The organism is Kitasatospora sp. NPDC056273, assembly GCF_042268845.1.
Classification (GTDB): Bacteria; Actinomycetota; Actinomycetes; order Streptomycetales; family Streptomycetaceae; genus Kitasatospora.
This window is the reverse complement of record NZ_JBHJSJ010000029.1, coordinates 1-52,416: the sequence shown is the minus strand read 5'-3', so window position 1 is coordinate 52,416 and position 52,416 is coordinate 1. Positions and strand designations below refer to the sequence as shown.

General features: G+C 73.0%; 49 protein-coding genes, 1 tRNA gene and 1 pseudogene. 11 read left to right on the top strand and 40 right to left on the bottom strand.

Annotation, left to right across the window (positions count from 1 at the left end; translation table 11 throughout):
• Positions 1-105: 105 nt before the first annotated feature.
• The 19 genes and pseudogenes from ACFCY1_RS24415 to arc all read right to left on the bottom strand — a co-directional run bounded on the left by ACFCY1_RS24415 (position 106) and on the right by arc (position 17,668).
• Positions 106-1,521, bottom strand: a complete 1,416-nt coding sequence (locus ACFCY1_RS24415) for an NAD(P)/FAD-dependent oxidoreductase (RefSeq protein ID WP_375876042.1) — start codon at positions 1,519-1,521, stop codon at positions 106-108.
• Positions 1,502-1,819, bottom strand: coding sequence for a (2Fe-2S)-binding protein (locus tag ACFCY1_RS24410; RefSeq protein ID WP_049652011.1), 318 nt, complete (start codon positions 1,817-1,819; stop codon positions 1,502-1,504). The genes ACFCY1_RS24415 and ACFCY1_RS24410 overlap by 20 nt, the downstream gene beginning before the upstream one ends.
• Positions 1,820-1,898: 79 nt before the next feature.
• Positions 1,899-3,059: an FAD-binding oxidoreductase gene (locus tag ACFCY1_RS24405; protein WP_049652010.1), complete on the bottom strand. Its 1,161-nt coding sequence runs from the start codon at positions 3,057-3,059 to the stop codon at positions 1,899-1,901.
• Between the two features lie 131 nt (positions 3,060-3,190).
• The gene (tatC, locus tag ACFCY1_RS24400; RefSeq protein WP_049652009.1) at positions 3,191-4,084 is read right to left on the bottom strand and encodes a twin-arginine translocase subunit TatC; all 894 of its coding nucleotides are present in this window, start codon (positions 4,082-4,084) and stop codon (positions 3,191-3,193) included.
• A gap of 163 nt (positions 4,085-4,247) precedes the next feature.
• The gene (tatA, locus tag ACFCY1_RS24395; protein WP_375876041.1) at positions 4,248-4,553 is read right to left on the bottom strand and encodes a Sec-independent protein translocase subunit TatA; all 306 of its coding nucleotides are present in this window, start codon (positions 4,551-4,553) and stop codon (positions 4,248-4,250) included.
• 191 nt (positions 4,554-4,744) lie between these two features.
• Positions 4,745-4,957 carry a hypothetical protein gene (locus ACFCY1_RS24390; protein ID WP_049652007.1) on the bottom strand — a complete coding sequence of 71 codons (213 nt, stop codon included), beginning with the start codon at positions 4,955-4,957 and terminating at the stop codon, positions 4,745-4,747.
• Positions 4,958-4,978: 21 nt separating this feature from the next.
• Complete coding sequence (locus ACFCY1_RS24385) at positions 4,979-5,185, bottom strand: hypothetical protein (protein ID WP_375876040.1); 207 nt, start codon at positions 5,183-5,185, stop codon at positions 4,979-4,981.
• Positions 5,186-5,212: 27 nt separating this feature from the next.
• Complete coding sequence (locus tag ACFCY1_RS24380; protein ID WP_181970795.1) at positions 5,213-6,139, bottom strand: YafY family protein; 927 nt, start codon at positions 6,137-6,139, stop codon at positions 5,213-5,215.
• 26 nt (positions 6,140-6,165) lie between these two features.
• Entirely contained in the window at positions 6,166-7,140 is a 975-nt protein-coding gene (locus ACFCY1_RS24375) for a YafY family protein (RefSeq protein ID WP_049652004.1), read from the bottom strand.
• A gap of 177 nt (positions 7,141-7,317) precedes the next feature.
• Complete coding sequence (locus ACFCY1_RS24370; protein WP_049652003.1) at positions 7,318-7,701, bottom strand: FKBP-type peptidyl-prolyl cis-trans isomerase; 384 nt, start codon at positions 7,699-7,701, stop codon at positions 7,318-7,320.
• 163 nt (positions 7,702-7,864) lie between these two features.
• A complete protein-coding gene (locus tag ACFCY1_RS24365) occupies positions 7,865-9,178 on the bottom strand; it encodes an FKBP-type peptidyl-prolyl cis-trans isomerase (protein WP_049652002.1) in 1,314 nt (437 codons plus the stop codon).
• Between the two features lie 203 nt (positions 9,179-9,381).
• On the bottom strand, positions 9,382-10,371 hold the full coding sequence (locus ACFCY1_RS24360; protein WP_074002320.1) for an FKBP-type peptidyl-prolyl cis-trans isomerase: 990 nt from the start codon (positions 10,369-10,371) through the stop codon (positions 9,382-9,384).
• A 123-nt stretch (positions 10,372-10,494) separates the two neighbouring features.
• Complete coding sequence (gene pafA, locus ACFCY1_RS24355; protein ID WP_049652001.1) at positions 10,495-11,856, bottom strand: Pup--protein ligase; 1,362 nt, start codon at positions 11,854-11,856, stop codon at positions 10,495-10,497.
• 121 nt (positions 11,857-11,977) lie between these two features.
• Positions 11,978-12,733 carry a proteasome subunit alpha gene (gene prcA / locus ACFCY1_RS24350; protein ID WP_049652000.1) on the bottom strand — a complete coding sequence of 252 codons (756 nt, stop codon included), beginning with the start codon at positions 12,731-12,733 and terminating at the stop codon, positions 11,978-11,980.
• Between the two features lie 31 nt (positions 12,734-12,764).
• Positions 12,765-13,562, bottom strand: a complete 798-nt coding sequence (prcB, locus tag ACFCY1_RS24345; protein ID WP_369808298.1) for a proteasome subunit beta — start codon at positions 13,560-13,562, stop codon at positions 12,765-12,767.
• Positions 13,559-13,636 (bottom strand): annotated as a pseudogene (locus ACFCY1_RS24340) (recombination endonuclease VII); the annotation flags it as partial. The gene prcB and the pseudogene ACFCY1_RS24340, both read right to left, overlap by 4 nt.
• A gap of 132 nt (positions 13,637-13,768) precedes the next feature.
• Positions 13,769-13,987: a ubiquitin-like protein Pup gene (locus tag ACFCY1_RS24335; RefSeq protein WP_049652012.1), complete on the bottom strand. Its 219-nt coding sequence runs from the start codon at positions 13,985-13,987 to the stop codon at positions 13,769-13,771.
• 174 nt (positions 13,988-14,161) lie between these two features.
• Positions 14,162-15,673, bottom strand: coding sequence for a depupylase/deamidase Dop (gene dop, locus ACFCY1_RS24330; RefSeq protein ID WP_049651998.1), 1,512 nt, complete (start codon positions 15,671-15,673; stop codon positions 14,162-14,164).
• A 228-nt stretch (positions 15,674-15,901) separates the two neighbouring features.
• Entirely contained in the window at positions 15,902-17,668 is a 1,767-nt protein-coding gene (gene arc / locus ACFCY1_RS24325) for a proteasome ATPase (protein ID WP_049651997.1), read from the bottom strand.
• 286 nt (positions 17,669-17,954) lie between these two features.
• Between arc and ACFCY1_RS24320 the strand changes: the two genes are divergently transcribed.
• A complete protein-coding gene (locus ACFCY1_RS24320; protein WP_049651996.1) occupies positions 17,955-18,257 on the top strand; it encodes a ferredoxin in 303 nt (100 codons plus the stop codon).
• Positions 18,258-18,269: 12 nt separating this feature from the next.
• Here ACFCY1_RS24320 and ACFCY1_RS24315 read toward each other — a convergent pair whose 3' ends face one another.
• The 3 genes from ACFCY1_RS24315 to ACFCY1_RS24305 all read right to left on the bottom strand — a co-directional run bounded on the left by ACFCY1_RS24315 (position 18,270) and on the right by ACFCY1_RS24305 (position 21,228).
• Positions 18,270-18,881, bottom strand: a complete 612-nt coding sequence (locus tag ACFCY1_RS24315) for a hypothetical protein (RefSeq protein ID WP_375876039.1) — start codon at positions 18,879-18,881, stop codon at positions 18,270-18,272.
• 129 nt (positions 18,882-19,010) lie between these two features.
• Positions 19,011-19,970 (bottom strand): tRNA (adenine-N1)-methyltransferase, encoded by a 960-nt coding sequence (locus ACFCY1_RS24310; RefSeq protein WP_049650977.1) that lies wholly within the window; start codon positions 19,968-19,970, stop codon positions 19,011-19,013.
• Between the two features lie 46 nt (positions 19,971-20,016).
• A complete protein-coding gene (locus tag ACFCY1_RS24305; RefSeq protein WP_049650978.1) occupies positions 20,017-21,228 on the bottom strand; it encodes a site-2 protease family protein in 1,212 nt (403 codons plus the stop codon).
• A 166-nt stretch (positions 21,229-21,394) separates the two neighbouring features.
• Between ACFCY1_RS24305 and ACFCY1_RS24300 the strand changes: the two genes are divergently transcribed.
• Both ACFCY1_RS24300 and ACFCY1_RS24295 read left to right on the top strand, forming a co-directional pair.
• On the top strand, positions 21,395-22,294 hold the full coding sequence (locus ACFCY1_RS24300) for a RecB family exonuclease (protein WP_049650979.1): 900 nt from the start codon (positions 21,395-21,397) through the stop codon (positions 22,292-22,294).
• Entirely contained in the window at positions 22,295-22,966 is a 672-nt protein-coding gene (locus ACFCY1_RS24295; RefSeq protein ID WP_049650980.1) for a response regulator transcription factor, read from the top strand.
• Positions 22,967-23,063: 97 nt separating this feature from the next.
• Here the strand turns inward: ACFCY1_RS24295 and ACFCY1_RS24290 are convergent, their stop codons facing one another.
• The 3 genes from ACFCY1_RS24290 to metH form a co-directional block, all read right to left on the bottom strand.
• Positions 23,064-24,668 (bottom strand): ABC transporter substrate-binding protein, encoded by a 1,605-nt coding sequence (locus ACFCY1_RS24290; protein ID WP_158077697.1) that lies wholly within the window; start codon positions 24,666-24,668, stop codon positions 23,064-23,066.
• Between the two features lie 221 nt (positions 24,669-24,889).
• Positions 24,890-25,594: an HAD family phosphatase gene (locus ACFCY1_RS24285; RefSeq protein WP_049650982.1), complete on the bottom strand. Its 705-nt coding sequence runs from the start codon at positions 25,592-25,594 to the stop codon at positions 24,890-24,892.
• 139 nt (positions 25,595-25,733) lie between these two features.
• Positions 25,734-29,246 carry a methionine synthase gene (metH, locus tag ACFCY1_RS24280; RefSeq protein ID WP_375876038.1) on the bottom strand — a complete coding sequence of 1,171 codons (3,513 nt, stop codon included), beginning with the start codon at positions 29,244-29,246 and terminating at the stop codon, positions 25,734-25,736.
• Positions 29,247-29,388: 142 nt separating this feature from the next.
• On the opposite strand from metH, the gene ACFCY1_RS24275 reads away from it, so the two are divergent.
• Both ACFCY1_RS24275 and ACFCY1_RS24270 read left to right on the top strand, forming a co-directional pair.
• Positions 29,389-30,483, top strand: coding sequence for a hypothetical protein (locus tag ACFCY1_RS24275; RefSeq protein WP_198959341.1), 1,095 nt, complete (start codon positions 29,389-29,391; stop codon positions 30,481-30,483).
• Between the two features lie 322 nt (positions 30,484-30,805).
• Positions 30,806-31,759: a PAC2 family protein gene (locus ACFCY1_RS24270; RefSeq protein WP_049650984.1), complete on the top strand. Its 954-nt coding sequence runs from the start codon at positions 30,806-30,808 to the stop codon at positions 31,757-31,759.
• 97 nt (positions 31,760-31,856) lie between these two features.
• Here the strand turns inward: ACFCY1_RS24270 and mshC are convergent, their stop codons facing one another.
• The 6 genes from mshC to ACFCY1_RS24240 all read right to left on the bottom strand — a co-directional run bounded on the left by mshC (position 31,857) and on the right by ACFCY1_RS24240 (position 37,636).
• Positions 31,857-33,086 carry a cysteine--1-D-myo-inosityl 2-amino-2-deoxy-alpha-D-glucopyranoside ligase gene (gene mshC, locus ACFCY1_RS24265; protein ID WP_049650985.1) on the bottom strand — a complete coding sequence of 410 codons (1,230 nt, stop codon included), beginning with the start codon at positions 33,084-33,086 and terminating at the stop codon, positions 31,857-31,859.
• Between the two features lie 228 nt (positions 33,087-33,314).
• Positions 33,315-34,151, bottom strand: a complete 837-nt coding sequence (locus ACFCY1_RS24260; protein WP_049650986.1) for a carbohydrate-binding protein — start codon at positions 34,149-34,151, stop codon at positions 33,315-33,317.
• 124 nt (positions 34,152-34,275) lie between these two features.
• A complete protein-coding gene (locus ACFCY1_RS24255) occupies positions 34,276-35,154 on the bottom strand; it encodes an AraC family transcriptional regulator (protein WP_049650987.1) in 879 nt (292 codons plus the stop codon).
• 180 nt (positions 35,155-35,334) lie between these two features.
• Positions 35,335-36,132, bottom strand: a complete 798-nt coding sequence (locus ACFCY1_RS24250; protein WP_074002602.1) for an SCO1664 family protein — start codon at positions 36,130-36,132, stop codon at positions 35,335-35,337.
• Positions 36,133-36,176: 44 nt separating this feature from the next.
• Complete coding sequence (locus tag ACFCY1_RS24245) at positions 36,177-36,746, bottom strand: DUF3090 family protein (RefSeq protein ID WP_049650988.1); 570 nt, start codon at positions 36,744-36,746, stop codon at positions 36,177-36,179.
• A gap of 197 nt (positions 36,747-36,943) precedes the next feature.
• Positions 36,944-37,636: a histidine phosphatase family protein gene (locus ACFCY1_RS24240; protein WP_049650989.1), complete on the bottom strand. Its 693-nt coding sequence runs from the start codon at positions 37,634-37,636 to the stop codon at positions 36,944-36,946.
• A gap of 161 nt (positions 37,637-37,797) precedes the next feature.
• On the opposite strand from ACFCY1_RS24240, the gene ACFCY1_RS24235 reads away from it, so the two are divergent.
• Positions 37,798-38,778 (top strand): magnesium and cobalt transport protein CorA, encoded by a 981-nt coding sequence (locus tag ACFCY1_RS24235; RefSeq protein ID WP_049650995.1) that lies wholly within the window; start codon positions 37,798-37,800, stop codon positions 38,776-38,778.
• A gap of 51 nt (positions 38,779-38,829) precedes the next feature.
• Here ACFCY1_RS24235 and ACFCY1_RS24230 read toward each other — a convergent pair whose 3' ends face one another.
• Positions 38,830-39,876: an LLM class F420-dependent oxidoreductase gene (locus tag ACFCY1_RS24230; RefSeq protein ID WP_117487218.1), complete on the bottom strand. Its 1,047-nt coding sequence runs from the start codon at positions 39,874-39,876 to the stop codon at positions 38,830-38,832.
• A gap of 240 nt (positions 39,877-40,116) precedes the next feature.
• On the opposite strand from ACFCY1_RS24230, the gene ACFCY1_RS24225 reads away from it, so the two are divergent.
• Together ACFCY1_RS24225 and ACFCY1_RS24220 are read left to right on the top strand one after the other, a co-directional pair.
• Positions 40,117-41,097 carry an aldo/keto reductase gene (locus ACFCY1_RS24225; protein ID WP_074002315.1) on the top strand — a complete coding sequence of 327 codons (981 nt, stop codon included), beginning with the start codon at positions 40,117-40,119 and terminating at the stop codon, positions 41,095-41,097.
• Between the two features lie 59 nt (positions 41,098-41,156).
• Positions 41,157-43,349 carry a helix-hairpin-helix domain-containing protein gene (locus ACFCY1_RS24220; protein ID WP_375876037.1) on the top strand — a complete coding sequence of 731 codons (2,193 nt, stop codon included), beginning with the start codon at positions 41,157-41,159 and terminating at the stop codon, positions 43,347-43,349.
• A gap of 120 nt (positions 43,350-43,469) precedes the next feature.
• On the opposite strand, the gene ACFCY1_RS24215 is transcribed toward ACFCY1_RS24220, so the two are convergent.
• Positions 43,470-44,075, bottom strand: a complete 606-nt coding sequence (locus tag ACFCY1_RS24215) for a hypothetical protein (RefSeq protein ID WP_049660402.1) — start codon at positions 44,073-44,075, stop codon at positions 43,470-43,472.
• 363 nt (positions 44,076-44,438) lie between these two features.
• Here ACFCY1_RS24215 and ACFCY1_RS24210 point away from each other — a divergent pair, with 363 nt between their 5' ends.
• A complete protein-coding gene (locus tag ACFCY1_RS24210; RefSeq protein ID WP_037901221.1) occupies positions 44,439-44,648 on the top strand; it encodes a DUF5703 family protein in 210 nt (69 codons plus the stop codon).
• Between the two features lie 157 nt (positions 44,649-44,805).
• Here ACFCY1_RS24210 and ACFCY1_RS24205 read toward each other — a convergent pair whose 3' ends face one another.
• From ACFCY1_RS24205 to ACFCY1_RS24195, 3 genes are all read right to left on the bottom strand, one after another.
• Complete coding sequence (locus ACFCY1_RS24205) at positions 44,806-45,687, bottom strand: chaplin (RefSeq protein WP_375876036.1); 882 nt, start codon at positions 45,685-45,687, stop codon at positions 44,806-44,808.
• Between the two features lie 348 nt (positions 45,688-46,035).
• The gene (locus ACFCY1_RS24200; RefSeq protein WP_074002312.1) at positions 46,036-46,278 is read right to left on the bottom strand and encodes a chaplin; all 243 of its coding nucleotides are present in this window, start codon (positions 46,276-46,278) and stop codon (positions 46,036-46,038) included.
• Positions 46,279-46,557: 279 nt separating this feature from the next.
• Positions 46,558-47,889, bottom strand: coding sequence for a M20/M25/M40 family metallo-hydrolase (locus ACFCY1_RS24195; protein ID WP_049659731.1), 1,332 nt, complete (start codon positions 47,887-47,889; stop codon positions 46,558-46,560).
• Between the two features lie 304 nt (positions 47,890-48,193).
• Here ACFCY1_RS24195 and ACFCY1_RS24190 point away from each other — a divergent pair.
• Positions 48,194-48,278: transfer RNA gene (locus ACFCY1_RS24190), tRNA-Leu, on the top strand.
• A 188-nt stretch (positions 48,279-48,466) separates the two neighbouring features.
• Here ACFCY1_RS24190 and ACFCY1_RS24185 read toward each other — a convergent pair.
• Positions 48,467-48,886, bottom strand: coding sequence for a hypothetical protein (locus tag ACFCY1_RS24185; protein ID WP_375876035.1), 420 nt, complete (start codon positions 48,884-48,886; stop codon positions 48,467-48,469).
• A 456-nt stretch (positions 48,887-49,342) separates the two neighbouring features.
• Between ACFCY1_RS24185 and ACFCY1_RS24180 the strand changes: the two genes are divergently transcribed.
• Positions 49,343-49,966, top strand: a complete 624-nt coding sequence (locus tag ACFCY1_RS24180; protein ID WP_375876034.1) for a MarR family winged helix-turn-helix transcriptional regulator — start codon at positions 49,343-49,345, stop codon at positions 49,964-49,966.
• Here ACFCY1_RS24180 and ACFCY1_RS24175 read toward each other — a convergent pair.
• From ACFCY1_RS24175 to ACFCY1_RS24165, 3 genes are all read right to left on the bottom strand, one after another.
• Positions 49,959-51,320, bottom strand: coding sequence for a chloride channel protein (locus ACFCY1_RS24175; protein WP_375876033.1), 1,362 nt, complete (start codon positions 51,318-51,320; stop codon positions 49,959-49,961). The genes ACFCY1_RS24180 and ACFCY1_RS24175 overlap by 8 nt on opposite strands.
• A gap of 199 nt (positions 51,321-51,519) precedes the next feature.
• Positions 51,520-52,254: a TetR family transcriptional regulator gene (locus ACFCY1_RS24170; RefSeq protein ID WP_375876032.1), complete on the bottom strand. Its 735-nt coding sequence runs from the start codon at positions 52,252-52,254 to the stop codon at positions 51,520-51,522.
• A gap of 86 nt (positions 52,255-52,340) precedes the next feature.
• A partial coding sequence (locus ACFCY1_RS24165; RefSeq protein ID WP_374214750.1) for an acyl-CoA dehydrogenase family protein occupies positions 52,341-52,416 on the bottom strand: 76 nt, incomplete at its 5' end.

Here is a 52,416-nt window from a genome sequence, read left to right as displayed (position 1 = left end):
ACTCGTGGGGCGGGGCCGGAGACTTGGCCCCGGGCCCGACCTACGCCGCCGGCCCCGGGGGGCGGCCCCCCCGGTCCCCGCCCGCCGCGAGCGGTCGGGCACGCCCTACGCCTCCGGGTTCGGCCCCGCCGCCAGCTGGGAGAGCGGCACCGGGCAGCCCAGCGGCCGCCGGTCCGGCCCCGGCTCACCCGGGCCGGCCAGGCAGGCCACGGCCGGACCGCACATCCGGCCCTGGCACCAGCCCATTCCGGCCCGGGTGAGCAGCTTCACGGTGCGCGGATCGCCCGCGCCCAGGTCCTCGACGGCCTCCCGGATCGCCGCCACCGGTACCTCCTCGCACCGGCAGACGTCGGTGTCCGGACGCAGCCAGCCGGTCCAGCCGGGGCCCGGCCGGTGCGCGGCGGCCATCAGGTCGGCGAAGGCCCGCAGCCGGGAGCGGCGGCGCAGCAGCGCGGCCGCGGGCCGCTCCCCGGCCACCGCGTGCGCGGCCAGCTCGCCCTCGGCGAGCGCGAGGTCCGCGCCGCCGACGCCGTTGGTCTCCCCCGCCGACCAGAGGCCGGGCACGCTGGTACGCAGCCGGGCGTCGACCTCCAGCGCGACCGCGCCGTCCGGCCCGGTCACGGTCCGCGCGCCGAGCTCGGTGGCCAGGTCGATCTGCGGCAGCAGGCCGTGGCCGACGGCGAGCGCGTCGCAGTCGATCCGCCGCCCGGTGCCGGGCACCGGCCGCCAGTCGGCGTCCAGCCGGGCCACCGTGACGCCGGTGACCCGGTCCGTCCCGTGCGCCTCGACCACCGCGCTGCGCGGGCGCAGCCGTACGCCGTGCCGCAGCAGCGCACCGCCGTGCCCGGCGCCCTCGACCAGCTTGCCGGGGACGGCCGCCAGCACGCCGGGGCGCCGCGCGTACCCGAGGTAGGCGGTGGCCTCGACCACGGCGGGCACCTCGGCCCCGGCGGTGACCAGCGAGGAGGCCGCCGCGAGCAGCAGCGGGCCGCTGCCGGCCACCACGATCCGCTTCCCGGGCAGCACCAGGCCGGCCTTGAGCATGGCCTGGGCGCCGCCCGCCGTGACCACCCCGGGCAGGGTCCAGCCGGGGAACGGCAGCTGCCGCTCGTACGCGCCGGTGGCGAGCAGCACCGACCGGGTCAGGACGGTGGCCCGGTCGGTGCCCTCCGGTCCGCGGGTGACGTGCACCGCGAAGCCGTCCCCGGTGCGCTCCAGCGCCCAGACCTGGTGCCCGGCCCGGAAGTCGGCCCGCCCGGCGCGCCCGTGCGCGTCGAGCCGGTCGGCCAGCCCGGTGTAGGCGGACCAGTGGTGGTGCAGCCGGTCCGGCCGGGCCGCGCCGAGGCCGGGCGCCGGGTGGCGGTAGTACTGCCCGCCGGTGCTCTGCCCGCCGTCCAGCAGGGCGCAGCGCAGCCCGAGGTCGGCGGCGGTGACGGCGGCGGCCAGCCCGGCCGGGCCGGCGCCGACCACCACGAGGTCGTACGACGGGGCGTCGAGGGGTTCAGACGGCGAGGTCGGCACGGCCGTGGCCCTCCTGGGTGGTGACGGTGGTGCCGGGCTCGGCGGGGAGCAGGCAGGTGCGCTGGTTGGGGCGGCCGTCCACGGTGGCCAGGCAGTCGAAGCAGGCGCCGATCCCGCAGAACGCCCCGCGCGGCTTCCCGCCGACCCGGGTGGTGCGCCAGGCGAGCACGCCGTCGGCCCAGAGCGCGGCGGCGATCGACTGCCCGGGCAGCGCGGGGACGGGCCGCCCGTCGAACTCGATGTGGTGGGCGGGCCCGGGCTCGGCCTCGACCAGCCCGGCGGGGGTGCGGCGGCGCATCGGCGGCCTCTCCAATCTCACGGGTCCAGGAAGGAATCTCACACAGGCCTCGGTCGCAGGCGGCCGGGCCGTCACGCCGTCACTCGGCCGGGAAGCGGTCCGCCCGGAACGGCGCGAGGTCCAGCTCCGGCTGCTTGCCGGTGAGCTGCTCGCTGATCAGCAGCCCGGTCGCCGGGGCCAGCCCGATGCCGGCCCCCTCGTGCCCGCAGGCGTGGTACAGCCCGGGCACCCGGGGGTCCGCGCCGATGGCCGGCAGGTGGTCCGGCAGGTACGGGCGGAAGCCCCGGTAGGCGCGCAGCACGGTGACGTCGGCGAGCACCGGGAAGAGGGCGGCGGCCTGGGCGGCGAGCCGGCTCAGCACCTCCTGGGAGAGCGTGCGGTCGAAGCCGACCCGCTCCCGGCTGGCGCCGATCAGCACCGGCCCGCCCGGGGTGCCCTCGATCACGGCGGAGGTCTCCAGCCCGGCCGATCCGCTGGCCACGTTGGCCACGTAGTCGGCGGCGTAGACCTTGTGCCGCACGACCCGCGGCAGCGGCTCGGTGACCAGCACGAAGCCGCGCCGGGGCAGCACCGGCAGGTGCACCCCGGCCAGCGCGGCCACCTCGCCGCCCCAGGTGCCGGCCGCGTTCACCACGGCGGGGGCGGCCAGGTGCCGCCGGTCGGTCCGGACGCCGCGCACGGCGCCGTCCGGGCCCCGGTCGACGGCGGTGACGCTCTCCCCGGTGATCAGCTCGGCGCCCATCCGGCGGGCCTCGCGCAGCAGGTGCGCGGCGGCGAGGGCGGGCTGGACCTGGGCGTCCTGCGGGTAGTGGAAGCCGCCGGCCAGGCCCTCGGCCAGGTGCGGCTCCAGCTCGCGCAGCCGCTCGCCGGGCACCTCCTCGGCCTCGACCCCGACGGCGCGCTGCCCGTCGGCGAAGGCCCGCAGCGCGTCCTGCCCGGCGGCGGTGGAGGCGACCACCACGCCGCCCTTGGGCTCGTACTCGATCGCCGGGCCGAGCCGCTCGGCGAGGTCGCGCCAGAGCCGGGTGCTGAGCAGGGCGAGGTCGAGTTCGGGGCCGGGCTCCTTGTCGGAGACCAGCAGGTTGCCCTCGCCCGCGCCGGTGGTGCCGCCGGCCACGGGCCCGCGGTCCACGACGGCGACGGCGAGCCCGGCGCGGGCGGCGTAGTAGGCGCAGGCGGCGCCGACCACACCGGCGCCGACCACGACCACGTCCAGGGGAGGTGTCTCGGTCTTCAGCACGCCAGTAATATGTCACATGCCATGCGAGCTGCCAAGACCACCCGCCGAAACCCGGAACCGCCCCGACCAGCGGAAAGCCCCGGCCCACCGCTCGGCAGCGGCGGACCGGGGCTCCCTCAGGCCCTACCGACTCACGTGATGTCGTCCATCTCCTCGCGGCGGGACGCCGGCACCGAGGCACCGGCCGCCGGAGCCGCCGAGGCCTGGACGGACTCCGCACCGGCCACCGGCTGCACCGAGAGGTCCAGGTGCGAGGCCTCCTCGTCGTCCAGCCCGGAGTCCGGGTTGCGGCGCGCCTTGCGCTTGTCGTTGAAGATCGCGATCGCCACCGCGATGAAGTACAGCGCCCAGATCGGCGCGGCCAGCGCCAGCATGCTCAGCGGGTCGGCGCTCGGCGTGGCGAAGGCCGCGAACACCGTGATGCCCATGACCATGCCGCGCCACCAGCCCAGCAGCCGCTTGCCGCCGACCACGCCGACCATGTTCAGCATCACCAGCAGCAGCGGGAACTCGAAGGCCAGGCCGAAGACCAGCACCATCCGGGTGGCGATGTCGAAGTAGTCCTCGGGCGGCAGGATCGGCGTGGTGTCGTTCGGGGTGAACGAGAGCAGCACGTCGACCGTGGTCGGCAGCACCAGGATGGCCACGGCCACACCGGCCAGGAAGAGCGGCGTCCCGCAGATCAGGAAGACGACCGTGTACTTCTTCTCGTGCCTGTGCAGGCCCGGCGCCACGAAGGCCCAGACCTGGTAGAGCCAGATCGGCACGGTCCCGACCACGCCCGCCGTCAGGGCCACCTTCAGCATCCAGGTGAAACCGGCGGTCAGACCGATGTTCGAGACCTGGGCGCACTTGCCGTGGTAGTGCTTGGCCAGCTCCAGGGTTTCGCACCGCGGCAGCGGCTGCAGCAGGAAGTCCTCGATCTGCTTGTGGTAGACCGCCGCCACGATGGTGATCAGCACGATCGCCAGGACCGACTTGACCACGCGGTTGCGCAGTTCCCTCAGGTGGTCGGCGAGGGCCATCCGCCCCTCAGGATCCTTTGACGCCTTCGGCGCCTTGGAGAGCTTGCTCAACCCCGGTCCTCAACTCGTGCGTCGGGGCCCGCCGGTCGGCGGGCCTCCGTGGTCGCGAACGCCGCGCACACGGTGTGCGCGGCGGGCGTCAGGTGCCTCACGTGCGCCGCGCTCAGTGCGGGCGGTCGCCGTCGGGCGCGGAGGCCCCGGCGGAGGGCTCGGTCACCGGACGGGCCGTGGCCGACGCTCCCGGAGCGGCCTGGACGGTCCTGGCCGCGGCACCGTCGACCGGGGCCGGAGCGGGAGCGGGCCGGGCCGGCTGCTCGGACTCGCCGTCCGAGCGCATCGCCTGCGCCTCGCTCTTCAGGATCCGCATCGACTTGCCCAGCGAGCGCGCCAGGTCCGGCAGCCGCTTGGCTCCGAACAGCACGATGGCGAGGATCACGATCACCACGATCGCGGTCATCGAGATGCGCATGCGCGACCACCTTCAGTCATGGCGGCCCGACGGGCCGTCCGCTGCGGATGGTAACCGCTGCGGATGACGCCACGACGACGGCCGCCCGAACAGGACAGCGGCCCCCGGTACACGGTTCAGGAGCCAACTGAGAGCGTAACCCGCCCCCGCCCGCGCGCAGCAGCCCCCGTACCACCGCGGTCCCGACCGTGCTATGCGGCGGGGACGCTCCGCTCCCCCGCCGGGGCGCCCTGGGCGGGCACCGCGTCCGCCAGGTCACCGGCCGCCGCGGCCAGCGCCCGCGAGGCCGCGTCCACGCCCTTGGCCAGCGCCCGCACGTCCAGCCAGAGCCGGATCGCGAGGACCCCGAGGACCAGCAGGCCCGCGGTGGCGAGCAGGACGGCGGCGACGAGCATCCAGGACATGCGCCCCAGCCTATACGCGTGCTACCCCTCGGCCGGGACGAGCCGCATGGTGCGCACCCCGGCCCCGGTGAGCGCCTCGACGATCTTCTCCCCGGCCGGCTTGCGCACCGCCGCCCCGCACCGCGGGCAGCCGAAGCTGTAGTGCGCCTGGGCCGGGGTGCGACCGAGGGTCAGGCGGAAGTCCTCGGCCGGGAGCTCCACCTTCTCCCGGCACTCGGAGCAGTACACCTTGAATCTGGTCCCGGGTTCCACCGCTCAGACCCGCCCCTCCCCGTAGGCGGCCAGCGCCTCCCGCGCGGCCGAGCGCGCCTGCTCGGCGAGCTCGGGCGGCGAGACGATCCGGCCGTCCCGGCCCAGCCGCAGCGCCAGCGGGCGCAGCTGGGAGGGGTCGGCGCTGCGCAGGGTGATCCGCAGCCCGCCGTCGGGCAGTTCCTCGGCCCGGTCGTGGGTGTAGTACTCGGCCACCCAGCGGCCGCCGGAGGAGACTTCGACGACCACCTCGGGGTCGTCCGCCGCCGGGTTGACCAGCCCGCCGCTCAGGTCCCGCGGCTCGCGCCGGGGCGGGTCGGCCGGGACGTCCAGGACGCGGATCTCGGCGACCCGGTCGAGCCGGAACATCCGGTGGTCCTCGGAGGTGCGGCACCAGGCCTCGAGGTAGGTGTGGCCCTCGGTGAGCAGCCGGATCGGGTCGACCTCGCGCTCGGTCATCCCGCCGCGCCCGTGCGAGTAGTAGCGCAGCCAGAGCCGGCGGCCCTCGCTGAGCGCGCGGTCGATGTCGGCGAAGACATGGCTCTCCGCCTCGAAGGTCACGCCGACCCGGGCGCTGCCCTCGGCGCTCTCCCCCGCCGCGTTCTCGATCTTGGCGACGGCCCGGGTGAGCGCCTCCCGGTCCCCGGCCCGCAGGCCCGGCAGTCCGGCCACCGCGCGGGCGGCCACCAGCAGCGCGGTCGCCTCGTCGGCGGCCAGCCGCAGCGGCTGGGCGACGTCGTCGACGTTGTGCCACCAGATCCGCTCGCCGTCGGTGTCGATGTCGAGCAGGTCGCCGCCGCGGAAGCTGGTGCCGCACATCGGCAGCACGTTGAGGTCCGCGATCAGCTCGCGCTCGCTGATCCCGAACGCCCGGGCCACCTCGGCGACCTCGGCCCCCGGCCGCTCGCGCAGGTAGGTGACCAGCGACAGCATCCGTCGCGTCTGGTCGATGGCGTTGCTCACGCGCCCACTCCTTCGAAACCCGCGACCGCCCGCAGCCGGTCGACCACATCCGCCCGCAGCTCCTCCGGCCCGAGCACCAGCACGTCCGGCCCGAACTCGGCCAGGTCCGCGCCGAGCCCGTTGCCGTACGGGATCTCCAGCTCGTCCCACAGCTCGTCCACCCGGGTGCTGCCCAGCGCCTTGGTCCGCAGCGGGAAGCCGGCGCCCCGGCGGACCCGGACGGTCGCGGTGGCGGTCGCCCCCTCGCCCGCGAACTTCGCCACGGTGGCCCGGACGTCCACGTGCTCGGGCACGGCGCCGAGGAACGCCCCGGACTTCGCCTTCACCCGGCCGGTGATCCGGCTGAGCCGGAACACCCGGGCGTCGCCCCGGTCGCGGTCGTACCCGGCCAGGTACCAGTGCCCGCGCCAGCACTCCAGCGCCCACGGCTCGACGCTGCGCTGCTCGACGGCGGCGGCGCCGGCCTTGCGGTACTCGAAGGTGACCGGACGGCGGTCCCGGGCGGCGGTGAGCAGCGGCTCGAACGCGGCCTCCCGGGCGGGGATGCGCGGCTCCAGGGCGGTCCGGCCCTCGGCCTCGGCGAACGGCACCCCGGCCGCGCGCAGCTTCTGCAGGGCGCCGCTGGCCGCACCGGACATCTTGGCCTGCTGCCAGACCCGGGCCGCCAGGGTCAGCGCGGCCGCCTCCTCGGCGTCCAGGGCGATCTCGGGCAGCCGGTTGCGGTCGGCGCGGGCCAGGTAGCCGAGCTCGCCGTCCAGGGTGCTCTCGTCCACGTCGATCACCAGGCCGAGCTCGCGCAGGTCGTCCTTGTCCCGCTCGAACATCCGGTTGAAGGCGTCCTCGCTGCTGTTCTGCCAGGCCTCGCGGTACGCCTCGATGGATTCCCGCAGCTCCTTCTTGGAGAGCGGACGTCTGGTGTTCATCAGGCACAGGGCGAGATTCATCAGCCGCTCTGCCTTCGCGATCGCCATCGCTGACCCTTCCGGTGTGCCGCGCCGCGCGCGGGGTGCGCCAACCGGGCGATCACCACCCGGCGGGACCGACCGTACCGGTAGCGGTACGCACGGCAAAAGCGGCCTCCCCGAACGCCCCCGGACACGCCCGTGGGCCGGGCCCCCGGAGGGGTCCGGCCCACGGCACGAGCGGGCTCAGACGGCCAGCAGGTCGACCACGAAGATCAGGGTCGAGTGCGGCGGGATCGCCGAGGTCGGCGACTGGGCGCCGTACGCCAGACGCGACGGGATGGTCAGCTCGCGGCGGCCGCCGACCTTCATGCCGACGACGCCCTGGTCCCAGCCCTTGATGACCCGGCCGCCGCCCAGCGGGAAGCGGAACTCGTTGGGGCTCCGGTTCCAGCTGGCGTCGAACTCCTCGCCGGTCTCGAAGGTCACACCGACGTACCGGACGCTGACGTTCTGGCCCGGCTTGGCCTCCGCGCCGTCGCCCACGACGATGTCGCGGATCTGCAGCTCCGTCGGGGCGTCGCCGATCGGGAAGTCGATCTCGGGCTTCTCGTTGAGGTTGACGCTCACAGTCCCTCTTCTCACATTCGCTCTGCTGTCACGACCAAGCGGCGGACGCCCGCACCCGGTCCGTTCGTCCCGGACCACGGTACGGGCGCCCGCCGCCCGTTGGGGACCGGCCACGCGGCCGGACCCGAAGGTCACACGTGCACCATTGTCACCCGAAAGTGGATCAGCCCTGACCGGCGTCCAGGATGTCCACCACGAAGACCAGCGTCGCACCGGGCGGGATGTCGCCCTGGCCCTTGTCGCCGTAGCCCAGCGAGGCGGGGATCACCAGCTCGACCCGGCTGCCGACGGTCTGGCCCTCCAGGCCCTGGTCCCAGCCCTGGATGACCTGGCCGCCGCCGACCGGGAAGGTGAACGCCTGGCCCTTGCTGAGCGAGGAGTCGAACACCTTGCCGCTGGAGAACAGCGCGCCGGTGTACTGGACGACGACCTTCTCGCCCTTCTCCACCTTCGGCCCGGTGCCCTTGATCAGGACGTGCGACTTCAGCTCGGTCGGGTCCTTCGCCCCGGCGACCGGGGTGATCTCGGCCGGCTTCTTGCCGTTGTCCTTGACCTGCGGGAAGTCCGCGGGCGGCGGGGTGACGGTACCGCTCACCACGGCGTCGGGCGCGTTGGCGTTGCGGATGTCGATCACGAAGACCAGGTCGTCCTTGGGCCCGATCGACATGTCGGCCTTGCCCTGGGCGCCGAACGCTGCGGCCGGCGGGGCCACCACCAGCAGCCGGCTGCCGGCCTTCTTGCCGATCACGGCCTGGTCCAGCGCCGGGATCAGCGAGTCGGTCCCGGCCTGGAAGATCTGCGGCTTCCCGTTGGCGTCGTACGAGCTCGGGATGTCCTTGCCGGTGTTCCAGTCCTTGGCGGTGTAGTCCACCGAGGCCCAGGAGTTCTTCTCCACCTTGGCGCCGGTGCCCTCGGTGAGCACCTTCACCACGAAGGAGCCGTCGGAGGCCTCGCCCGGGATCTGGATGTCGGCCTTCTTGCCGAAGTCGCCGGCGACCGTCGGCAGCACCTTGGCGCTGTCCTTGATCGGCGGCACCGGGTCGGCGGTCGGCGTGGGCGGCGCGCTCTTGGCCGCGTCCGGCTTGGCCGCGGCGCTGTCCTTGGAGCCGTCCTTGTTCACCATGTACAGCGTGACGCCGCTGCCGACCAGCAGCAGGGCGATCACCGTGCCGAGGATCACGCCCAGCTTGCCGACGCCGGGCGGGTTCTCGTCGTACCCGGCCTCCGACGTGTCGGACTTGCGCACGTTGGAGGCGAAGATCTGCGGGGCGTCGTCCGTCTTGGTCCCGCCCGCGGCGCGCGGCGCCTCGCCGGGCTGCGCCCAGCCCGCCTGCTGCGCCAGGATCGCCGGGGGGACGACGATCGACTCGCGGTCCCCGCCAACCGGACCGCCGGGACGAGAGGCGGCCGGGTCACCCGCGGAGCTGTCGTTCGCCGCGGTGCCGGCCCCGCCCGGGCTCGGCGTCTTCTCAGTCATGACTCCCCATCCATCTCGCCACGAGGTCTTCCAGGTCTGCGCCCGGCGTGGGCACGCCGGCCTGCCGTCGCACCGCCCGCCCCGGACCTCGGCGCCGGGCGGCGCCTGCCACAGTGCGTGGGCAGTATGACAGCTCAGGATGAGGGCGGACGCTTCGTTGTACGAGCGTCCGCCCAAGCGTACGGAATCCCCCCGGTGACTTCCTAGACCGCTTCGAGAATGTCGATCACGAAGACCAGGGTCGAGTTCGCCGGAACCGAGCCCTGCGCCTTGTCCTGGTAGCCGAGCGCCGGCGGCACCACCAGCAGGACCCGGCTGCCGACGTTCTGCCCGACCAGGCCCTTGTCCCAGCCCTCGATCACGCTGCCGGTGCCGATCTGCACCGCCTGCGCGCCGCCGTGCGTCCAGGAGGCGTCGAACTGCTGGCCGTTGGCCCAGAGCACCCCGGTGTACTGCACCACCAGGGTCTGCCCGCTCTTGACCTGCTTGCCCTCGCCCTTGATCAGCACCGCCTGCTGGAGGTCGGTGGGCGCGGCCTGCCCGGTCGGGATCGTGATCGTGGCCGGCGCCTTGCCGTTGTCCTTGACCTGCGGCATCGTCGCGGCCGGCTCGGCCATCGCCCCGGTCAGCGTGGAGTCCGGCGGCAGGCTCTCCATGATGTCCAGCACGAACACCACGGTGTCGCCCTTGTTGACGCCCAGCTGGGTGGAGCCCTGCTCGCCGAAGGCCGCCGCCGGCGGGGCGACCACCAGCAGCCGGCTGCCCACCTTCTTGCCGATCACGCTCTGGTCCAACGCCGGCACCAGCTGCCCGCTGCCGGCCTGGTAGAGCTGCGGCTTGCCGTTGGCGTCGTACGAACTGGGCAGGTCCTTGGCGGTGGTCCAGTCCCTGGCGGTGTAGTTGACCGTCACCCAGTCGCCCTTGTTGACGGTCGCCCGGTCGCCCTCGCTGACCGTGTTCACCACGAACTGGCCGCCGGGCTGCTGGCCCTCGGGGATGGTGATGGTGGCCTTGCTGCCGAACCCGCCACCCGAAAGAGTGGGCATCGGTGACGCCTCGCCGACCGGCGCGGGCACCGTCGGGGCGGCGCTCGCCGCGGACGGCGTCACCGGGCCCGCCGCCTTGGGCGAGCTGCTGCAGGCGACCGCGAGCAGCAACGGCAGGGTGAGAAGCAAACCGGCGGTGCGGCGCACGGTGGTCCTAACTGTCGGTCGAAGTCGGCTCTCCTGACTCGACGGACAGCGTATGCCCGGCACGCGTCCGGCCCCGGTAGACACCACCGGGGCCGGTCGCCGCCTTGATCACACAGCCGGGGGCTACATCCCCGCGATCAGCTTCTCCACCCGCTCGTCCACCGAACGGAACGGGTCCTTGCACAGCACCGTGCGCTGCGCCTGGTCGTTCAGCTTCAGGTGCACCCAGTCGACCGTGAAGTCCCGGCGCTGCTCCTGGGCCCGCCGGATGAAGTCCCCGCGCAGCCGCGCCCGGGTGGTCTGCGGCGGGATCGACTTGGCCTCGAAGGTCTTGAGGTCGGTGGTCACCCGCTGCGCCTGGCCCTTGCCCTGGAGCAGGTAGAACAGGCCGCGGCGGCGGTGGATGTCGTGGTACGCGAGGTCGATCTGCGCCACCCGCGGGTTGGACATGCTCATCTGGTGCTTCTCGCGGTAGCGCTCGATGAGCTTGTACTTCATGATCCAGTCGATCTCCTGGGCGACCCCGTCCAGCCGCTCGCTGCGGACGGCCTCCAGGGTGCGGCCCCACAGGTCGAGGACCCGGGCGACGGTGCCGGTGTTGATGCCCTTGCGGTCCGCGAACTCCAGGGCCTTGGTGTAGTACTCCTCCTGGATGTCCAGCGCGCTGGCCTCCCGGCCGTTGGCGAGCCGCACCTGGTGGGTGCCGGTGAGGTCGTGGCTGACCTCGCGGATCGCCCGGATCGGGTTCTCCAGGGTGAGGTCGCGCATCACCACGCCGGCCTCGATCATCCGCAGCACCAGGTCGGTGGAGCCGACCTTGAGCAGCGTCGTGGTCTCCGACATGTTGGAGTCGCCGACGATCACGTGCAGCCGGCGGTAGCGTTCGGCGTCCGCGTGCGGCTCGTCCCGGGTGTTGATGATCGGGCGCGAGCGGGTGGTGGCGGAGCTGACGCCCTCCCAGATGTGCTCGGCCCGCTGGCTGACGCAGAACACCGCGCCGCGCGGGGTCTGGAGCACCTTGCCCGCGCCGCAGATCAGCTGCCGGGTGACCAGGAACGGGATCAGCACGTCGGCCAGCCGGGAGAACTCCCCGTGCCGGGCGACGCAGTAGTTCTCGTGGCAGCCGTAGGAGTTCCCGGCCGAGTCGGTGTTGTTCTTGAAGAGGTAGACGTCCCCGGCGATGCCCTCCTCGTGCAGCCGGCGCTCGGCGTCCACCAGGAGCCCCTCGAGGATGCGCTCACCGGCCTTGTCGTGCGTCACCAGCTCGACAACGTCGTCGCACTCGGGGGTGGCGTACTCGGGGTGGGAGCCGACGTCGAGGTAGAGGCGGGCGCCGTTGCGCAGGAAGACGTTGCTGCTGCGGCCCCAGGAGACGACCCGGCGGAACAGGTACCGCGCCACCTCGTCCGGGGACAGCCGTCGCTGCCCGCGGAACGTGCAGGTCACGCCGTACTCGTTCTCCAGCCCGAAAATCCGGCGGTCCATGAGCACTCCATTCTCTGTCGGAGCTGTCCGAAACCGCCTCCACGACGACTGGGCCGCCGCAGGGGCACCGGAGTCCCGGACGACGGCGGCGGGGCCGCCGTCCGGGACTCCACAGGCACTGCTACACCGGCGTGCCGTCCGCCGGGTTGTCCTCGTCGTCCGCTTCCGCGGACTGGTCCCCGTCGAGCAGCCGGCCCAGCTGGTTGCCCAGGATCCGCTTGAACTTGCGCTGCTGGAACCGCTGGCGGTCGAGGACCGCCACCTCCAGCTGCTCCGGCGTGAGGCCGCGCGGGCTGCCGCCGTTGGGGTCGCGGGCAAGCGAGTCCACGGCGAGCTTCACCGCCTCGGTGAGGCCGATGCCGGCGCGGTGGCGCTGGCCCAGGTAGTTGCCGATCGAGTCGGCGTTGCCGCCGACCACCACGTAGTTCTTCTCGTCCACGACCGAACCGTCCGGCGTGAGCCGGTAGATCTGGTCGTTGTCGGGGGTGCGGCCGACCTCGGCCACGATCAGCTCGACCTCGTACGGCTTCTCGCCGACCGAGGAGAAGATGGTGCCCAGGGTCTGGGCGTACACGTTGGCCAGGCCGCGGGCCGTGACGTCGGCCCGGTCGTAGGAGTAGCCGCGCAGGTCGGCGTAGCGGACGCCGCCGATGCGCAGGTTCTCGAACTCGTTGTAGCGGCCGACCGCCGCGAAGGCGATCTTGTCGTAGATCTCGGAGACCTTGTGGAGCGCCCTGGAGGTGTTCTCCGCGACGAAGACGATGCCGTCGGCGTAGGTGAGCACGACCACGCTGCGGCCGCGCGCGATGCCCTTGCGGGCGTACTCCGCGCGGTCCGCCATGGCCTGCTGGGGCGAGACGTAGAACGGTGTCGACACCGGCGGTCGTCCCCTTTCTGTGAGGTGATGGCTAGATCAGCGGGGCCTGCGGGCCGTTGGGCCGGTCCAGGCGCTCGTCGGTGATGGCGACGACGATCTCCGTCACCTCCGCGTCGGTGAGCCGGCGGAAGCCGTCCTCGGTGATCAGCGAGACGATCGGGAAGATCTTCCGGGCGAGGTCCGGGCCGCCGGTGGCGGAGTCGTCGTCCGCCGCGTCGTACAGGGCCTGGACGACCAGGGTGGCGGCCTGGTCGGCCGTCAGGCCGTCGCGGTAGAGCTTCTTCAGCGAGCCGCGGGCGAAGACCGAGCCCGAGCCGGTGGCGGCGAAGCCGCGCTCCTCGGACCGCCCGCCGGTGACGTCGTAGTTGAAGATCCGGCCGCGGCCGAGGTCCAGGTCGTAGCCGGCGAACAGCGGCACCACCGCGAGGCCCTGCATCGCCATGCCCAGGTTGCCCCGGATCATGGTGGTGAGCCGGTTGGCCTTGCCCTCCAGGGAGAGCGTGGCGCCCTCGATCTTCTCGTAGTGCTCCAGCTCCAGCTGGAACAGCCGGACCATCTCGACCGCGAGGCCGGCGGTGCCGGCGATGCCGACCGCGCTGTACTCGTCGGCCGGGAAGACCTTCTCCATGTCCCGCTGGGCGATCACGTTGCCCATCGTCGCCCGGCGGTCACCCGCGATCACGACGCCGCCGTCGAAGATCGCGGCCACGAGCGTGGTCCCGTGCGGGGCCTCGACCACGACGCCCTCGGGGAGCCCCCGGAGTCCGGGGACCATCTCCGGCTTGTGCTCGGCGAGGAAGTCGAGGAACGAGGACGACCCCGGGGTCAGGAAGGCAGCCGGTAGACGCCCGGTGCCACGAGTGTTGGCTTCCACACGATTCCTTCCAGGTAGCTTGAAGCGCGCGCTGCCCGCACCCTACCCGCCCGACGATCACTGTCCACGGGTGGAGGGGCCGGTGCCGGACGGCCGGGCGGTGTTCGCCGCCCGGCCGCCCCGATCGGTCGCGACCGTGAATTCGGAATGCCCGGACCGGGCTATTGCCCGCCCTTCTGGACGAATCCGCGAACGAAATCCTCGGCATTCGACTCGAGGACCTCGTCGATTTCGTCCAGAACCGCGTCGACGTCGTCGCTCAGCTTTTCCTGGCGCTCCTTGAGGTCCTCGGAATTCTGGCTTTCCGCGGCCTGCTCCTCGACCTCCTCGGAGGAGCGGTTCGCCCGCTGCTGGCCGCCGCCGGTGTCCTTGCTCGCCATTTCCCTCACCCCGCTCGATTCGTCTGGCACGGTTGGGTCGTTGCTTGCTGCACCGACCCTATACACAAGGTGCGACTGCCGCTCCCGGTTTGCCGGTGGCGCTTCCTGTCCAACACCCGCTGCCACCCCGGATGATTCCCATTCGGCGGACGTTCACCCATGGTGATCGAAAAGTTACCCGCCGGACAGCACCCGGAGCAGGTCCTCGGCCGTGCGGCAGCGGTCCAGCAGCTCCTTGACGTGGTTGCGGGTCCCGCGCAGCGGTTCCAGGGTGGGCACGCGCTGCAGCGAGTCCCGGCCGGGCAGGTCGAAGATCACCGAGTCCCAGGAGGCCGCCGCGACGTGCTCCGCGTACTGCTCCAGGCAGCGCCCGCGGAAGTACGCCCGGGTGTCGTCCGGCGGCTTGGAGACGGCCCGCTCGACCTCGCCCTCGGTGAGCAGCCGCTCGAAGCGCCCGCGGGCCACCAGGCGGTTGTAGAGGCCCTTCTCCGGCCGTACGTCACTGTACTGGAGGTCGACCAGGTGCAGCCGCGGGTTGTCCCACTCCAGGGCGTCCCGGCTGCGGTAGCCCTCCAGGATCTCCCGCTTGGCGACCCAGTCCAGCTGCCGGGACAGCGACATCGGGTCGCGCTCCAGCCGGCCGAGGACGTCCTCCCAGCGGGTCAGCACGTCCACCGTCTGCTCGTCCGCGTCGGTGCCGAAGCGGTCCTCGACGTACTTGCGGGCCAGCTCGAAGTACTCGAGCTGGAGCTGGACGGCGGTGAGCTTGCGCCCGTTGCGCAGGGTGATCAGGTGCTTGAGCGTCGGGTCGTGGGAGACCCGGTGCAGGGTGCGCACCGGCTGGTCGACGGCGAGGTCGGCGGCGATGAACGAGTCCTCGATCATCGACAGCACCAGCGCGGTGGTGCCCAGCTTGAGGTAGGTGGAGATCTCGGAGAGGTTGGCGTCGCCGATGATCACGTGGAGCCGGCGGTACTTCTCGGCGTCGGCGTGGGGTTCGTCCCGGGTGTTGATGATCGGGCGCTTGAGCGTCGTCTCCAGGCCCACCTCGACCTCGAAGTAGTCCGCCCGCTGGCTGAGCTGGAAGCCGTGCGCCGAGCCGTCCTGGCCGATGCCGACCCGGCCGGCGCCGGCGACCACCTGGCGGGAGACGAAGAACGGGGTGAGGTGGCGGACGATGTCGGCGAACGGTGTCGCCCGCTTCATCAGGTAGTTCTCGTGGGTGCCGTAGGAGGCGCCCTTGTTGTCGGTGTTGTTCTTGTACAGGTGGATGGTCTGCCCGTTGGGCAGTTCCAGCGCGCGCTGCGCGGCGGCGGCCATGATCCGCTCGCCGGCCTTGTCCCAGAGCACGGCGTCGCGCGGGTTGGTCACCTCGGGCGAGCTGTACTCGGGGTGCGCGTGGTCCACGTAGAACCGGGCCCCGTTGGTGAGGATGACGTTGGCGAGGCCGATGTCCTCGTCGGTCAGCTGGCTGGCGTCCGCGACCTCGCGGGCCAGGTCGAACCCCCGTGCGTCGCGCAGCGGATTCTCCTCCTCGAAGTCCCAGCGGGCCCGCCGTGCCCGGTGCATCGCCGCCGCGTACGCGTTGACGATCTGGGACGAGGTGAGCATGGCGTTGGCGTTGGGGTGCCCGGGCACGGAGATCCCGTACTCCGTCTCGATGCCCATCACGCGCCGTACGGTCATGCGGCCCTCCTTGCCCGGTGCACCGCCCCCGACGGGCGGAGCACTCTGACGTACCGCCGAACAACACCGGCGCCGGGCCTCTGCCCGCGCACGGTGGGTCGAGCCTAGAACCCGGCGCCGAACGGCGGGCCCGGAGACGCGCCGTCCGGCTGCGGGGCCGCGAGGCGCCACAGCCGGACGGTGTGCGTACAGCTCCGGGGACCGCTGCCGGCCCGGACAACCGCGTGCTTACAGGTACTGCCCCGTGTTGGCGACAGTGTCGATCGAGCGGCCGGACTCGGCGCCCTGCTTGCCGGTGACCAGCGTGCGGATGAAGACGATCCGCTCGCCCTTCTTGCCGGAGATGCGGGCCCAGTCGTCCGGGTTGGTGGTGTTCGGGAGGTCCTCGTTCTCCTTGAACTCGTCGACGCAGGCGGCGAGCAGGTGGGAGACGCGCAGGCCCCGCTGACCGTGGTCGAGGAAGTCCTTGATGGCCATCTTCTTCGCGCGGTCGACGATGTTCTGGATCATCGCGCCGGAGTTGAAGTCCTTGAAGTACAGGACCTCCTTGTCACCGTTGGCGTAGGTGACCTCCAGGAAGCGGTTCTCCTCGGTCTCGGAGTACATCCGCTCCACCACCGACTGGATCATCGCGACCACCGTGGCCTCGACGGAGCCCTCGTGCTCCTTGAGGTCGTCCGGGTGGAACGGCAGCGAGTCCTTGAGGTACTTGGAGAAGATGTCCTTCGCGGCCTCGGCGTCCGGGCGCTCGATCTTGATCTTGACGTCCAGGCGGCCGGGCCGCAGGATCGCCGGGTCGATCATGTCCTCGCGGTTCGAGGCGCCGATGACGATGACGTTCTCCAGGCCCTCCACGCCGTCGATCTCGGCGAGCAGCTGCGGGACGATGGTGTTCTCCACGTCCGAGCTGACGCCGGAACCGCGGGTGCGGAACAGCGACTCCATCTCGTCGAAGAAGACGATGACGGGCGTGCCCTCGCCCGCCTTCTCCCGGGCCCGCTGGAACACCAGGCGGATCTGCCGCTCGGTCTCGCCCACGTACTTGTTGAGCAGCTCGGGCCCCTTGATGTTGAGGAAGTAGCTCTTCCCCTGGGGGCGTCCGGTGACCTCGGCCACCTTCTTCGCCAGCGAGTTGGCGACCGCCTTGGCGATCAGCGTCTTGCCGCAGCCGGGCGGGCCGTAGAGCAGCACGCCCTTGGGCGGGCGCAGCTCGTACTCCTTGAAGAGGTCGGCGTGCAGGTACGGCAGCTCGACCGCGTCGCGGATCAGCTCGATCTGGTTGCTCAGGCCGCCGATCTGGCGGTAGTCGATGTCCGGGACCTCCTCGAGGACCAACTCCTCGACCTCGGACTTCGGGACGACCTCGAAGACGTAGCCGGAGCGGGGCTCCAGCAGCAGGGCGTCCCCGGACCGGATGGTCAGCCCGCGCAGCGGTTCGGCGAGGCGCACCACCCGCTCCTCGTCGGTGTGGCCCAGCACCAGGGCGCGCTCGCCGTCCTCCAGGAGCTCCTTGAGGGTGACGATCTCGCCGATGTTCTCGAAGGCCATCGCGTCCACGATGTTGAGGGCCTCGTTGAGCATCACTTCCTGGCCGCGCCGCACCTCGTCGAGGGCGACGCTCGGGCTGACGTTCACGCGGAGCTTGCGCCCGCCGGTGAAGATGTCCGCGGTGCCGTCCTCGTTCGCGTCGAGGAAGGTGCCGAAGCCGGCCGGGGGCTGTGCCAGCCGGTCCACTTCCTCCTTGAGGGCCACGATCTGGTCGCGGGCCTCTCGCAGGGTGGAGGCGAGCCGTTCGTTCTGGGCGGTCACGCCCGCCAGGTTGGTCTGGAGCTCGACGATCCGCTCTTCGAGGATCCTCGAATTGCGCGGCGAGTCGGCGAGCTTGCGGCGCAGCACGGCGATTTCCTGCTCAAGGTACGAGACCTGAGCGGCCTCGTCGGAACCACGAGCGGGCCTGCCGGTGCTGCGGTTGTAGTCGTCATCGTGGGCTGCCACGGTCCTCACCTCCTCCGGGGAGCTGGACGCTTCCAGACCCTACCTGGGACCAGGGGTCCGTAAACCCCTAGATCAAGAAAGATGGAACGGGCGTGTCCGATCTTCGCCCCAGCGTGCTTCCCCTCTGCTAAGGGGGATACCCACCGCGCACCACCCAAAGCGGGCCAGATGTATCGTCGAGCGAAGTGATATCCGATCGCGACCACAAGTCGAGGTCCGATCGTTGTACGAATGGCGGGATTGCTCCAGGAATAGGGGCGACCCGGGACAGAAACGGCAGGGGACCATGTCGGTGACCGAGCAGACGGCGGCGGCCGAGGCGCTGGAGGTGTGGATCGACCAGGATCTGTGCACCGGTGACGGCATCTGCGTGCAGTACGCGCCCGAGGTCTTCGAGCTCGACATCGACGGGCTGGCCTACGTGAAGGGGCCGGACGACGAGCTGCGCCAGCAGCCCGGGGAGAGTGCCCCGGTGCCGCTGACGATCCTTCAGGACGTGGTGGACTCGGCGAAGGAGTGCCCCGGCGACTGCATCCACGTGCGCCGGGTCGCCGACCGGGTCGAGGTGTACGGCCCCGACGCGGAGTAGAACGGGCCGGGCTCAGGCCTGGTGGAGCGGGGCGGCGGTCTGGGAGCGTTCCCAGCCGCCGCTCCGCTGCGTCCAGGTGAGGTCGAGCGAGATGTCGGGCCGGAACCGCGGCACGTCCTCGCTCGAATACCCCTGCGCGTGGCCGGTGATGGCGCCGTCCGAACGCACCGCGATCCGGCTCACGGTGAGGTTCTCGCGCTCGGGGAGCAGGGTGGCCACCACCTCGGAGCGCCCGCCCGGGCCGAAGCCGAGCAGGTAGACGGCGTCCGGCGGGGTGCCGGTCTCGGTGGCGCAGTGCGCGGCGACCACCGTGCCGGGGCGTCCGTCGCCGAGCCGGGCCGGCACGCTGAGCGCCGTCTTGACCGGGAACGGGCCGCAGTCCAACGGGAGTTGGGCCCGGGCCGGGTCGGGGGCGGCGCTCGCGACGAGGGCCTGGGGGGTGCCGTGCGCGGGCACCGGGGTGCCGGTCGCCGGAGAGGCCGCGAGCGCGGCCGCCACCACCGCGCCGCAGCCGGCCAGGGCGACGGCCCAGTGCCAGGGGACGGTGCGCGCGCGCCCGGGCCCGGAACGGCCCCGCGGTGTCTGCTGTCCAACCGTCGCCGTCGTCCCGACCGCGGTCTCCACCAGGCGTCCCCTCCAGCGCTCCAAGAGCCAAGGCGTGAGCCAGCATCGTCCCACACCGTGATCGGCGGAATGCGAAAGGGGTGGTACGAGCGGTGTGCTCGTACCACCCCTTGTCGGTGGGTTCGGGGCTCAGCCCAGGTCGGGCTGGTCCGCCTCCGTGGCCTGGGCGGCCTTGCGGGCGGCGGCGCGCTCCTGGAGGGTGGGCTCGGGCGTCCCGTTGTCGTAGTCCTCGCCGTACGCGCCCTTGGCCGGACGGCGGCGGCGCAGCGGCGGCTCGACGCCGTCCGCCAGGCGGCGGGCGGTGAGCAGGAAGCCGGTGTGGCCGATCATCCGGTGGTCCGGGCGGACCGCCAGGCCCTCCAGGTGCCAGGTGCGGACCATGGTCTCCCAGGCCTGCGGCTCGGTGAAGGTGCCGTGGTCGCGCAGCGCCTCGACGGTCTTCGACATCTGCGTGGTGGTGGCCACGTAGCAGCAGATGAGGCCGCCGGGGACGAGCGCCTTGGAGGCGACGTCCAGGCACTCCCAGGGCGCCAGCATGTCGAGGATGACGCGGTCGACGTCGGTCTCGACCAGGTTGTCCTGGAGGTCGCCGACGGTGAGCTTCCACGCCGGGTGCGGGCCGCCGAAGTAGCGCTCGACGTTGCCCTGGGCGATGTCGGCGAAGTCCTGCCGGCGCTCGTAGGAGGCCAGCATGCCGGTGTCGCCGACGGCGCGCAGCAGGTAGGTGGAGAGCGCGCCGGAGCCGACGCCGGCCTCGACGACGCGGGCGCCGGCGAAGATGTCGGCCATCGCCAGGATCTGCCCCGCGTCCTTGGGGTAGATCACGGCGGCGCCGCGCGGCATGGACAGGACGTAGTCGGGGAGCAGGGGGCGCAGCGCGAGGTACGGGACGTTCCCCGTGGTGCGCACGACCGTGCCTTCGGGGGCGCCGATCAGCTCGTCGTGCGGGAACGCACCCTTGTGGGTGTGGAACTGGTTCCCGGCCTGGAGCGTGAACGTGTAGTGGCGACCCTTGGGGTCGGTCAGCTGGACCTGGTCCCCGACCTGGAAGGGCCCGCGTCGGCGGGCGGCACCGGTCGGTTCGGACATGCGGACAATCCTAAGGGAAGCGGAGCCTTCCGCCTTACCACCATGATCAGCGGCCGGAGACGGCGGCGGTCAGCCGCTGCTCGATGTCGCTGAGCGCGGCCACGCCGTACACCCGGCCGTCCGGCTCGACCACCAGGTACTCCCCCGCCGGGGTGGCCTGGACGGCCCGCAGCAGGTCCTCGCCGCCGAGGTCGGCGTCCAGCCGCAGCCCGGGTTCGAGGTCGCGGGCGAGCGGGCCGACGGCCACCCAGGGGCGGCGGTGCTCGGGCACCGAGCGGACGGCGGACTCCCGGACGAGGGCGATCGGCTCGCCCCGGCCGTCCACCACGATCACCGCGCCGGCCCCGGCCTCGCGGGCGCGGCGCAGCGCCTCGCCGAGCGGGGTGTCGGCGGTGACCTCGACGGCCCGCCGGGCCAGCTCGCGCAGCCGCAGGGAGGGCAGCACCTCCTTGAGCCGGGCGTTGCGCAGGCTGCCGGTGGCGCCGTTCCAGATGATCGCGGCGAGCACCGCGGCCAGCACCGCGTCCACCAGGGTGTCGGTGGTGGTGCGCTCGACCCCGCGGGCGGCGCTCAGCAGCGGCAGGCCGATCAGCACGGCGACGGCCAGCCCGCGGCCGACCCAGGCGGCGGCCACCGTGCCGGTCATCGGCCGGCCGGTGATCGCCCAGACGACCGCGCGCAGCATCCGGCCGCCGTCCAGCGGCAGGCCGGGCAGCAGGTTGAAGGCGGCGACCACCAGGTTGGAGACCATCAGGCCGGTGAGCAGCACCCCGGGCACGGTGGACAGCTCCACCGCCCGCACCCCGAGGTAGAACACGCCGCCGAGCAGCAGCGAGAGCAGCGGGCCGACGAAGGCCAGCCAGAACTCCCGCCAGGGGCTCTCCGCCTCGTTCTCGATCTCGGAGACCCCGCCGAAGAACTGGAGCTGGATCCGCCGCACCCCGAGCTTGTACCGCAGTGCGACCAGCGTGTGGGCGAGCTCGTGCACCAGGACGGAGGCGTAGAAGGCGACCGCGAAGAAGAACGCGACCAGGTAGCGGGCGCCGCCGAGGTCGGGCAGCACGTCGCCCAGCTGCCCGCCGAACACCCAGGTGATCAGCGCGGCGATGACGAACCAGGAGGGGGTGACGTAGATGGGCACGCCGAAGGGCCGGCCCATCAGGATTCCGCCGCGGCGCTCGGGCGGCGGCGCGGCCGGGCGCCCGTCGCCCGCCTGCGGTGGCTGTTCGGAGGGCTGCTGCCCCCTGCTGTCGCTCACCGTGATCCCTTCGGTCGTCTCCCCCGTCGTGCCCGGTGCGCCCACGCTACGTGATCGCGGCCCCCCGGCGCTGCGCGGCCCTCCTTCTGCCTTCATACCCACTCACCGGCGGCTGTGGCAGCACCGTGGCAGCGGGATGACAGCAAAGGGCAATAGGGTCGTAGCCATGCAGCACACCCAGACCAGCAGTGCCGCCGGGCGCCCGGCGGCACCCCCGACCGGGCTCTCCCCGTCCCGAGCGGGGGACTTCCTCACCTGTCCCCTGCTGTACCGGCTGCGGGTGATCGACCGGCTGCCCGAGCCGCCGAGCTCGGCGGCGACCCGGGGCACGCTGGTGCACGCGGTGCTGGAGCGGCTGTTCGACAGCCCGGCGGCCGAGCGGACCCCGGACCGGGCGCTGGGCCTGCTGCGCCCGCAGTGGGAGCGGCTGCTGGGCGAGCGCCCGGAGCTGGGCTCGCTGTTCCCGGACGACCCGGACGGTGCGGCGCTCACCCGCTGGCTGGCGGACGCCGAGAAGCTGGTCGGCCAGTGGTTCCGGCTGGAGGACCCGACCCGGCTGCACCCGGTGGAGCGGGAGCTGTACGTGGAGACGGCCCTGGACTCGGGGCTGCTGCTGCGCGGCTACATCGACCGGGTGGACGTCGCCCCGACCGGCGAGGTCCGGCTGGTGGACTACAAGACCGGCCGGGCGCCCTCGCGGGACTTCGAGGGCAAGGCGATGTTCCAGATGAAGTTCTACGCCCTGGTGGTGTGGCGCTGGAAGGGCGTGCTCCCCAAGCGCCTCCAGCTGGTCTACCTCGGCGGGGGCGGGGACGTGGTCAGCTACGACCCGGACGAGGCGGACCTGCTCGCGGTGGAGCGCAAGCTCCGGGCGCTGTGGGAGCGGATCGGCCACGCGGTGGCCACCGGGGACTTCCCGGCGACCCGCAACCGCCTCTGCGACTGGTGCGACCACCAGGCCAGCTGCCCGGAGTTCGGCGGCACCCCGCCGCCGTACCCGCTGCCGCTGGCCCGTACGTCGGATGAAAGCGATCCCACGGGGGATCCGATGAGCAAGGAGTCCTAGGTGACGATCCGAGTGCTGCTGGTCGACGACCAGCCGCTGCTGCGCACCGGTTTCCGGATGATTCTGGAGGCCGAGTCCGACCTGGTGGTGGTCGGCGAGGCCGGCGACGGCCAGCAGGCGCTGGACCAGGTGCGGGCGCTGCAGCCCGACGTGGTGCTGATGGACATCCGGATGCCCAGGATGGACGGCGTCGAGGCGACCCGCCGGATCGCCGGCCCGGGGCGCGACGGCCCGGCCAAGGTGCTGGTGCTGACCACCTTCGACCTGGACGAGTACGTGGTGGAGGCGCTGCGCGCGGGTGCCAGCGGCTTCCTGCTGAAGGACGTCCCGGCCGAGGAGCTGGTGCAGGCGATCCGGGTGGTCGCGGACGGCGCGGCGATGCTGGCGCCGAGCATCACCCGCCGGCTGCTGGACATGTACGCCACCAAGCTGCCCTCGGGCGACGAGGCGCCGCCGCAGGCGCTGGGCGCGCTGACCGAGCGTGAGCTGGAGGTGCTGAAGCTGGTGGCGCGCGGGCTGTCGAACGCGGAGATCGCGGCCGAGCTGTTCGTCAGCGAGACCACCGTGAAGACCCACGTGGGCCATGTGCTGACCAAGCTCCAGCTGCGCGACCGGGTGCAGGCGGCGGTGTACGCCTACGAGAGCGGGCTGGTGCGCCCGGGCGCCCTGTAGCGGGCCGCTAGCGGCCCCAGGGCGGCAGAAACGTCACGGCGGCCCGCCTGCTCCCCCGTACCGACGGGGAAGCGGGCGGGCCGCCGTCCTGCGGGCGCTACTTGTTGGTCCGGCTGATCTCCCAGAAGCGGAAGTAGCCGGTGGTGTCGACGGTGGACTCGACGCCGGTGACGTACGAGCGGGCCGCGAAGAAGGACTTGTTCTGGTACAGCGGGATCAGCGGCACGTTCTCGGCCTCGATCTGCTGTATCTGCGCGTAGGTGCCGGCCGCGGCGCTGCGGTCGGTCTGCTTGAGGCCCTCCGGCACCAGCCGGCCGCTGATCCGCGGGTCGTCCCAACCGTGGTGGTACGCACCGCCGTTGATCAGCAGCGGGGCGAGGTAGTTGTCCGGGTCCGGGTAGTCGGCGAACCAACCGATGATGTACGCCTGGTACTTGCTCTCGGCCCAGCCCTTGCGGTACGAGTCCCAGTCCGGCTCCTGGGCGAGCGTCACCTGGAACAGGCCGCCGGTCTCCAGCTGCTTCTTCAGCGTCTCGGCCTCGTTGCTGCCGGCCCGCGAACGGGACCAGGTCAGCGTGAACTTGACCGGGGTCTGGACCTTGGCGTCGGCCAGGATCTTCTTGGCCTTGTTCACGTCCTGGTCGCCGTAGCGGTCGAAGAAGGCCGTGGTGTGGCCGGGCAGGCCGGCCGGGACCATGGAGTAGAGCGCCTGGACGGTGCGGGCGAAGACGTCGCGGGCCAGCGCCTTGCGGTCCATCATCTGGGCGACGGCCTGGCGGACCGCGACGTTGCTCATCAGCGGGTCCTTGGTGTTGAGGACCAGCGAACGGGTGTCGTTGCTGTCGCCCTCGGTCACCTGGAGGTCGGCCTTGCCGCCCTGCTGGTCGGAGCGGACCTGGGCGGCGGTGTTCGGCTCCAGGCTGTTGTCGGTGAGGTCGATCTCGCTCTTGTCCAGCGCGGTCTTCAGGTCCTCGGCCTTGTCGAAGTACCGCACGGTGAACTTGCTGTTCCGGAGCTTGGCCTCGCCGCCGTACTTGTCGTTGGCCGACAGCACGACCTTGCCCAGCTGCTTGCCGCCGTTCAGGTTCTCGACCGAGTCGATGCGGTACGGGCCGGAGCCGATCAGCTTGTCGTTGGGGACGACCTTGTCGGCGGGGTAGACCTGGTGGTCCACGATGGCGCCGGCCGGGCTCGCCAGCTTGGCCGGCAGGGTGGCGTCGGGCGCGGAGAGGTGGAAGAGCACCTCGTTGTCGCCCTTGGCCTCGACGGACTTGATCGAGTCCAGCAGTTCGACCGGGCCGTTCTGGTCGTTGATCTTCTTGGTGCGCTCGATCGAGAAGACCACGTCCTGGGCCGTCATCGGGTGCCCGTTGGAGAACTTCAGACCGGGCTTCAGGGTGCAGTGGTACTCGGTGGCCTCGGCGCTGGTGAACTCGCAGGACTGCGCGGCGTCCGGGGAGGGCGCGCTGGCGGCGGCCTGGAAGGTGAGCAGCGACTGGAAGGTGTTGCGCAGCAGCAGCCAGGAGCCGGAGTCGTAGGCGGCGGCCGGGTCCAGGACACCGGTCAGCTGGCTGGTGCCCATGGTGATGGACTTGCCGCTGTCCCCCTTGACCACGTCGGTCACCGATCCGCAGCCCGCCACCGACACGGCGACCAGGCCGGCGCAACCGAGTACTGCCAGGCGTTCAGCTGAAGTCTTCACGAGGCGCGTCCTTCTGGGTGGCACGAACTGGAGTAGCGTGCCATATCGAACACGCACGACCGGTACCCGTGCAGATGACGTTTGGGACACGGTCGTTGAGGGCATCACCGGGCGCCCGACGAGTTGTCAGCCAATGACCGTTTTCTCCCCCGGCAGCGCCGGTCCGGGGGCTCGCCGGGCCTCGTACCGGCGAGTAGAGCCGTCTCGCAATGAGACGACAATCACACTCGCGAGGCGACCAGGGAGCGCAGCAGGTCGAGGTCGACCTGCTCCAGCGAGGACACCACCAGCCGCCCCGGAGCCGGCTCGACCGGCGCCACCGAGGGCACCGCGATCACCGGGCAGCCGGCCGCCTCGCCCGCCCGCACCCCGGTCGGGGTGTCCTCGACCACCACGCAGCGGGCCGGCTCCGCGCCCAGCCGCCGGGCCGCCTCCAGGTACGGGTCCGGGAACGGCTTGGTGCGCGGCACCTCGTCCCCGCCGATGCTGAAGGCGAAGTGGTGGGCGCCCAGCGAGCGCAGCACGATGTCGATCACGTGCCGGTGCGAGGCGGACACCAGGGCGGCCGGGATGCCGTGCGCGGCAAGGGTGTTGAGCAGCCGCTCGGCGCCCGGCATGAGCGGCACGCCGCCCGCCAGCAGGTCGACGAAGCGCTGGTTGACCAGCACGCCGAGGTCCGCCGGCGCGATGTCCGCACCGGTCCGGGCGACCAGGTACTCCATCACCCTGGCCATCGGGCCGCCGACCACGTGGGCGCGGTCCGCCTCGTCCAGCTCGTGGCCCAGCTCGGCGAAGAGCGAGGCCTCGGCCTGCCACCAGAAGTCCTCGGTGTCCACCAGCGTCCCGTCCATGTCCAGCAGCACCGCCTGGAGCCCGCGGTCGTCCCCGTGGTCGAGGATGCGCGTGGCAGTGGGGCTGGTGGTCATGGCGGGGGTCCTTCCGGCAGGCCCGGGCGGCCCCGGGGAAGGCACGGGCCGGCCCGCAGGTGAGCGGACCGGCCCGTTCAGGATCATCAAGGATACGCCCGCTTCGTCCGGAAAGAGCGAATGCGGCGGGAACCGGGGGTTACCGGGCGTTGAAGTACTTCGCCTCCGGGTGGTGGATCACGATCGCGTCGGTGGACTGCTCCGGGTGGAGCTGGAACTCCTCGGAGAGCACCACACCGATCCGCTCCGGCTTCAGCAGCTCGGCGATCTTGGCCCGGTCCTCCAGCTCGGGGCAGGCCCCGTAGCCGAGCGAGAAGCGGGCGCCGCGGTACTTGAGCGCGAACATGTCCTTGACGTCCTGCGGGTCCTCGCCGGAGAAGCCCAGCTCGTAGCGGACCCGCGCGTGCCAGAACTCGGCCAGCGCCTCGGCCAGCTGCACCGAGAGGCCGTGCAGCTCCAGGTAGTCCCGGTAGGAGTTCTCGGCGAACAGCTCGTTGGCCGCCTCGGAGATCCGGTTGCCCATGGTGACCACCTGGAGGCCCACCACGTCCCGCACCCCGGACTCCTCCGGGCGGAAGAAGTCGGCCAGGCAGAGCCGGCGCCCGCGCCGCTGGCGCGGGAAGGTGAAGCGGGTGCGCTCGGTGCCGTCCTCGTGGAAGACGATCAGGTCGTCGCCCTTGGAGTTGGCCGGGTAGTAGCCGTAGACCACGGCGGCCTCCAGCCAGCCCTCGGTCTGCAGGCGGTCCAGCCAGGCCCGCAGCCGCGGCCGGCCCTCGGTCTCCACCAGCTCCTCGTAGGACGGCCCGTCGCCGGCCCGGGAGGCCTTCAGGCCCCACTGGCCCTTGAACAGCGCGTCCTCGTCCAGCCAGGAGGCGTAGTCCGCGAACGGGATGCCCTTGACGATCCGGTCGCCCCAGAACGGCGGGACGGGCACGGCGTTGTCGACGGCGACGTCGGAGCGGATCTGGCCGAGGTTGACCTCGGGCTCCGGCTCCTCCACCTCGACCCGGGCGTGCCGGCGCTGCTTGAGCTCCGGCAGGGCCGCGCCGGGCACGCCGCGCTTGACCGCGATCAGCGCGTCCATCAGCCGCAGGCCCTCGAAGGCGTCCCGGGCGTAGCGGACCTCGCCCTCGTAGATCTCGTGCAGGTCCTGCTCGACGTAGGCCCGGGTGAGCGCGGCGCCACCGAGGATCACCGGGAAGCTCGCGGCCAGCTTGCGCTGGTTCAGCTCCTCCAGGTTCTCCTTCATGATCACGGTGGACTTCACCAGCAGGCCGGACATCCCGATGACGTCCGCGTTGTGCTCCTGCGCGGCGTCCAGGATCGCCGAGACCGGCTGCTTGATGCCCAGGTTGACCACGTTGTAGCCGTTGTTGGACAGGATGATGTCGACCAGGTTCTTGCCGATGTCGTGGACGTCGCCCTTGACGGTGGCCAGCACGATGGTGCCCTTGCCCTCGCTGTCGGACTTCTCCATGTGCGGCTCCAGGTGGGCCACCGCGGTCTTCATCACCTCGGCGGACTGGAGCACGAAGGGCAGCTGCATCTGGCCGGAGCCGAAGAGCTCGCCGACCACCTTCATGCCGGACAGCAGGGTGTCGTTGATGATCTCCAGCGCGGGCCGACCGGCCAGCGCCTCGTCCAGGTCGGCCTCCAGGCCCTTGCGCTCGCCGTCGATGATCCGGCGCTGGAGGCGCTCGTCCAGCGGCAGCGCGGCCAGCTCCTCCGCCTTGGACGCCTTGACCGAGGCCGAGGAGACGCCGTCGAACAGCTCCAACAGGTGCTGCAGCGGGTCGTAGCCGTCCCGGCGGCGGTCGTAGACCAGGTCGAGGGCGGCCTCGCGCTGGTCCTCGGGGATCCGGGAGATCGGCAGGATCTTGGAGGCGTGCACGATCGCCGAGTCCAGGCCGGCCTCCACGCACTCGTGCAGGAAGACCGAGTTCAGCACCACCCGGGCGGCCGGGTTGAGGCCGAAGGAGATGTTGGACAGGCCCAGCGTGGTCTGCACGGCCGGGCGGCGGCGCTTGAGCTCGCGGATCGCCTCGATGGTCTCGATGCCGTCCCGGCGGGACTCCTCCTGGCCGGTGGCCAGGGTGAAGGTGAGGCAGTCGACCAGGATGGAGCCCTCGTCGACGCCGTAGTCGGCGGTGAGCTCGGCGATCAGCCGCTCGGCGATCTCGACCTTCTTGTCGGCGGTGCGGGCCTGGCCCTCCTCGTCGATGGTCAGCGCGATCAGGCCGGCACCGTGCTCGCGGGCCAGCGAGGCGATCCGGCCGAAGCGCGAGTCCGGGGCGTTGCCGTCCTCGTAGTTGACCGAGTTGAGCACCGCGCGGCCGCCGAGCGCCTCCAGGCCGGCCCGCAGCACCTGCGGCTCGGTGGAGTCCAGCACGATCGGCAGGGTGGAGGCGGTGGCCAGCCGGCCGGCGATCTCCTTCATGTCGGCGACGCCGTCGCGGCCGACGTAGTCCACGCAGAGGTCCAGCAGGTGGGAGCCGTCCCGGATCTGGTCGCGGGCGATCTCCACGCAGGCCTGCCAGTCGCCGGCCAGCATCGACTCGCGGAACTTCTTCGAGCCGTTGGCGTTGGTGCGCTCGCCGATCGCCAGGTACGAGGTGTCCTGGCGGAACGGCACGGCCTGGTACAGCGAGGCCGCCGAGGGCTCGGGGCGGGGGTCGCGCGGGGCGATCGGGCGGCCCTGGACCCGCTCGACCACCTGGCGCAGGTGCTCGGGGGTGGTGCCGCAGCAGCCGCCGACCAGCGAGAGGCCGTACTCGCGGGTGAACACGTCATGGGCGTCGGCCAGTTCGGCCGGGGAGAGCGGGTAGTGGGCGCCGTCCTTGCCGAGCACCGGCAGGCCCGCGTTCGGCATGCAGGACAGGCCGATCCGGGCGTTCTTGGCCAGGTAGCGCAGGTGCTCGCTCATCTCGGCCGGGCCGGTGGCGCAGTTGAGGCCGATGTAGTCGACGCCCAGCGGCTCCAGCGCGGTGAGCGCGGCGCCGATCTCCGAGCCGAGCAGCATGGTGCCGGTGGTCTCCACCGTCACCTGCACCAGCACCGGCAGGTCCAGGCCGGCCTCGGCCAGGGCCCGCTTGGAGCCCAGGATGGCGGCCTTGGTCTGCAGCAGGTCCTGGCTGGTCTCGACCAGCAGCGCGTCGGCGCCGCCGGCGATCAGGCCGGCCGCGTTCTGCTGGAACCCGTCGCGCAGCGTCTCGTACGGGGCGTGGCCGAGCGTCGGCAGCTTGGTGCCGGGGCCGATCGAGCCGAGCACCCAGCGGGTGCGGCCGTCGGCGGCGGCGTGGGCGTCGGCCGCCTCGCGGGCGATCCGGGCGCCGGACTCGGACAGCTCGAAGATCCGCTCGGCGATCTCGTACTCGCCGAGGGCGCTGAAGTTGGCGCCGAAGGTGTTGGTCTCCACGCAGTCCACGCCCACCGCGAAGTAGGCCTCGTGGACGGACCGGACGATGTCCGGGCGGGTGATGTTGAGGACCTCGTTGCAGCCTTCGAGGTTCTGGAAGTCCTCCAGCGTCGGGTCCTGCGCCTGGAGCATGGTGCCCATGGCACCGTCGGCGACCACCACCCGGGTGGCGAGCGCTTCACGCAGCGCGTTCGCACGGTTCTGCTGAGTGATGGACGGGGTGGCTGCTGTGGCCATGGGCTTCTCCCTGGTGCGACGGCTGTCGGCTTTGCGGACCCGCTTGCTCGGGCCCGCACGTGGCCAGGGTATCCGGCCCACGGGTCGGCCCGCCGTTCCATTCCGTATCCTGAGCGTTCGACCGCAAGGGGGGAGCAAGCGCGTGGCCCGATTCGGGACCTCCGCGCAGCGAGCCGGTCGGGCCCTGACGGCCCCGTTCCGCGTGCTGCGCGACCGCTGGCGGGCGTGGTCGTGGTGGCGCCGGTCACTGCTGGCCCTGGTGCTGGTGGCGGCCGTGCCGGCCACCGCGCTGGGCTCGGTGTTCGTACTGTTCCGGCTGCACTACACCGGCGAGCCCGCCGCCGACGCCCGCACCCGGGGCCGGGACGCGCTCTGGCTCGGCCACGCCTGGGTGGACGGCCGCAGGACCGAGGCCGACGTGGCCGCGCTCGGCCGGCTACTGGCCGGCACCGGCATCCGGGACCTCTACGTGCACACCGGCCCGCTGGAGCACGACGGCTCGCTGCCGCCCGCCGTCCACCCCCGGGGCCGCTGGTTCACCGACACCGTGCACCGGGAGCTGCCCGGCGTACGGCTGCAGGGCTGGCTGGGCGACGAGGTCAAGCCGGAGAAGGACGCCCTGGACCTGGAGGACGGCCCGACCCGGGACCGGGTCACCGCCTCCGCCCGCCAGGTGCTGGACCTCGGCTTCGACGGGGTGCACTTCGACATGGAGCCGATCCGCCCGGGTTCGGCGGGCTGGCTGGCCCTGCTCGACCAGGTCCGCCCGGTCACCGCGGGGCGCGGCGCCAAACTGTCGGTGGCGGCCCCGCAGATCGACCCGGTCCCCGGCCTGCACACGGCCGGGATCCTGCTCACCGACCACGGCAAGTGGTGGGACCAGGCGTACTTCACCGAGACCGCCCGCCGGGTCGACCAGATCGCGGTGATGAGCTACGACACCTCGATGCCCACCGAGCCGCTGTACGGCGGCTACGTCGCCCGGCAGACCGAACTCGCCCTGCGGGCCACCCCGGCCGACGTGGACCTGCTGATGGGCCTGCCGTTCTTCTGGGACGACAAGTGGGGGCACTGGGGCGACGCCGAGACCGTCCGGGCCGCCGTCCGGGGCGTCCGGCTGGGCCTGGGCCGGGAGGACCGGCGGCGGGCCGGCTTCGGCGTCGCGCTGTACGTGGACTTCGCCGCGCTGCCCGAGCACTGGACGGCGTACCGCGACGGCTGGGTGGACCCGGAGTAGCGCGCCCGGCGGGCCCGTGCGCCGGGCGGCGGCGGGCACAGCGCGTCGCCGGTCGAACACGCTCCGCCCCTGGTGAACGCCTGACGGACCGTCAGCTCCGGCGCCGCCGATATCCGGTGGATCCCGGCGGTCCGCTCCCCCAGACTGTCCCGGTGCCCGGCCGCGGTGCGCATCAAAGCCCGTAGGCTGGGCAGGTAGGGACCATGGAGCGAGGCGTTCCATGGGAGACGAGAGGTTCGACAGTCGGCAGCCGGCCCGTCGGCGCCCCGGCAGGCCAGCCGGGGCGGCGCAGGTCCGACCGCCGACCGGAGGGAGACGCTGGGTGATCGAGCTGGAAGATGTTCCCGAGTTGATCGACCCGGTGATGGTCTGCGCCTTCGAGGGCTGGAACGACGCGGGCGACGCCGCCTCCGCGGCTCTGGCACACCTCGACGAGACCTGGAACGGCAAGGTGTTCGCCGCACTGGACGCGGAGGACTACTACGACTTCCAGGTCAACCGGCCCACGGTCTGGCTGGACGGCGGCATCCGCCGGATCACCTGGCCGACCACCCGGCTCTCGGTGATCCGGGTGACGGAGCCGACGACCAGGGACGTCGTGCTGGTCCGCGGCATCGAGCCGAGCATGCGCTGGCGCTCGTTCTGCAACGAGCTGCTGGGCTTCGCCCACGAGCTGGGCGTCGAACTGGTGGTGATCCTGGGCGCCCTGCTCGGGGACACCCCGCACAGCCGCCCGGTGCCCGTCAGCGGGGTCACCTCCGACCCGGACCTGGCCCGCCGGCTGGACCTCGAGGAGAGCCGCTACGAGGGCCCCACCGGCATCGTCGGGGTGCTCCAGGAGGCCTGCACCCACGCCGGGGTGCCGGCCGTGACGCTGTGGGCCGCGGTGCCGCACTACGTCTCGCAGCCGCCGAACCCGAAGGCCACCCTGGCCCTGGTCAACAAGCTCGAGGACCTGCTGGACCTGCGCATCCCGCCGGGCGAGCTCGCCGAGGACGCCCGGGCCTGGCAGCTCGGCGTGGACCAGCTGGCCGCCGAGGACAGCGAGGTGGCCGAGTACGTCCAGCAGCTGGAGGAGGCGCAGGACACCGCGGAGCTGCCGGAGGCCTCCGGCGACGCCATCGCCCGCGAGTTCGAGCGCTACCTGCGCCGCCGGGAGAACGTCGGGCCGACCGGCGAGAAGCCGGTGGCCGGGCACGCCACGGCGGAGCGGCCGGCCGATCCGGAGGCGCCGGGCGGCGCCCGGGAGAGCCAGGACGGCGCCGAGGACGAGTAGCCCGTACCGCACACGCCGAAGGGGCGTCGGGACCGCGTGGTCCTGACGCCCCTTCGGCGTGTGCGGTGGCCCCGGCGCCGGGGCTACCGCACCCGGGTCACAGCGCGACGCCGAGCAGGGCGTCCACGGTGCGGGTCACCAGGCCGGGAGCGCCGATGTCGGTGCCGCCCTCGGTCTCCTGCCGGTCCGCCCAGCGGTCGACCGCGGCCAGCGCGGCGGGCGCGTCCAGGTCGTTCGCCAGCGCCTCGCGCACCTCGGCGAGCAGCTGCTCGGCCGAGGGGCCGTCCGGGCGGGAGACCGCGGCGCGCCAGCGGGCGAGGCGCTCGACGGCCTCGTCCAGGGTGCTCTTGGTCCACTCCCAGTCGGCCCGGTAGTGGTGCGAGAGCAGCGCCAGGCGGATCGCCGCCGGGTCGACGCCCTCGCGGCGCAGCGCCGAGACGAAGACCAGGTTGCCGCGGGACTTGGACATCTTGTGGCCGTCCAGGGCAACCATGCCGGCGTGCACGTACGCCTGGGCGTACGGGTGGGCGCCGGTGGCGACCTGGGCGTGCGCGGCGCCCATCTCGTGGTGCGGGAAGGAGAGGTCGCTGCCGCCGCCCTGGATGTCGAAGGACATCCCGAGGTACCGGAGGGCGATGGCGACGCACTCGATGTGCCAGCCGGGGCGGCCGTGGCCGAGCTCGGTGTCCCAGGCGGGCTCACCCGGGCGGGCGGCCAGCCAGAGCAGGGCGTCCAGCGGGTTGCGCTTGCCGGGGCGGTCCGGGTCGCCGCCGCGCTCGGCGAAGACCGGGCGCATGGCCTCGCGGGTGAGGCCGGAGACCTCGCCGAAGCGCGGGTCGGCGTCGACCGAGAAGTAGATGTCGCCGTCGACGTGGTAGGCGGCGCCGGAGGCCAGCAGCTTCTGCACGATCGGGACGATCCACGGGATCGACTCGACGGCGCCGATGTAGTGGGCCGGCGGGAGCATCCGCAGCGCGGTCATGTCCTCGCGGAACAGGGCCGTCTCGCGCTCGGCGAGGGCGGTCCAGTCCTGGCCGGTCTCGACCGCGCGGGCGAGCAGCGGGTCGTCGACGTCGGTGACGTTCTGGATGTACAGGACGTCGTGACCGGCGTCCCGCCAGACGCGCTGCACCAGGTCGAACGCGTTGTAGGTGGCGGCGTGGCCCATGTGGGTCGCGTCGTAGGGCGTGATGCCGCAGACGTAGATCCGGGCGGTGCCGTCCTGCGGCACGACCTCCCGGACTGTGCCCGCTGCGGTGTCGTGGATACGGAGGGGGAGCCCCTGACCAGGCAGGGCGGGAACCTCGGAGGCGGGCCAGGCATGCATGGAAACAACTTTAACCTTGCGAACATTTGAAAGCCTAACCAGTACGAAAGATCGACTGGATTCGTTTCCAACCGTTGCCCGACAGTTTCCCGACTGGTATTGCACGGATCCGGCGCTGTCGGAACGCGTGGTGTACGCCCCCGCACCCGGCTCCGGGCATGGGTGAGCGCCCGGTCGGCCCTGCCGCCGACCGGGCGCCCGGCTCCTCGGGTGGAGCGGCCGGAGCCGCTACGACCGCTGCCAGAGGGCCGGCACGTTCGGCGGCTCCCAGCCGGCCATGGCGGTGTGCGCCTGGAGGCAGGTGTAGGAGACGCCGGAGTAGGTCACGCGGTCGCCCGCGTTGTACGAGGTGCCCGCGGCCCAGCTGCCGCCGGGCGGCGTGGTCGGGCCACCGGTGGAGGTGGAGGTCGGGGTGGGCGTGGGGCTCGGCGTGCCCGGGGTCTGCGCCACGTTCAGCACGAAGTCGTAGCTGCCCTCGCGGGTCGACCCGTTCTGCCGGACGTTCATCAGCAGCCGGGCGTCGTAGATGGTGTCCGTGTTGTTGCGCGGCTCGCCCGGGAAGTACAGCTGGGTGGTGACGATCGAGCGGCCGGGGGCCTGGAGCTTGACGTGGATGTGCCGGGTGCGGCCCGGGTAGAGGCCGGGCACGATGGTGTCCAGCTTGTAGGCGCCGTTGGCGTCGGTGAACTGGTGGCCGCGGAAGGTGTATCCGCTGTTGTCGTAGTTGCCGCCGTCGTCGGCCTGCCAGAAGTCCAGCAGCACACCGGAGATGGGCCGGCAGGCGCGGCCGAAGACGTAGCCGCTGACCACCAGGCGGGTGCCGGGGCCGTCGTTGACCATCGAGCTGCGCAGCGGGGAGTTGGGCTTGAAGTACGGGCCCTCGGTCTGCTCGATGGTGGGGGCGTCGCCGTCGTGGCACTCGGGGGTGAGGGCGAGCGGCTCGCCGGTGCCGATCTGGTCCCGGGCCAATGCGACCCCGCCGCCGACGAGCAGCGGGGCGGCCCCGAGCGCGGCGGCGGCCTTGAGGACGGTCTTGCGGCTGATCATGCCGTCGGGCGTGGGCATGCGCCGTCTCCTTATCGTGAGGCGGGGGGTGGGGGCGGCCCTTGCCATGGTGGGGGCATGACAAGGGCCGGACCGGCCGCCCGTCCGTGCGCGCCGGACCGGCCACCGGTGGCCACCAGCAAAGTTACGGGCCGTCCGGTGCGACCGCGATGGACATGATCCGGGGATCGTGGTGATTTCCGTCGACCCTGGACCGGAACTCCCCCGGGGTCATCCCGGTCTCCCGGCGGAAGAACCGGCAGAAGTACGCCGGGTCGACGAAACCCGCCTCCTTGGCGACCTGACGGATCGTCAAATCCGTGCAGGCGAGCAGCCGTTTGGCCTCCAGGGTCTGCTGGCGGCGGATCAGACCGCCGGGCGTCCGGCCGGTGGCCTGCTTCACCAGGGTCTGCAAGTGCCCCGGGGAGACGCCGAGTTCCTGCGCGGTGGAGGCCACCGAGTGCCGCACCCCGCCCGGCCGGGCGATCAACCGGGTGAAGGCGGCGGCCACTTCGGCCGGGCGGCCGGGCACCGACGGGCGGTCGGCCGGGGCGCAGGCGCGCAGCGCCCGGACGATCAGGATGTGCAGGCTGGCCCGCAGCACGCCCTGGTAGCCGGGCCCCCTGGTCCGGTACTCGTACTCCATGTCGGCGAGCAGCGCGGCGACCGCGTCGGCCTGGTCGCCGAGCGCGAGGGCCGGGCGGGTGGCCAGCGCCCGCAGGGCGGCGAGGTCCTGGGGGTGGCCGAGCAGGAAGTCCTCGTTGAACAGGACGACCCGGCCGACCAGTTCCTCGGCGTCCGCCCAGTAGTGCACCTGGCCGGGCGTGATCACGCACAACTGCGGCGGCGCCAGCGGCCGGTGGACGAGGTCCAGGACGTGGGCGCCGTGGCCGCCGGTGACGTGGACGATCTCGTAGAACGAGTGCCGGTGGGGGAAGCCGGCCCGGGAGAGCGGGCCGATCGCGTCGAAACTGCCGATGGCGAAGGGGAGCAGCTGGGGCAGCGGGACCTGTAACCGGTGCAACGGCAGGTCCGGCGTGGTTCGGGGGGTGGGGGTCGTCCGTCGCACATCCATCGGAGCAGTGTGCGACCTGTTCCGGGGACAGGTCCAGACCATCTGCCGCCGTTTTCGACGAGCGGTCCGGACCACCGGCGCTCCGGGACACCGGTTCGGGCACCGGTTCGGACCCGCCGAAGCCCCGTCCTAGACCGGCGGCCAGGGGATCGCGGGCCAGTCCTCGGGCGGCAGCGGGTGCCGGCCGGAACCGCGCAGCGCGGCCACCCGGGCCCGGGTGGCGTCCAGTTCGGCCGCCGTCAGGTGCGGGGCGAGGCGCTCGGCGAGCTCGCCGTCCAGCTGTTCGGCCAGCCGGGCCAGCACCTCCAGCGCCTCGGCGGGCAGCGGGTCGCCGGCCCAGCCCCAGAGCAGGGTGCGCAGCTTGTCCTCGGTGTTGAAGGTGACGCCGTGGTCGATGCCGTACACCCGGCCGTCGGCGGCCGGGATCAGGTGGCCGCCCTTGCGGTCGGCGTTGTTGAGCACCGCGTCCAGGACGGCGAGCCGGCGCAGCCGCCGGTCGTCGTGGTGAACCAGCAGGGCCGTCCGCCCGCCCTCGACCTCGGCCCGGACGATCGGCAGCCAGCCCGCCTCCGGGCCGCGCGGGTCCTGGAGCGCGAGCAGCGGCTCGGCCGTCGGGTCCGGCTCGACCCACAGCTGCAGCATGCCGGGCCCGTGCGGGCCGTCGCGCAGCACGGTGGGCGGGATCAGCGCCCAGCCGGTCGCGGCGGACAGCTCGTACGCGGCGACCTCGCGGCCGGCCAGCGTGCCGTCCGGGAAGTCCCACAGCGGGCGCTCCCCGGCGACCGGCTTGTAGACGGCCTGCGCGCTCAGCGAGCCGTGCGCCACCGTGCAGTACAGCGCGGCGTTGGAGGCGTCGGTGAGCCGCCCGTGCACCGTCAGCCCGCCCTGGCGCAGCAGCGCGAGGGCGGTGGGCACGTCGGCGGCCAGCGCGGCGGCGGCCGACGGGTCGGCCTGCGGCGGGGTGTCGGTGTTCAGCGCCGGTAGCCGTTCGCGCGCGGGCACAGGTGGCCCTCCGGGTCGAGCGGCAGGTTGCAGAACGGGCAGGGCTTGCGGCCGGCCGCGACCAGGTCCAGCGCGCGCTTGGCGAAGACCCGGGCCATCGCGCCGGACAGCCGCACCCGCAGCATGTCCGGGCCGTTCTCGTCGTCGGTGAAGGCCGCCTCGGCGGCGTCCTCCTCCTCTTCCTCCTCGACCAGCGCCTGCGCCTCGACCACCAGGCAGGCGTCCACGCTGTCCCAGGCCAGGGCCATGGTGCCGACCCGGAACTCCTGCTCGAGCGGGAGGTCCAGCGGCGCGGTGTCGAGCAGGTCGTTCGGGGCGGCGGCCGGGATGGACGTGTCGCCGCCGCTGCGCCGCAGCGCCTCGTCCAGGACCTCCTCGATGCGCTCGGCGAGCGCCGCGACCTGGGTCTTCTCCAGCAGCACGCTGGTGATCCGGCCCCGGGCGCTGGCCTGAAGGTAGAACGCCCGGGCGCCGGGCTGGCCGACGGTGCCGGCCACGAACCGTTCGGGCTGGTCGTAGAAGAAGACCTGACGGGGCACGCTCTCGCTCCGGATCGTGTCGGTCGGCGCGGTTCCGCCGGGGGCGGGCCGCGGCCGGATGGACTCGCTAGTCACCCTACGACCTTCGGGCTCCGGCCGGGGAGCCGAGCCGACGGCCGCGGGCGGGGTGGCACCCGGGGAAGCGAACGGTGCCGCCGCGGACGGCGCCTCCCCGGACGGCCCGTCGGCGGCGCGGCCTAGACGGTGCCGCCGACCACCGCGTCGCCGGCCGGGGTGGCCGCCGCCGGGCCCGGCCGGGGGGCGAGCGAGGCGAGGTCGCCGGTGTCGCCCATCCTCAGCACGAAGGGCCGCTGCGGGGTGTAGCGGATCGCGGTGACCGAACAGGGCTCGACGCTGATCCGCTGGAAGTGGTCCAGGTGCAGCCCGAGCGCGTCGGCCACCACGGCCTTGATCACGTCCCCGTGCGAGCAGGCGATCCAGACCGCGTCCTCGCCGTGCTCGTCCGCGATCCTCCGGTTCCACTCGCGCACCGCGTCCACCGTGCGGTGGCTCAGCTCGCGCAGCGACTCCCCGCCGGGGAAGGCGGCCCCGGCGGCGTGGTCCTGCACGGTGCGCCAGAGCGGCTCCTTGGCCAGCTCGGCCAGCGGACGGCCGGTCCACTCGCCGTAGTGGCACTCCCCCAGCCGCTCGTCCTCGGCCGGCGGCCCGAGCTCGGGCCGGACCGCCAGCAGCGGCTCCAGCGTCTGCCGGCAGCGCTCCAGCGGGCTGCTGACCGCCCGCACCAGCGGGATGCCGGCCAGTCGGCCGGCCAGCGCGGCGGCCTGGTCCCGGCCGGTGTCGTCGAGGTCCACGCCGGGGGTCCAACCGGCCAGGATTCCGGCGGTGTTCGCGGTGGAGCGGCCGTGACGGACGAGCAGCAGGGTGGGCATGGGGTCAGCCTACGGCCTCCGGGCCCGGCCGTGGAGACCGGATTTCCCGCCCGTCCGGCCCGCGGCGGCCGGGTCCGCCACCGCCCCGGCCGCCGGGGGCCGGTGGACCGGAATCCCCCGGATCCGTGCCGGACGGCCCCGCTCGGGTGACAATGGCCCGCATGATCGTCCACTGCGCCGCCTACCACGACGGCCGCCGCATCGAGGCCCCCGAGGACCTGGCCGGCGCGCTCGCCGCCGCCCGCGCGGCCGGTCCGGACGGCTTCGTCTGGATAGGCCTGTTCGAGCCCACCGCCGAGGAACTCGACCGCGTCGGCCAGGAGTTCGCGCTGCACCCGCTGGCCGTCGAGGACGCCGTCAGCGCCCACCAGCGCCCCAAGGTGGAGGCGTACAAGGGCTCGCTGTTCGTCGCGCTGAAGACCCTCGGCTACCACCCCGGCGGGCACGTCGTCACGGTCGGCGAGGTGATGGTCTTCCTCGGCCCGGACTTCGTGATGACCGTCCGGCACGGCGAGGACAGCCCGCTCGGCGGACTGCGGGCCGCCCTGGAGCAGGACCCCGAACAGCTGCGGTACGGGCCCAGCTCGGTGCTGCACTCGGTCTGCGACACGATCGTCGACGGCTACATGGACGTGGCCGCGGGGCTCCAGACCGACCTGGACGAACTGGAGGCGGACATCTTCTCCCCCTCCCGGGTCGACCGCGACACCGCCGGACGGATCTACGGCTACAAGCGCCAGGTGATGTCCGTGCGCCGGGCCACCGGCCCGCTGCTGGAGCCGATGCTGGCCCTGGAGCGCGGCGCCCGCTTCGTCCGCCCCGAGGCCGCGCCCTACCTGCGGGACGTCGCCGACCACGTGGCCCGGGTGAACGACCAGGTGGACGGCATGGACCGGCTGCTGTCCGACATCCTGAACGCCAACCTGGCGCAGGTCAGCGTCCAGCAGAACAACGACATGCGGAAGATCTCGGCCTGGGCGGCGCTGGCCGCCGTACCGACCATGATCGCGGGCATCTACGGGATGAACTTCGAGCACATGCCGGAGCTGCACCAGATCTGGGGGTACCCGGCGGTGCTGGTGCTGATGACGGTGGTCTGCCTGGTGCTGCACCGGGTGTTCAAGCGGCACGACTGGCTGTAGCGCCGGTGGTCGGACCACAGGCGGTCGGGCCGCTCGGACACCCGGCCCCGGTCAGGCCAGTCCGGCGCGCTCCAGCGCCTCGACACCGGTGCGCAGCGCCAGGATCCGCTCGTCCAGGGTGAACCCGGCCGGGGCCAGGGTGAGCGTGGTGACGCCCGCCTCGGCGTAGGCCTGCATCCGGTCGGCGATCCGGGCGGTGTCGCCGATCAGCGAGGTGGCGTCGATCAGGTCGTGCGGGACGGCGGCCGCGGCGCCCGCGTGGTCCCGGGCGAGGTACTTCTCCTGGACCTCGTCGGCGGCCTGCTCGTAGCCCATCCGCCGGGCGAGCTGGTTGTAGAAGTTCTTCTCCTTGCTGCCCATGCCGCCGATGTAGAGCGCGGCGTACGAGCGCAGGGCGTCGACCCCGGCCTTGATGTCCTCGCCGACCGCGAGGTTCACGGTCGGGCAGAGGTCGAAGCCCTCCAGCGTCCTCCCGGCCTTGGCCCGGCCGGCCGTCAGCGGGTCGAGGGAGAGCGCGGCGTGCTCGGGCGAGAAGAAGATGCCGAGCCAGCCGTCGGCGATCTCGCCGGTCAGCTCCAGGTTCCTGGGCCCGATCGCGGCGATGTACAGCGGGATGTGCTCGCGCACCGGGTGCACGGTGAGCTTGATCGGCTTGCCGGGGCCGCCGGGCAGCGGCAGCGTCCAGTGCTCGCCCTCGTGCACCAGGCGCTCGCGGGACATCGCCTTGCGGATGATCTCCACGTACTCGCGGGTGCGGGCGAGCGGCTTGTCGAACTTCACCCCGTACCAGCCCTCGGACACCTGCGGGCCGGAGACGCCGAGGCCGAGCCGGAACCGGCCGCCGGACAGGGTGTCCAGGGTCGCGGCGGTCATCGCGGTCATCGCCGGGGTGCGCGCCGGGATCTGGAAGATGGCCGAGCCGACGTCGATCCGCTCGGTCTTCGCGGCGACGAAGCTGAGCACCGTCGCGGCGTCCGAGCCGTACGCCTCCGCCGCCCAGCAGACGGAGTAGCCGAGGCGGTCCGCCTCCTGGGCCACGGCGATGTTGTCGGCGTCCATGCCGAGTCCCCAGTAGCCGAGGTTGATCCCGAGTCGCATCTGCCGCACCTTCCAGTGGGTTGGGGTTGGTCGCGAGGGTAACCGTGCCCGCACCGAACACGCTACTGACGGGTAGGGGTGGATCCGGTCACACCGGTGCTGTTGATCGTTCTGCGGGTCTGCACCTCTCTCCGCGCACCGGCCGCTACGCTCAGCCGACGTGGGGAGCGCTCTCCCCACCTGCGCGTTCACAGGGCCGCCGGGGCTCCCGGGGCCACCGGCCAGTGGAAGGCCCGTCCGATGGAAAAGCGTCACCTCGGCCGTACCGGCCTCCAGGTCTCCCGACTCGGCCTCGGCACCATGACCTGGGGCCGCGACACCGACGAGCAGGAGGCCGCCGAACAGCTCAAGGAGTTCGTCGACGCCGGCGGCAACCTGGTCGACACCGCCGACGTGTACGCGGACGGCGGCGCCGAGTACCTGATCTCCCGGCTCACCGACAGCCTGGTCCCCCGCTCCGAGCTCGTCATCGCCACCAAGGCCGGCAGCGTCCCCGAGTCCGCCCGCCGCTTCGACGGCTCGCGCGGCCACCTGCTCGCCGCCCTGGACGCCTCGCTGCGCCGGCTCGGCACCGACTACGTCGACCTGTGGCAGGTGCACTCCTTCGATCCGGTGACCCCGGTCGAGGAGACGCTCAGCGCCCTCGACATCGCCGTCTCCTCCGGGCGCGCCCGCTACGTCGGGGTCTGCGACTTCAGCGGCTGGCAGCTCGCCAAGTCCGCCGCCTGGCAGCACGCCCACCACGGGCGGGTGCCGCTGGCCGGGGCGCAGCTGGAGTACTCGCTGCTCCAGCGCGGCATCGAGCGGGAGGCGCTGCCCGCCGCACTGGACGCCGGGGTCGGGGTGCTGGCCGGCTCGCCGCTCGGGCGCGGGGTGCTCACCGGCAAGTACCGGCACGGCGTCCCGCAGGACTCGCGCGGCGCCTCGCCGTACCTGTCCGGATTCGTCCAGCCGTACCTCGGAGAGCGCTCGCGGCGGATCGTGGACGCCCTCGCCACCGCCGCCGACGGGCTCGCCAGCACCCCGCTGGCGGTCGCGCTGGCCTGGGTCCGGGACCGGCCCGGGGTGGCGAGCGCCCTGGTCGGGGCCCGGACGGTGGCCCAGCTGCAGTCGGCGCTGTCGGTGGAGGCGCTTACGCTTCCGGATGAGATCCGTGGTGCGCTGGACGACATCTCGTCGCCGGTGCACCACTACCCGGACCAGGGGTGGACGGAGCTGTGACCACCGGCCCGGGTCGTCGAGCAGAACCTGCAGTGGAGTGACCTTTGGAGCGGACGACGATGACTGACACGGGGAACGGCGCTCCGGAGGTGACCGCCGGGGCCAAGCTGACCCCGGAGGCGAAGGCCGCGAAGTTCGCGGAGCTGGCCCAGCGGATCCGCGGCATGCAGCCGGAGGACGCCGCGGACCGTGCCGCACGGGCGGGTGCCGCCCGTGCGGAGGCCTCGATGGCGGAAGCCCCGGCTGAGGAGGATCCGACGGAGGAGGCCCCGGAGCCCGGAGGGTCGGAGCCCGGCGAGCCGGAGCCGGCCGCCGCGGCCCCGGTCCCGGCCGCCCCCGTTCCGGCCACCCCGGTCGCGGCCGCCCCCGCTCCGGCCCGGGTTCCCGCCCCGGCCGCCCCCGCCCCGGTGGTGTCCGACCGGCGGCGCGAAGAGGTGCTCCGCGCCACCGTCGAGGTGCTGACCGCCGGCGGCGCCCCGGCCGACCTGGCGGCCGCCGCCGTGGCCGCGCTCGGCGAGGAGGCGCCCGCACGGCTGCGCGAGGACCCGTGGACGGTGCTGGGCCTGCCCGGCGTCCGGCCCGAGCACGCGGACGGCTTCGCCCGGGAGCTGCTCGGCGCCGGCGCCGGCCCGGGCGACGAGCGCCGCGCCCGGGCGCTGGTGCCGTGGCTGCTGGAGCAGGCGGCGCTGCGCGGGCACTCCGCCCTGGAGCTGGCCGAGGTGGCGGTCGGGCTCGACCGGCTCCGGATGCCCGAGCCGGCCACCGCGATCCAGGCCTCCGTCGAGGACGGGCGGGTGCTGTCCTTCCAGGAGGAGCTGACCGGCCCCGAGGCGCACGCGGCGGGGGGCGACGAGGAGGACGAGGCGCCGACCCGGACGCTGCTCGCCCTGGCGGGGCTGGCGATGGCCGAGGACAGCCTCGCCGAGAAGCTGCTCCAGCTGATGGCCACCTTCGTGCCGGGCGAGGACGCCGAGGAGACCGGGGACGCCGACGATTCCGAGGACGCGGAGGCCGGGGCGGAGGCCGCCGAGGGCTCCGCCCAGCAGCCCCCCGCCGCCCCCGGCCCGGCCGCTTGGGCGGCCGCCGCCGAGGCCGCGTCGTCCTCCTCCGCGACCGCCCTGATCAAGGCCGTCGCCGAGCACGCCCTGGTGCTGCACACCGGCGGCGAGGCGGCCCGCGCCGAGCCGGCCGCGCTGGTCGCCGCCGCCCGCGGCCTCGGGCTGCGGGCCTGGGCCGCCACCTGGACGGACCAGGGGCGGGACTCCCTCGCCGCGCTCGCCGAGGCGGGCGCCGGGGCCCCCGTGGTCACCCTCGCCGAGCTGCTCTCCGGCGCCGCCGGCCCCGGCCGCGCCCCGGACGGCACGCTCGCCCTGGACCTGCTCGTCGTGCTGGACGCCCCGCTGCTGGACGTCGACCTGGCCGCCGTCGTCCTGGAGTCGCTGGCCGACGGCACCCGGCTGGTGCTCAGCGGGGACCCGGGGCAGCTCTGGTCGGCCGGCCCCGGGCGGGTCTTCGCCGACCTGCTGGCCGCCAAGGCCTGCCCGGCGGTCGCCTCCCGCACCCCGGACTTCGGCCCGATCGGCGAGCTGGTCTCCGGTGTCGGCATCGGCGAGCTCCAGCCCGTCGAGGCGCCGGACAAGGAGGTGGTCATCCTGACCGCCAAGGACGCCGGCGAGGCCGTCCACCGCGCCGTCCAGCTGCTCACCGACTCCATCCCGCGCGCGCTGGGCATCCCGGCCGAGCAGGTGGTGCTGCTCACCCCGGGCCACGGCGGCCCGGCCGGCACCCGCGCGCTGAACGCCGCCGCCAAGGCCCGGCTCAACCCCGGCCCCGGCCGGTTCGGCGGCTTCGACCCGGGCGACCGGGTGGTCGACTCCCCCACCCCCGGCGTCACCCGCCCGGCCCGGGTGCTGGACGGCGACGCCACCGGTCTGCACCTGGAGTACGCGGACGGCTCGCACCGGACCGTCCCGCCGGCCGAGGCCGCCCGGCTGCGGCACGGCTGGGCACTGACCGTCCACCAGGCGGTCGGCCGGCGCTGGCCGGGCGCGGTCGTGGTCGTCCCGGAGGACGCCGCCCAGGCGCTCACCCGGCAGTGGGTCTACACCGCCTTCGGCCGCGGCGAGCGGCACCTGTCCGTGGTGCACGCGGCGGGCCCGGCGCTCGTCCAGGCCGTCGCCGAGCGCCAGGCGCAGTCGCGCACCACCCGGCTGCGGGCGGTCCTCGCCGAGAACGCCGCCTCGGCGTACTGACCGGCGTTCCGGCCGGCCCCGCTCCGACGGGCCGCCGGCCGGAACGCACGACGGGCGGGCCCCGGTGTTCCCGGGCCCGCCCGTCGGCCGTCCTGCACGGCGTCGGTCGTCCTGTCCGCGTCAGTCGTCCGGGTCCTCGTCGTCGTAGACCTCGCTCACGTCGAACCGGCAGATCAGCAGCTGCGGGTCGGCGTGCTCGAAGGGCTCGGGCAGCCACTCGCCCGGCTCGGTCGGCTCGGTGGCCGCGACCCAGAGCGTCGAGTCGGCCTCCTCCAGGCCGAACTCCTCACTGCGGGCGGCGATCTCGTCGGGCTCGTACTCGCCGAACAGCACGCCGATCGCGGCGTTCACCCCGCCCGCGCCGGCGCCGCCCGGGGTCAGCGACTCGTCCAGCCGCTCGGCCTGGGCACGCAGCCGCTCGGGGTCGACGACGTGGTAGTCACGGCGGATCAACACGCTGATCGCCTCGGGCTGTTCGGGGCCGTGGTACCCGCCGGGGCCCTCGTCCCCGGGGATCTCGAAGGGCGTGACCTCGTCGTAGGCCTCGTACAGGAGCTGGTCGTAGGCGATGGCCGCCGTCGCGAGCTGCTCGTAGGCGGCGGTGACGGCGGGATCATCGGCTGCGTTGGGGCTTGACACCGCTTCCAGATGACGGTCGATGGCGGCCTTGACCGCCTCAGCGGCGGCGCGTACCTCGGCAATGGTGGGCTGCGCGGCATCAGACATGGTGCAGACGCTATCTCCCCGCGGTGTCGCCACGCACAGCGGTTGTCACCTACACCCGCGATTTCACCGCAACTTCCCCCCTGATGTCCGATCCGTCCCGCTTCGTCCCCACGCGCCACCGGCGCGAAGCGGGCGCGGAGGGCGCACGCCGGGCCCGCCGAGGCCGTCCGGCTGCCGCTTCGCGCGCCGGGATCGGGGTATCCCCTCCACAGTGGCAACAGGACTGATGCACTGTCAGTCGGCGGCCGGGGCCGCACCCGTTCCGACCGTCGCCCGCGCACGGGAGGACGGCCGGAAATACCCGGGCCGACTGTCCGGGGCAGGCCGTAGGCTTGCCTGAAGGTGATCCCCAGGAGGAGCGTTTTGACCCCACGGAAGCCGGTCCGGCAGCCGGAGTACGAGTACCAGTCCCTGCGCATGCCGCGCGGCACCACGCGCAACGCGGCGCGCCAACTGCTCACCGAGCACGCCGAGTACGGGCACTGGGAGCTCGACCGGCTGCGGTTGTTCCCCGACGGCAGCCGGACGGTCCGGCTGAAGCGGCGGATCATCCGGCAGGTCCGGAACTGGTGACGGGCGGGGCACCGCGGCCCCGGGCGGCAGCGAGCCCTCACGCGTCCGCGGCCGCCCGTTCGCTCGGCGGCCGCGGATGCGTCGTTCCTCAGGTACGCCCGGGGGCGGGCGCGCACCGGTCCCGCTCAGTGCGCGCCCTGGTTCCCCGCCCGCCGTGTCAGCGGGCGCCGGCCCGGGCCCGGCGGTAGAGCACGCCGCCGCCGAGCAGCATCGCGAGGCCGGCGGCCCCGAGCAGCTCGACGTTGCCGGCACCGGTGGTGGCCAGCTGGGCGGACGGCGCCGGCTTGGCGGCGGGCGCCACGGCGGCGGACGCGGAGGTGGCCGGAGCCACGCCGGTGCGCGCGACGCTCGTCACCTCCTCGGAGGAGGTCTGCGGCGGGGTCGGGCAGGTCTCCACGCAGCCCTCGGCCGGCGGCGTCGGGGTGACCTTCTCGACCTTCTCCACATTGGCGCAGTCGTTGCCGAAGGCCGGGTTGCCGACGCCGGCCACGTTCACCGAGTTGCCGCAGGCGTTGACCGGAACGTCCACCGGCGCCTGGACGCTGTTGCCCGAGAGCACGCCCGCCGAGTTGGCGGCGACACCGGAGGCGCCGGCCCCCGGGACGTCGACACCCGTGCCATCGGCACCCGGAACCTTGGTGGCCGGACCCGCGGCGTCCGGGACGGCACTCGCCGGGAGGGTACTGGCCGGCAGAGTGCTGGCCGGGAGGGTGCTGGCCGGAGCCGTGGCACCCTGGCTCCCACTGGCACTGGAGCTGTCGGTACGGCCGGCGCCGGTGGCGCCGGACTGGCCGCCATGGGCGGGCTTGGACGCCTGATGGCCGCCGCCGCTGACGTTGGCACAGCGGTTGCCGAAGGACGGGTTCAGCAAGCCGATCACATCGATCGTGTTGCCGCAGGCATTGATCGGCACCTCGATCGGCACCTGGACCGAGTTGCCCGAGACGACACCGGGTGAACCGGTGGCCACCCCCTGCGCGTCGGCGCCCCCCGCGTAGGCGTAGCCGGCGGTCGAGGCCAGCACACTGCCGGTGGCCACGGCCGTGAGGATCCCCTTCTTGGCTACTTTCCTCATGTTTTCCCCTGACATTTCGAGACGACGTGTCGACCTTGGCATGAACCTTGCAAAAAAGTCGGAATTTCCGTATATCCGTAAATCACGCAAGGGCTTCGGCTGCACACGGGTTAACGAGAGGCCAACGGGGAGGTTGAGCAACGAAACCCCGCTTCACTCGATCGAGTGATCGTGTCGGATCCCGTGTATCCGGTATCCCGGCGCGGACGCGAACGCCCCCGGCGCGGACGCGAACGCCCCCGGCGCGGCGCGTCCGCCGCCCGGGGGCTCGCGTGAGTCGGCTCAACAGGCCCCGACGGCCCGGAGGTCGACTCAGAAGTTGGCGCAGTGGTTGGCGAACGCCGGGTTCAGCACGCCCACGACGCTCACGGTGTTGCCGCAGAGGTTGACCGGGATGTGCACCGGAACCTGGATCTGGTTGCCCGAGACGACACCCGGGGAACCGGCGGCCACACCCTCGGCGGCGGCGCCGCCCTGAGCGGACGCGACACCGGCGGCGGCGAGCACCAGGCCACCGGTGGCGGCGGCGACAGCGGCGATCTTCTTGACCTTCATCATTCCTCCTGTATGGACAACGCAACCCGTTCGGCGGGCTGCACAGGGATGAACGACGCTGCGGCAAACGGGGTACGGAGTGGATCTCCCATTCACCCGCAACGGTGAGATCTCGCACACATGATCGGCCTGGAATTCCGAGCAGAATCGCTTCTGTCGATCTCTTTCTTCCTGTCCCACAATCATCAGCTCGGACAATGCGGTCGGCCCGCCCCCGGAGCCCCGGGAGCGGGCCGACCCAGTCACCTGATCAGCGCGGGCACCGCCGCGCGGAACGGCTCAGCAGGCGTCGATGAAGCGGTCCAGCACCCGGGCGCCGAACTTCAGCCCGTCCACCGGCACCCGCTCGTCCACGCCGTGGAACATCCCGGCGAAGTCCAGCTCCGGCGGCAGCTGGAGCGGCGCGAAGCCGAAGCAGCGGATGCCCAGGTCCTGGAAGGACTTGGCGTCCGTCCCGCCCGACAGGCAGTACGGCACCGCGCGGGCGATCGGGTCCTCGGCCCGCAGCGCGGTCTGCATCGCCTCGACCAGGGCCCCGTCGAAGCCGGTCTCGATCGCCTTGTCCGAGTGCAGGCTCTCGCGCTTCACGCGCGGGCCGAGCACACTGTCCAGCTCGGCCAGGAACTCCTCCTCGTAGCCGGGCAGGAAGCGGCCGTCCACGTGCGCGGTGGCCTGACCGGGGATCACGTTGACCTTGTAGCCGGCGCCGAGCATGGTCGGCTGGGCGGTGTTCCGCAGCGTGGTGCCGATCATCTTGGCGATGCCGCCGAGCACGCGCAGCGTCTCGTCCATGTTCTCCGGGTCCAGCTCGACCCCGAGCGCGTCCGACAGCTCGTCCAGGAAGGCCCGGACGGTCTTGGTGATCCGCAGCGGGAACTGGTGCCGGCCGAGCCGGGCGACCGCCTCGCACAGCTCGGTGATCGCGTTGTCGTCGTTCTCCATCGAGCCGTGGCCGGCCCGGCCCTCGACCGTCAGGCGCATCCAGTGCATGCCCTTCTCGGCCGTCTCCACCAGGTAGAGGCGGACCTGGTCGTTGACCGTGAAGGAGAAGCCGCCGACCTCGCCGATCGCCTCGGTCACGCCCTCGAACAGCCCCGGGTGCTTGTCCACCAGGAAGCGCGCCCCGTAGGTGCCGCCGGCCTCCTCGTCGGCGAGGAAGGCCAGCACGATGTCGCGCGGGGGCTTGCGCCCGGTGCGCAGCCGGTCGCGGATGACCGCCAGGGTCATCGCGTCCATGTCCTTCATGTCCACCGCGCCACGCCCCCAGACGCAGCCGTCCGCGATCTCACCGCCGAACGGGTCGTGGGTCCAGTCCGCCGCGTTGGCCGGCACCACGTCGGTGTGGCCGTGGATCAGCAGGCCCGGACGGGAACGGTCCTCGCCCTCGATCCGGACCACGGTCGAGGCCCGCCCCTTGGCCGACTCGAAGATCTTCGGCTCCAGCCCGAACTCGGCGAGCTGCTCGGCCACGTACTCGGCCGCCTTCCGCTCCCCCGGGCCGGATCCGTCCCCGTAGTTGCTGGTGTCGATCCGGATCAGATCGCGACAGATCTCGGCGACCTCCGACTCAGCCGTCACCTTCGGCGCCGCCGACTCGCTCCGCTCGCTCACGGTCACTCCTCGCGTCTTGGGCCCGCACCGACGCACCAGCGCGCCACCCCCAGGACCTGCACCCGGGCCGTACGAGCACGTCCGCCCATCCTCCCCCAGCCCCCGATCCCGATCCAGCCCCCGCACGTTCCCGAAACCCGCTGGTCACGCCCCCGCCACACGCCGCCCCTTGCCCCCGCCACCCGTCGGACCCGCCCGCCGGGAGCCCGCCGGAAACCGTTTTGGGACCCCAAGCCGATCTTTGCTACAGTTACATCTGTCAGCGCGACGGACGAGAGATCGGAAGCCGCGAGGACGACACCTAGTCCGGGTGGCGGAATGGCAGACGCGCTAGCTTGAGGTGCTAGTGCCCTTTATCGGGCGTGGGGGTTCAAGTCCCCCCTCGGACACCGAAAGAAAGGCCCCAGTTGATCTGGGGCCTTTCTGCTTTTCCGGTGCGGACCGCCCCTGTGGCGCGGGTCACCGCTGTGGTGCGACCGCCACGGGCGGATGCCCGGCCGGTGGGAACCGGCCGGGCATCCGGGTGGGCCTGGCCCGACGGGACGGTGCGGGTCACGCCCGAGGTGGCAGGGCTCGGTCAGCCCTCGTTGGCAGCGGCCGGAGCGGCAGCCTCGGCCGGGGCGGCAGCGGGGGCGGCAGCCTCGACCGGAGCCGCGGCAGGAGCCGCAGCCGGGGCGGCGGCAGGCGCGGCGACCGCGGCGGCCGGGGCGTCGGCGGGGGCCGCGGCCGGGTCGACGAAGGTGGCGCCGGAGCCCGTGAAGGAACCGGAGACGCCGCTGTCGTCCGCCCAGATCCAGAAGTCCTCGTGCGAGACACCGTCGGGGCCGACGTGGGATTCGACGGCCGCGAGGCCGGCGCCGTTCTGGTTGGCGGTAAAGAAGCCCTGGCCGAAGTTCGCGTCGATGCCTCCAGTGCCGGCCGAGGCGAGGCCGGCGCAGCCGAGGACCAGCGGAACGGTGAGGGCGCCGACAGCCACGACTCGCTTGAGAGCACGCATGAAAATCTCCTCCACGGAGTTTCTGGATCGAGTGGCGGCGCCGGTCGGCCCCGCCGCGATTCAGACAGCCACGGCCCGCACCCCGCCGCAACCGGCGCCGCGACCCGTCCGGCCTCACGCCCCGTCAGAATCGCCGATCCCACCAGCGGAAATACAGTTCGTATGCCTATCTCGCAGGATCAGTCGGCTGGAGCACTCCCCCGTCACCCCTCGTCCCGATCGGCCCCCCGCCACGGACCGCCGCCGCACCGCCCGTCCCGCCCCGTCCCTCGGCAGCGTCATTCGAACGGGCCGATACGCGGCTCCGGCGTACGGGAACGGTTGGCTGGCGACTCGGGCGGCCGACGCACTCTCGCGGATCGCACGTCCGGCTCCCATCGAAGTCCCGCCCTCGGCGGGCGAGTTGACGGACCACCCCCTTGACAGGCGCGCCGCACAATGCAGAATGACTTCATTATGAAGCAGGTACATACATCGGAGGAAGCGGCGGCCGGCCCGCTGGGGCGGGATGCCGAGGGCCGGCTGTACGACAGCAGGGTGCGGACGGCCATGGGCGTGTTCACCAAGGGCGGGGACACCCTGGCGCTGGAGGCGGCGGCCGCCGCACGCTCGGCGTTCCACGCGGTGGAGAAGCTGCGGGCGCACGGATCACGAGGACGGGGGCTGAGCGCGGGGGCGCTGGACGTGCTGGTGCGGCTCGGTGCGGCGAGCAGGACGGGTGGAGCGGACGGAGGAGGTGAACCGGGCCTGACGGTGGGCGAGTTGGCCCGGGCCGGCGGGGTGAGCCCGCGCAATGCGACCGGCCTGGTGGACACCCTGGAGCGGGAGGGTCTGGCCCGCCGCTCCCCCGACCCGAACGACCGCCGGGCGGTGCTGGTCACCGCGACGGACGAGGGGCTGGCCTGGCTGGAGGAGTTCCGGGCGCCCACGGAGCGCGCGATGGCCGCCGTCTTCCGCGGCTTCAGCGCCGAGGAGCTGGCCCAACTGCGGCACCTGTGCCTGCGGTTGGTGGAGAACCAGCAGCAGATCGAGCAGTACCTGACCGCGGTCCCGGACGGCCCGGGTTCGGAGGTCAGCTGACCCCGGATTCCTCCGTGCGGCCGGCCGGGGCGGCCTCCCGCTTCGGCCGGCCGCGCAGCGCCTCCGCGGTGATGAAGGCCGCCACCGTGGCCACGATCAGCAGCGGCATCGAGTTCGCCGCCTCGCCGCCGAGCAGGGCCGCCGCCAGGACGGTACTGGTGACGGGCAGGCCGGTGACGGCGGCACCGGAGGCCGCGAGGCCGACGGCCAGGGCGGGCGCGGCACCGAAGCCCGGCAGAGGCGCGCAGGCCGTACCGAGCGCCGCGCCGAGCAGGATCGCCGGGAAGATCGGGCCGCCGCGCAGGCTGCCGAGGGCGATCGACCAGCCCAGCCCCTTGCAGAGCACCAGGGCGAGCAGCGCGCCGACCGGCCAGGCGGCCGGGTCGGCGGCGAGCGTGCCCAGGGTGGCCTGCCCGGAGAGCGCGGCCTCCTCCGGGGAGCGGCCGGTGAGCAGGGCGTACGCGGCGAGGCAGCCGCCGACGGCGACCGCGCACAGCACGGTGCGCAGAGCCGTCTGCCGGGCGGTGCCGGTCGTGGCGAGGACCTTCACCCGGCGGCCGACGGTCTGCCCGGCCACGCAGACCACGGCGATCGCGACGGCCAGCGGGACGCCCCAGAGGAAGTCACCCGCGTCCGGGACCCCGCTCTTCGGCACCTGCGGCAGCGAGAGCGCGCCGATCGCCAGGCCGGTCCAGTGGCCGAAGCCGGTGAAGACCAGCGCGCCGACCCCGCCGGCCAGCAGGCTGGGCAGGATCAGCGCGATCAGCTGCGGGCCGCCCAGCCCGGCCGCCTCGATCAGCATCACGGCGGCGACCAGCGGGCTGCCGAAGATGGTGGAGATCGCGGCCGCCGCCCCCGCCGTCCCCAACACCGCCACCAGCTGCGGCTGTTCGGCACGTCGGGCGGACCGGACGGCGAGCAGGGCGAGGCCGCCGCCGAGCGCCATCAGCGGTGCCTCCGGGCCGAGCACCACGCCCAGCGGCAGACCGGCGAGCGCGGCCAGCACCACGCCGGGGACGGCGACCGGCGGCGTGGGCGGGCCGCCCAGCCCGTCCACCGGGACGTGGCCGCCGCGCCCGGGCAGCCGGGTCACGACCGGGGCGAGCAGCAGGCCGGCCAGCAGCAGCGCGGGCAGCGGCCACCACCAGGGGGCGCGCCCGTAGCCGACCGCGGCCGGCAGGCTCTCCCAGACCCAGTGCTGGAGTTCGTGCTCCAGGCCGACGAAGCCGAAGGCCGCCAGCGAGACCGGGATGCCGACCAGTGCCGAGATCAGCAGCAGGCGCGGGTAGCCCTTGTGCAGCAGCACCTCGTGCAGGGTCGGGCCGCTGCCCGGCTGCCGGGACGTCGTCGGCATCGCCGCTCCCTCGCGCTCCCGGGCCGCCCGCCGCCCGGGAGGCCCCGTCCTGCGACCGAGTCTCGCCCGGCGCCGGGAGCCGCGCACGGCGCACGGGCCGTCAGCCGGGGCCGCTGCGGGCGCGGCTGCGCCGTCCGGGTGACGGTCGGGGGCGGGCGTACCGGGGCGGGGGTTCCTTGCCGGGCCCGTACGACGGGCCTCAGCGGGCGTCGGTGCCCAGCGCGCTCTCGATGCTCTGGACCATCCGCCACAGCGGCGCCCGGCGGCTGGCGACCAGCACCACGACGTCGTCGGACTCGACCTCGGCGGCGGCCTCGGCCGGGCGGTCGCCCCAGGTGCCGGTGACGAAGGCCATCGCCGCGTCCACCTCGGCCACCCAGTCGCTCTTCCCGCCCGAGCGCAGCCAGGTGCGCAGGGCGTGGTTGTGCGCGGAGACGACGGCGGCGGCGATCACGTCCGCGCGCAGGGGGCCGTCCGGGCGGTCGGCGAAGCGGCCGCGCAGGTAGGCGGCGAGGGTGTGCTCGTAGCGCCAGACCACGGACAGCTCGTACGCCCGCAGGCCGGGCACCTTGCGGGTCAGCCGGTAGCGCTGGACGGAGAAGGAGGGCTGCTCGGCGTACATCCGCAGGACCAGGCGGGCGGCGTCGCAGGCGTGCTTGACCGGGTCCTCCTCGCCGGTGCCGGACTCCAGGAACTCCGTCATCTCGGCGAGGCTGCGCTCGTGGTCGGGGAAGACCACGTCCTCCTTGGCCGGGAAGTAGCGGAAGAAGGAGCGCCGGCCGACGCCGGCCAGCGAGACGATGTCGTCGACGGTGGTCTGTTCGAAGCCGCGCTCCAGGAAGAGCTCGAAGGCCGCGGCCACCAGCGCCTCGCGCATCGCCGGCTTCGAGGGCCCGTCATTCATGGGCTGGTCCTGCTCTTCCTTCTCGCTCATCCACCGGAACCTAACATCCGTGCGCGGGGTCGGCGCCGACGGCCGGGCCGCTCCCGGGACCGGCCGTCGGTGCGTGTGTGTGCGCGTTACGGGAGGTTGCGGGCCATCACGATCCGCTGGACCTGGTTGGTCCCCTCGTAGATCTGCGTGATCTTCGCGTCC

Coding starts and splice junctions, on each gene's coding strand:
- ACFCY1_RS24170 (WP_375876032.1), bottom strand. CDS start 52,254: ATGAGCGAGAAGGAAGAGCAGGACCAGCCCATGAATGACGGGCCCTCG.
- ACFCY1_RS24215 (WP_049660402.1), bottom strand. CDS start 44,075: ATGTCTGATGCCGCGCAGCCCACCATTGCCGAGGTACGCGCCGCCGCT.
- tatA (WP_375876041.1), bottom strand. CDS start 4,553: ATGCGCATCTCGATGACCGCGATCGTGGTGATCGTGATCCTCGCCATC.
- dop (WP_049651998.1), bottom strand. CDS start 15,673: ATGACCGTACGGCGCGTGATGGGCATCGAGACGGAGTACGGGATCTCC.
- ACFCY1_RS24225 (WP_074002315.1), top strand. CDS start 40,117: ATGGAAAAGCGTCACCTCGGCCGTACCGGCCTCCAGGTCTCCCGACTC.
- ACFCY1_RS24185 (WP_375876035.1), bottom strand. CDS start 48,886: ATGCGTGCTCTCAAGCGAGTCGTGGCTGTCGGCGCCCTCACCGTTCCG.
- ACFCY1_RS24220 (WP_375876037.1), top strand. CDS start 41,157: ATGACTGACACGGGGAACGGCGCTCCGGAGGTGACCGCCGGGGCCAAG.
- pafA (WP_049652001.1), bottom strand. CDS start 11,856: ATGGACCGCCGGATTTTCGGGCTGGAGAACGAGTACGGCGTGACCTGC.
- ACFCY1_RS24260 (WP_049650986.1), bottom strand. CDS start 34,151: ATGCCCACGCCCGACGGCATGATCAGCCGCAAGACCGTCCTCAAGGCC.
- ACFCY1_RS24380 (WP_181970795.1), bottom strand. CDS start 6,139: ATGCTGTCGCTGGTCACCTACCTGCGCGAGCGGCCGGGGGCCGAGGTC.
- ACFCY1_RS24390 (WP_049652007.1), bottom strand. CDS start 4,957: ATGTCCTGGATGCTCGTCGCCGCCGTCCTGCTCGCCACCGCGGGCCTG.
- ACFCY1_RS24230 (WP_117487218.1), bottom strand. CDS start 39,876: ATGCGACTCGGGATCAACCTCGGCTACTGGGGACTCGGCATGGACGCC.
- ACFCY1_RS24175 (WP_375876033.1), bottom strand. CDS start 51,320: ATGCCGACGACGTCCCGGCAGCCGGGCAGCGGCCCGACCCTGCACGAG.
- ACFCY1_RS24320 (WP_049651996.1), top strand. CDS start 17,955: ATGTCGGTGACCGAGCAGACGGCGGCGGCCGAGGCGCTGGAGGTGTGG.
- ACFCY1_RS24310 (WP_049650977.1), bottom strand. CDS start 19,970: ATGTCCGAACCGACCGGTGCCGCCCGCCGACGCGGGCCCTTCCAGGTC.
- ACFCY1_RS24300 (WP_049650979.1), top strand. CDS start 21,395: ATGCAGCACACCCAGACCAGCAGTGCCGCCGGGCGCCCGGCGGCACCC.
- ACFCY1_RS24240 (WP_049650989.1), bottom strand. CDS start 37,636: ATGCCCACCCTGCTGCTCGTCCGTCACGGCCGCTCCACCGCGAACACC.
- ACFCY1_RS24285 (WP_049650982.1), bottom strand. CDS start 25,594: ATGACCACCAGCCCCACTGCCACGCGCATCCTCGACCACGGGGACGAC.
- tatC (WP_049652009.1), bottom strand. CDS start 4,084: ATGGCCCTCGCCGACCACCTGAGGGAACTGCGCAACCGCGTGGTCAAG.
- ACFCY1_RS24200 (WP_074002312.1), bottom strand. CDS start 46,278: ATGAAGGTCAAGAAGATCGCCGCTGTCGCCGCCGCCACCGGTGGCCTG.
- metH (WP_375876038.1), bottom strand. CDS start 29,246: ATGGCCACAGCAGCCACCCCGTCCATCACTCAGCAGAACCGTGCGAAC.
- ACFCY1_RS24180 (WP_375876034.1), top strand. CDS start 49,343: ATGAAGCAGGTACATACATCGGAGGAAGCGGCGGCCGGCCCGCTGGGG.
- ACFCY1_RS24365 (WP_049652002.1), bottom strand. CDS start 9,178: ATGACTGAGAAGACGCCGAGCCCGGGCGGGGCCGGCACCGCGGCGAAC.
- ACFCY1_RS24375 (WP_049652004.1), bottom strand. CDS start 7,140: ATGGCGATCGCGAAGGCAGAGCGGCTGATGAATCTCGCCCTGTGCCTG.
- ACFCY1_RS24235 (WP_049650995.1), top strand. CDS start 37,798: ATGATCGTCCACTGCGCCGCCTACCACGACGGCCGCCGCATCGAGGCC.
- mshC (WP_049650985.1), bottom strand. CDS start 33,086: ATGCATGCCTGGCCCGCCTCCGAGGTTCCCGCCCTGCCTGGTCAGGGG.
- ACFCY1_RS24335 (WP_049652012.1), bottom strand. CDS start 13,987: ATGGCGAGCAAGGACACCGGCGGCGGCCAGCAGCGGGCGAACCGCTCC.
- ACFCY1_RS24410 (WP_049652011.1), bottom strand. CDS start 1,819: ATGCGCCGCCGCACCCCCGCCGGGCTGGTCGAGGCCGAGCCCGGGCCC.